Here is a 57671-nt window from a genome sequence, read left to right as displayed (position 1 = left end):
TCGTCGAGACCCGGTACGAGGGCCAGGCCCGGATCTCGATCCGTGAGGAGAACGCGGCCGCGGCCCTGGAGGTCATGAGCCGCTTCGCCGTCGACCCACGGCTGCTGCCGTACCTCCCGCCGACCATGGCGCCGACGGCGACCAGCCGTGTCGAGGCCCGCGGCGGAGCCGCTGAGGAACACTTTCTGGAGCACCCGGCGGAGGCCTTCGCGCAGTACGCGCAGGACGGTGTCGAGCGGGTCGTGTGCGAGGAGAAGCACATGGGTTCGCGGGCGGTGGTCCTGGTGTGCCGGGACGCGGAGGCGGCGCGCAAGCGGTTCGGTGTGGACGGCCCGACGGGGTCGCTGTACACCCGCACGGGCCGCCCCTTCTTCGACGACGAGTCGGTGACGGAGGAGATCCTCGGCCGGGTACGGACGGCGGTGGGCGAGGCGGGCCTCTGGTCGGAACTGGACACGGACTGGCTGCTGCTCGACGCCGAACTGATGCCGTGGTCGCTGAAGGCGTCCGGGCTGTTGCGCTCGCAGTACGCGGCCGTCGGCGCCGCGTCCGGCGCGGTCTTCCCGGGCGCGCTGACCGCGCTGGAGGGCGCGGCGGCCCGGGGCGTCGACGTCTCGGACCTCCTGTCCCGCCAGCGTGAGCGGGCCTCGGACGCGGCCGCGTTCACGGAGGCGTACCGGCGCTACTGCTGGACGACGGAGGGGCTGGAGGGCGTCCGCCTGGCGCCGTTCCAGATCCTGGCGGTCCAGGGCCGCAGCCTCGCGGCCCTGCCCCACGACCAGCAGCTGTCCCTCCTCGACCGCCTGGTGGAGCACGACTCCACCGGCCTGCTCCAGACGACCCGGCGCCTGTACGTCGACACGGCCGACCCCGAGTCGGTGCAGGCCGGCGTCGACTGGTGGCTGGAGATGACCGGCCGAGGCGGCGAGGGCATGGTCGTCAAGCCGCTCGGCGCGGTGGTGCGCAGCACGGAGGGCCGCCTGGTCCAGCCCGGCATCAAGTGCCGGGGCCGCGAGTACCTGCGGATCATCTACGGCCCGGAGTACACGCGCCCCGACAACCTCGCCCGTCTGCGCGGACGCTACCTGAACCACAAGCGCTCCCTCGCGATCCGCGAGTACGTCCTCGGCCTGGAGGCCCTGGACCGCCTGGCCGAGGGCGAGCCCCTGTGGCGCGTGCACGAGGCGGTGTTCGGAGTGCTGGCGCTGGAGTCGGAGCCGGTGGACCCGCGGCTGTGAGGCCCCGGGGCCCCGCGCCTGTTCGGCGCGGGGCCCCGGCAGGTCCTGTCGATGGCCAGGGCGCCCGCCCTCACCCCACCAACCGCAACCGCTCCCCGCACACCCCCACCGTCACCCTCTGCCCCCACGTCAGCTCCACCGCGTCGCTCTCGATCCCGTCCCCGAAGGCGATGAGCCGCTCCGACTCGACCGTGAGCGTCAGCCGGCCCCCGGCCGCCAGCTCGCCCGCGACCAGCGAGGTGCCCGTCGCCGGGGACGGCCATGCCTCCCGTACGAACCACAGGAGCCGGCGCTCCGTCGGCCCCGGCAGGCGGAGAGTGCCACCCCGGTCCTGCCACACCGAGCGGATCCAGCCGGTCGCCCCCGTGCCGGTCCCCACGAGCACCCCGGAGGAGGCCTGGGCCTCGACGACACCCCCGTCGTCCTCGAGGCCCAGGCGGTATCGGGCGGTCTGGTGACCGGCGGCGCCGAGGTAGATCTCGTTGAGGGCCAGCAGCCGTTGCGTGTCGTCGGCGACGGCCTCGACCATGGTCAGTTCGGCCGTCTCCGTGCCGGCCGCGAGCGCGGAGGGGAGCAGCACACCCGCGTCCCGCGGGCGGTGGCGGACCAGGACGCCCGGATTGCGGCCGGGGTCCGTGTCGATGCCCACCACCGGCTGCCCCGCGAGGTACTTGGCGACGTTGGCCACCAGACCGTCCTGCCCGACCACGACGACCACGTCCTCGGGCGCGAACAGGAAGCGGTCCAAGTCGGCACGCTCGACCCGTGACTGACGCCACGTCAGGGGGATCGCCGCCGTCACCTCCGCCAGTGCCCGCCTGGTGCGGCGGTGCCGTTCGGCGACCTCCTCGATGTCCCGGCCGCGGGAGGCGAGGAAGAAGGCGGCCTGGCCGTGTGTGCCGTGCCGGGCCACCAACTCCTCGTACTCCGTGGTGCGATGGACGAGTACGGCTCGCGGGGCGAGGCTCACTCCTGTGCTCCCAGCTTGGCGAGCAGCCCGGTCAGCACGTCCGGCGAGATCGTCACGCTGTCGATCTGCGGGAGGTTCTCCGCGAGCCGTGTCCCGGTGAGGGCGTGCAGGGTCGTCACGTCGACGTCGGCGTGCACGCGCAGCCAGGCCGCCTGGGCCTGCGCCCGCGCCTCGCCCACCTCGCGCGCCGCCTCGGCCTCCGCGCGGGCGAGCCGTACGGAACGGGACGCCTCCGCGTCGGCGAGGGTCACCGTGCGGGCGGCCTCCGCCTCGGACAGCCGCTGGGTGCGGTGCGCCTCGGCGTCGGCCAGCCGGACCTGCCGGGCCGCCTCCGCCTCGGCGAGCTTGACCGAGCGGGCCGCCTCCGCCTCCGCGAGCCGCACCGTGCGCGTCGCCTCCGCCTCGGCCCGTACCTTGTCGGCGGCCGCGTTCTCCTCGGCCTCGCGCCGGGTGTTCGTACCGCGCTGCTCGACCAGCTGCTCCTCGCGCCGGGCGAGTTCGATCCTGCTGGCGAGCTCGTTCTCGGCGATCGTCCGTTCCCGCTCGACGGCCACCGCCCGCCGCTCGTACGTCGCCCGGTCCGCCTCCTGCTGGATCTGCTCACGGGCCGGCGTGCGCAGGGCCCGCTCCACCTCCGGCTCGGGACGCAGGGCCACCACGCGGACGGCCACGATCTCGATGCCGGTGGCGGGGAGGCGGGGCTCCGCGGCGAGGCCGGCCGCGACCCGCTCACGCACGGACGTCACGCCGTCCACCAGCGCCGACGCCAGCGGCGTACGGGCGAGCACGTCCAGTGCGTGCTGCTGGGCCGTCTCCGTCAGCAGCGTGCCGAGCTGCTCCAGCGGCGCGCCTCGCCAGGCGCCGGTGTCCGGGTCGATCGAGAAGTCGAGGCGGGCGGCGGCGACGGCCGGGTCGCTGACGCGGTAGGTGACCGTCGCCTGTACGGCCACATCCTGGAAGTCGGCCGTACGGGCATGGAAGGTCATCGCCAACTCCCGGTCGTCGACCGGCACTTCGGAGAGCGCGGCGGTCAGCGAGCGGAACCAGAAGCTGAGCCCCGGCCCGTCGTGCACCAGCTTGCCGGAGCGGTGATGACGGACGTGCGCCGTCGGAGCGCCCCGGAGATGGCGCCAGCCGAGGCGTCGGGTGATGTCAGCCACGGGATCCCCCTCGTTCGCGATTTTCGTCAGCACGACGATAACGGCCGGGGGTCCTTGTCGTCAAGGGGACGAAAACTGGGTCGGGCGGAATCGGTCCAGGAGCGGGTGAAGGCGGTCCCCGATGGTCAGGATGGAGGCATGGGATTCCATGTCGACTCCGAGGCCGGGCGGCTGCGCCGCGTCATCCTGCACCGGCCGGATCTCGAGCTCAAAAGGCTCACCCCCAGCAACAAGGACGCCCTCCTCTTCGACGACGTGCTGTGGGTGCGCCGGGCGCGCGCCGAGCACGACGGCTTCGCGGACGTCCTGCGCGACCGAGGCGTCGCCGTCCACCTCTTCGGCGACCTGCTCACCGAGGCCCTGAAGATCCCGGCGGCCAGATCACTCGTCCTGGACCGGGTCTTCGACGAGAAGGAGTACGGGGTGCTCGCCACCGACCACCTCCGTGCCGCCTTCGAGAACCTCCCCGCACCCGAACTCGCGGAGGCCCTCGTCGGCGGCATGACCAAGAGGGAGTTCCTGGAGGTGCACCCGGAGCCGACGTCCGTGCGCTTCCACGTCATGGAGCTCGACGACTTCCTCCTGCGCCCGCTGCCCAACCACCTGTTCACCCGTGACACCTCGGCCTGGATCTACGACGGCGTCTCCATCAACGCGATGCGCTGGCCGGCCCGGCAGCGCGAGACCGTGCACTTCGAGGCGATCTACCGCTACCACCCGCTCTTTCGTGCGGAAACGTTCCACGTCTGGTCCGAGGGGCAGGCCGACTACCCCTCCACCATCGAGGGCGGGGACGTCCTGGTCATCGGCAACGGTGCGGTGCTCATCGGCATGAGCGAGCGCACCACGCCCCAGGCCGTCGAGATGCTCGCCCACAAGCTCTTCGCCGCCGGCTCGGCCGAGACGATCGTGGCCCTCGACATGCCGAAGCGGCGCGCCCTCATGCACCTCGACACCGTGATGACGATGGTCGACGGTGACACCTTCACCCAGTACGCGGGCCTCGGCATGCTCCGCTCTTACACCATCGAGCCGGGTGTCGGCGAGAAGGAGCTGAAGGTCACCGACCACCCGCCGGAGCACATGCACCGCGCGATCGCCGCCGCCCTCGGTCTCAGCGAGATCCGCGTGCTGACCGCCACCCAGGACGTGCACGCGGCCGAACGTGAGCAGTGGGACGACGGCTGCAACGTCCTCGCCGTCGAACCCGGCGTCGTCATCGCCTATGAGCGCAACGCCACCACCAATACCCATCTGCGCAAACAGGGCATCGAGGTGATAGAGATCCCGGGCAGTGAGCTGGGCCGGGGCCGGGGCGGGCCGCGCTGCATGAGCTGTCCGGTCGTGCGGGAGGCCGTGTAGCCGCAAGGGTGTGCGGATCGGCGTGCGGGGCTGTATAGAAATGCTGAATCTCGTATAGACTTCCAAAGGTTCCTGTCACTGCATCCCTTCACCGCACCTCTGGAGCGCCCCCATGGCGACAGTCCCGACCGCCCTCGCCGGCCGCCACTTCCTCAAGGAGCTGGACTTCACCCAGGAGGAGTTCCGCGGCCTGATCGAGCTGGCCGCCGAGCTGAAGGCCGCCAAGAAGGCCGGGACCGAGACGCGCCACCTGAGCGGCAGGAACATCGCGCTGATCTTCGAGAAGACCTCGACGCGCACCCGCTGTGCGTTCGAGGTCGCCGCCGCCGACCAGGGCGCCTCTACGACGTACCTCGACCCGTCGGGCTCGCAGATCGGCCACAAGGAGTCGGTGAAGGACACCGCGCGGGTGCTGGGCCGGATGTACGACGGGATCGAGTACCGCGGCGACAGCCAGGCGAAGGTCGAGGAACTGGCCGTGCACGCGGGCGTGCCCGTCTACAACGGCCTCACCGACGACTGGCACCCCACCCAGATGCTCGCCGACGTGCTCACCATGACCGAGCACACCGCCAAGCCGCTGCCGGAGATCGCCTTCGCCTACCTCGGCGACGCCCGCTTCAACATGGGCAACTCCTATCTGATCACCGGGGCCCTGCTCGGCATGGACGTCCGCATCGTCGCCCCGAAGACCTACTGGCCCGCGCAGGAGATCGTCGACCGGGCCCATGAGCTCGCCGAGACCAGCGGGGCCCGCATCACCCTCACCGAGTCCCTGGCCGAGGGCGTCCTGGGCGCCGACTTCGTCGCCACCGACGTATGGGTCTCCATGGGCGAGCCCAAGGAGGTCTGGGACGAGCGGATCGCGGCGCTCTCCCCGTACGCCGTGACCATGGACGTCCTGCGCGCCACCGGCAACCCGGACGTCAAGTTCCTGCACTGCCTGCCGGCCTTCCACGACCTCGGCACCACGGTCGGCCGCGAGATCTTCGAGACCCATGGCCGTGCGTCCCTGGAGGTCACCGACGAGGTCTTCGAGTCCGCCCACTCGGTCGTCTTCGACGAGGCGGAGAACCGCCTGCACACCATCAAGGCCGTTCTCGTGGCGACGCTCGCCTGACCCTCGCCCGCGAGAAACAGAGGTCCTCACCAGGCCTTATGTCCTCGTGCTGTACGTCCTCCACGGGCGCCGGAACTCCCGGCGCAGGTCACGCCGGATGCGGACGCCGCTGCGGCGGAACCGCAGCCAGCCTGAACCACACCGCCTTGCCGGACTCCGTGGGGCGGTGACCGCAGGACGAGCTCAGGGCGCGGATCAGCAGCAGGCCACGCCCGTGCTCCTGCCAGGGGTCGGGCTCCTCACCGGACGGACGGGTCAGGTCGCCGGGCGGCACCGGGTCGGGGTCGTGCACCTCGACCTGGCAGCCGGTCGGCTGCAACTGCACCACCAGCTCGATCGGTTCGTCCCCCGCGGTGTGCTCCACGGCGTTCGCCACCAGCTCGGCGGTGAGCAGCTCCGCCGTGTCGCAGTCCGCCCCGTGCTCCAGCTCGGCCAGCGCCGTACGGACCAGTGCGCGGGCCACCGGCACGGCCGCGGCGGAGTGCGGCAGCGCGATGCGCCAGGAGGCGGCTGAGGCGGAGGGGCGTTCGTGCAAGGCGAGTCCGTTCATGGCGCAGGTTCCTGTGCTCGACATCAGGCGGTCCTGCTTTCAACTTGGGGAATGGTACGGCGGCCGTCGGCAGAGGCACATGGCGGGTGCCGTACGGGACCCTTCGGCCCCGTCACCGGTCGGCTTACCCGGCTCAACGGCCCCACTGGCACCCCTGATCCCGTTGTTACCGCGTTATTGACGACCGGTGACGCATGTGACGGGGACCGGTCACGCGGTGACACCTTCGTGGCATACCCGGCGGCTCTATCGCGCACTCCTGACGACGGTCACATAACGGTGATAACTTCGTGAGTGACCGCTCGTCGAGGAGGCCGCCCTCATGAGTCCCTTCACCGGCTCCGCCGCCCGCACCTCCGACTGGCACCACCTCCGCGTCACCCGCACCGACGGCATCGCCACCGTCACCCTCGCCCGCCCCGAGAAACTCAACGCGCTCACCTTCGGCGCCTACGCCGACCTGCGCGACCTGCTCGCCGAACTCTCCCGGGAACGCTCGGTGCGCGCCCTGGTGCTGGCCGGCGAGGGGCGCGGGTTCTGCTCCGGCGGCGACGTCGAGGAGATCATCGGCGCCACCCTCGCCCTGGACACCGCCCAGCTCCTCGACTTCAACCGGATGACCGGCCAGGTCGTCCGGGCCGTACGGGAGTGCCCGTTCCCGGTGATCGCGGCCGTGCACGGGGTCGCGGCCGGGGCGGGCGCGGTGCTGGCGCTGGCGGCGGACTTCCGGGTCGCCGACCCCACCGCCCGCTTCGCCTTCCTCTTCACCCGCGTCGGCCTCTCCGGCGGCGACATGGGCGCCGCCTATCTGCTGCCCCGGGTCGTCGGCCTCGGCCACGCCACCCGGCTGCTCATGCTCGGCGAACCGGTGCGCGCGCCCGAGGCCGAGCGGATCGGCCTGATCAGCGAGCTGGCCGAGGACGGCGGGGCGGACGAGGCCGCACACCGCCTCGCCCGCCGCCTCGCCGACGGCCCGGCCCTGGCGTACGCCCAGACGAAGGCCCTGCTCACGGCCGAGCTGGACATGCCCTTGGCGGCAGCTGTGGAACTCGACGCAGCCACACAGGCCCTGTTGATGAACGGCGAGGACTATGCCGAGTTCCACGCGGCGTTCACGGAAAAGAGGCCCCCGAAGTGGCGGGGCCGGTAACCATGGCAGCCAACGTGGGGACGCCTACAAAAGGGGCGCGGGACGGTGTCGATCTGCGGCTCCGCCGCGGGGCGCGACCAGCCACCATCAACCCGCAGTCGTCAGACGGAACCAGCCACCCCCTGCACATCGCGGTCATCGGCGGCGGCCCCGGCGGCCTCTACGCCGCAGCCCTGCTGAAACGCCTCAACGCCGACCGTGAGGTCACCCTCTGGGAACGCAACGCCCCCGACGACACCTTCGGCTTCGGAGTGGTCCTCTCCGACGAGACCCTGGGGGGCATCGAGAACGCGGATCCGGTGGTGTACGAGGCCCTCGAACGGGCCTTCGTCCGCTGGGACGACATCGACATCGTCCACCGAAACACCCGCCACACCGCCGGAGGCCACCGCTTCGCCGCCCTCGGCAGGAAGAAGCTGCTGCAGATCCTGCACGAACGCTGCCGCTCCCTCGGTGTCGACCTGCGCTTCCGCACCGAGGCGCCGCCCGCGGAGCGCCTCGCGGAGGAGTACGACCTCGTCGTCGCCGCCGACGGTGTGCACAGCACCACCCGCGAGGCGTATGCCCATGTGTTCCGGCCCCAGGTGGTCAGCCACCGGTGCCGCTACATCTGGCTGGCCGCCGATTTCGCCTTCGACGCCTTCCGCTTCGAGATCGCCGAGACCGAGCACGGCGTGATGCAACTGCACGGCTACCCGTATGCGGCCGACGCCTCGACGGTGATCGTGGAGATGCGCGAGGAGGTGTGGCGCGCCGCCGGGTTCGAGGAGATGGCGGAACAGGAGTCGATCGAGCGCTGCGCCAAGATCTTCGCGGACGCGCTCGGCGGACGGCCCCTCAGGTCCAACAAGTCCGCCTGGACCACCTTCCGCACGGTCGTGAACGAGCGCTGGTCCCACGGCAACGTCGTCCTGCTGGGCGACGCCGCCCACACCGCCCACTTCTCCATCGGCTCCGGCACCAAGCTCGCCGTCGAGGACGCCCTCGCCCTGGCCGCCTGTCTGGAGGAACAGCCGTCCCTGGACCGGGCGCTGGCCGCCTACGAGGAGGAGCGCCGGCCCGTCGTCGCCTCGACCCAGCGCGCCGCCCGCGCCAGCCTGGAGTGGTTCGAGAACCTCGCCCTGTACGTCGGCCGGCCGCCGCGCCGGTTCGCCTTCAACCTGCTCACCCGCAGCCGCCGCGTCACCCACGACAACCTCCGCCTGCGCGACGCGCGCTTCACCGAGGCCGTGGAGCGGGAGTTCGGCTGCCCGCCCGGCACGCCCCCGATGTTCACCCCGTTCCGGCTGCGCGGACTGACCCTGCGCAACCGGGTCGTCGTCTCCCCGATGGACATGTACTCGGCGACCGACGGCCTCCCCGGCGACTTCCACCTCGTCCATCTCGGCTCGCGCGCCCTCGGCGGGGCGGGACTGGTGATGACCGAGATGGTGTGCGTGTCCCCCGAGGGGCGCATCACGCCCGGCTGCACCGGCCTCTACACCGGCCGACAGGGCGAGGCGTGGCGGCGGATCACCGAGTTCGTGCACACGCGGGCGCCGGGCACCGCGATCGGCGTGCAGCTCGGCCACTCCGGGCGCAAGGGCTCGACCCGGCTGATGTGGGAGGGCATGGACGAGCCCCTGCCCGACGGCAACTGGCCGCTCGTGGCCGCCTCCCCGCTGCCGTACAAGCCGGGAAGCCAGACGCCCCGGGAGCTGAGCCGGGCCCAACTGACCGATCTGCGGGAACAGTTCACGTCGGCTGCCGGGCGGGCGGCCCGGGCCGGGTTCGACCTGCTCGAACTGCACTGCGCCCACGGCTACCTGCTCTCCGGCTTCCTCTCACCGCTGACCAACCGCCGCACGGACGCCTACGGCGGCTCGCTCGAGAAGCGGCTGCGGTTCCCGCTGGAGGTCTTCGACGCCGTACGGCGTGTATGGCCGCAGGAGCGGCCCATGACGGTGCGGATCTCCGCCACCGACTGGGCCGAGGGCGGGACCACGGCCGAGGACGCCGTCGAGATCGCCGGGGCGTTCGCCGCGCACGGCGCCGACGCGATCGACGTCTCCACCGGGCAGGTCGTAGCCGAGGAGACGCCGGAGTTCGGGCGGTCGTACCAGACGCCGTTCGCGGACCGCATCCGGCACGAGGTGGGCATCCCGGTGATCTCGGTCGGCGCGATCTCCTCCTGGGACGACGTCAACTCACTGATCCTGGCCGGGCGCGCCGACCTGTGCGCGCTGGCCCGCCCGCACCTCTACGACCCGCACTGGACCCTGCACGCCGCCGCCGAACAGGGCTACGACGGACCGGGCGTCGTCTGGCCGGCGCCGTACCGGGCGGGCAGCCGGCCACCGCGGACCGGGCGGACGGACGCGCCCAAACCCCGCCTCTCCCTGGGGAGTTGAGACCTCACACCTCGGCGCCTCACACCCCGGCGAACTCCGCACCAGCGTCCCGCAGCCGCTCGTGCAGCCCCTGGAACACGGCCGCCGAGCGGGTGCCCGGCCAGCCCTCGGGGAGCAGACGGGCGGGCAGGCCGGGGTCGGCGTAGGGGAGGTGGCGCCAGGAGTCCAGGGCGAGGAGATAGTCGCGGTAGGCCTCTTCCGGCGGGGTGTCCGTGCGCCGCTCCCAGGCCTGCAGCACGCGCGCGTGGCGGTCGAGGAACGCCTCGTGCTGCTTGGCGACGGCCGCCAGGTCCCACCAGCGGGCGACGGCCTCGACGGTCGGCGCGAAGCCGAGGTGCTCGCCGCGGAAGAAGTCGACGTACGGGTCGAGGCGCAGCCGTCGCAGGGTGTTGCGGGTCTCCTCGTAGAGCCGGGCGGGCGCGATCCACACGCCGGGGGCGGCCGTGCCGAAGCCCAGGCCGGACAGCCGGGAGCGCAGCACATGCCGCTTCTGCCGTTCCGACTCCGGCACCGAGAACACCGCCAGCACCCAGCTCTCGTCCTCCGGCGGCGCGGTGGCGTAGATCCGCCGGTCGCCGTCCTCCATCAACTGCCGTGCCTCCGTGGACAGTTCGTAGCCGGCCGCGCCCTCGTCCGTGCGGGCCGGCAGCAGCAGTCCGCGTCGCTTCAGCCGGGACACCGAGGAGCGGACGGAGGGCGCGTCGACGCCGACCGCGGCGAGCAGCCGGATCAGCTCGGCGACGGGCACGGGGCCCGGCGCGAAGCGGCCGTACGCGCCGTAGAGCGTGACGATGAGAGACCGAGGTGCGGGCTGGTCGGACACGATGATCATCTTAAGTCGTCGGCATCAGTGCTGGTCACCATCGTGTAACCAGAGGAACGCAGCCTGAACCGCTGCAGTTTGCCGGTCGCGGTGCGCGGCAGCGCGTCCAGGAAGACGATCTCGCGCGGACACTTGTACGGCGCCAGCTCCTCCTTGACGAAGGCCCGCAGCGCCTCCGCGTCGCGCCGCGCCCCCGCCCGCACCACGGCGAACGCCACGACGACCTGACCCCGCGCCTCGTCGGGCCGGCCGACGACCGCCGCCTCGACGACGTCCGGGTGCCGCAGCAGCGCATCCTCGACCTCGGGGCCCGCGATGTTGTACCCGGCCGAGACGATCATGTCGTCGGCGCGGGCGACGTACCGGAAATAGCCGTCGGACTCGCGGACGTAGGTGTCGCCGGTGATGTTCCATCCGTCGCGGACGTACTCCCCCTGACGGGGATCGGCGAGGTAGCGGCAGCCGACCGGGCCGCGTACGGCGAGCAGTCCGGGCCGGCCGTCGGGGACGGGCACGCCGTGTTCGTCCTGCACGCGCGCCTGCCAGCCGGGGACGGGGACGCCCGTCGTGCCGGGCCGGATCTGCTCGTCGGCCGCGGAGATGAAGATGTGCAGCAGCTCGGTGGCCCCGATGCCGTTGATCAGACGCAGCCCGGTCCGCTCGTGCCAGGCCCGCCAGGTGGCCGCGGGCAGGTTCTCGCCGGCCGACACACAGCGGCGCAGCGAGGAGAGGTCGTGTCCGCCGAGGTGGTCGAGCATCGCGCGGTAGGCGGTCGGCGCGGTGAACAGCACGGACACCCGGTGCCCGGCGATCGCGGGCGGCAGTTGCTGGGGGCCTGCCTGTTCGAGCAGCAGCGCGCTCGCCCCGGCCCGCATCGGGAAGACCAGCAGCCCGCCGAGGCCGAAGGTGAAGCCGAGCGGGGGACTGCCGGCGAAGACATCGTCCTCATGGGGCCGGAGCACATGCTTGGAGAAGGTGTCGGCTATGGCGAGCACATCCCGGTGGAAGTGCAGGCACCCCTTGGGCCGTCCGGTGGTGCCGGAGGTGAAGGCGATCAGCGCCACGTCGTCGGCGGCGGTGTCCACCGCCCGGTACGGCGTGTCCGGCGCCGGCCGGCGCAGCAGGTCGTCGGGGGCGTCACCGCCGTACGTCGTGATCCGCAGCCCCGGGATGTCCGCCTTGGCGAGGTCGTCGACGGCCCGGATGTCGCACAGGGCGTGCTGCACCCGGGCGATCTCGCCCATCGTGCGCAGCTCCTGCGGGCGCTGCTGGGCCAGCACGGTGACCGCGATCCCGCCCGCCTTGAGCACCGCCAGCCAGCAGGCCGCGAGCCAGGGCGTGGTCGGCCCGCGCAGCAGCACCCGGTTGCCCGGGACGACCCCGAGGTCACCGGTGAGCAGATGCGCCAGCCGGTCGACGCGGGCGCGCAGCTCGCCGTACGTCCAGGCCGGGCCGGTGGGGGTGTGGAAGACGGGCCGGTCCGGGGCGGGGCCGGTGAGGAGTTCGGCGGCACAGTTCAGCCGTTGGGGGTAGCGCAGCTCCGGCAGGTCCAAGGGGAGCTCGGGCCACTGGCCGGGCGGCGGGAGATGGTCGCGCGCGAAGGTGTCGACGTGGGCCGAGACGTTCATGGCGGGTCGCCCCCTTGCCTTGGTGGGCGCCTTCCGGGCGCCGTGACGGGCGTCGTGGTGGGCTCGCCCACCGAGCGTATCGTCTTGGTGACGGCAGTCAACAGTTCGCTATACGGTCGAGGGAGGCCGGGGAAGGTCAGAGGGAGGCCCGGCGGAGGCCATCGGAGAGAGGGGCCCGGCGATGCCCGCATTCTCACTCGAACCGGAGCAGACCGCCTGGTGCGCCGAACTGCGCGGGCTGGCCGCCGACCGGCTGCGCCCGCTCGCGGACCAGGGCGAACCGGGCCGCGTCAACCGCCCGCTCGTCGCCGAACTCGGCCGACTCGGTCTGCTCTCCCGCCTGTTCACCTCCGGCGCCGTCGACCTCTGCCTGATGCGCGAGTCCCTCGCGTACGCCTGCACGGAGGCGGAGACCGCGCTCGCCCTGCAAGGACTCGGGGCGCACCCCGTCCACGCGCACGGCACCCCCGCCCAGCGGGAGCGCTGGCTGCCCAGCGTCACCGACGGCGGCGCGGTGGCCGCCTTCGCGCTCAGCGAGCCGGGCGCGGGCTCGGACGCGGCGGCCCTGTCCCTGGCGGCCGAGCGCGACGGGCCGCACGGCTGGCGCCTGACCGGCGAGAAGTGCTGGATCTCCAACGCCCCCGAGGCCGACGTCTACACCGTGTTCGCCCGCACCACGCCCGGCGCCGGCGCCCGGGGTGTCACCGCCTTCCTGCTCCCCGCCGACCGCCCCGGCCTCACCGGCTCCGCCCTCGACCTGCTCGCTCCGCACCCCGTCGGCGCCCTCGCCTTCGACGCCGTCCCGGTCACGCGGGACGACGTGCTCGGCGAGCCGGACCACGGCTTCCGCGTGGCCATGTCCACCCTCAACCTCTTCCGGCCCAGCGTCGGCGCGTTCGCGGTCGGCATGGCCCAGGCCGCCCTGGACGCCACCCTCGCCCACACCTCCCGACGGGACGCTTTCGGCGGCAAGTTGAGGGACCTCCAGACAGTGGCCCACCAGGTCGCCGAGATGGCTCTGCGCACGGAGGCGGCCCGCCTGATGGTCTACGCGGCGGCGACGGCGTACGACACCGGCACCCCCGACGTCCCGCGCCGCGCCGCGATGGCCAAGCTGCTCGCCACGGAGACGGCGCAGTACGTCGTCGACGCGGCCGTCCAACTGCACGGAGCACGGGCGCTGCAACGGGGTCACCTGCTGGAGCACCTCTACCGCGAGGTGCGGGCGCCCCGCATCTACGAGGGGGCGAGCGAAGTCCAACGCGGCATCATCGCCAAGGAGTTGTACAAGGAGTCGGATAGGGAGCCGGATAAGGAGTCGTACAAGGAGTCGCAGGAAACGAGCGCGGACATGGAGGCCGTGCGATGACCGTCGAACGCGTCAACCCGCCCGAGCTGTCCCCGCCGGCCGGCTTCTCGCACGCGGTCGTCGCCACCGGCTCCCGGGTGGTGTTCCTGGCCGGCCAGACCGCGCTCGACACCGACGGGAAGGTGGTCGGGGAGACGCTGCCGGAGCAGTTCGAGCGGGCGCTCGCCAATCTGCTGGCCGCGCTCGGGGCGGCCGGCGGCACGGCCGCGGACCTGGCGCGCGTCACGGTGTACGTCACGGACGTCGCCGCGTACCGCGCCTGCGCATCCGAACTCGGTCGCCTCTGGCGGGAGTCGGCGGGCCGGGACTACCCGGCGATGGCGGTCATCGGGATCGTACGTCTGTGGGACGAGGCCGCCCTCGTCGAACTCGACGGCTTCGCGGTCCTCGGGGACTGATCAGGCGGCGACGGCCAGCCGGTCCACGCTCACCCGGTGCGGGGCCACGACCCGGCCGTCGGGCAGCAGCTCGCCGGAGTCGTCGAAGACGATCGTGCCGTCGCACAGCAGGCTCCAGCCCTGCTCGGGGTGGGCGGCGACGACGTGCGCGGCGCCGACGGCGGGGCTGGGGGACTGGTGGTCACACATGGCGCACCTCCACGTCGGTGGGGCCGGCCCCTTCGGTGGGCCCCGTGGACCGACCATGCGCCCATCCGGACGCCGCCACCAGAGGGTGCAGCGGACCGTGACAGCACCAGGACAACTCCACGACCGTTCGCCGACGCCCGGTGCGGACTCGCCATCGAAGGGGTGACGATCAGCGGCCCGGGCATGGCCGCCAGGTACCAGTGGAAGCCCCACAAGAGGAGGTCCTTCCATGTCGTTGCGCCCTGCCCTGACCACGGCCGCCGGTGCCGCCCTGCTCGTCGTGCTGGCCACCCCGGCGGTGACCGAGGCCACCCCCGACCCGAACGAGACCGTCACCACCGCCCCGGGCGCGACCGCCACCGCCGCCCCGGACGAGACCGTCACCGTCGACCCCACCGGCCGTATCGCCGCCGACGGCACCGTCACCCTCTCCGGTACCTACCGCTGCCTCGACGGCACGAGTCCCGTCTTCGTCAGCTCCACCGTCGCGCAGAACCCCCCGACCCTGTGGCGCGGCATCAGCGGCGCCCGGGCGGTGTGCGACGGCGCCGAGCACCGCTGGGTGAACACGGGTCACGTCGCCTCCGGCGCGCTGGGGCCCGGCTCGGCCCGCGTCAAGACCACGCTGGTGGAACTCCGGGCCCAGGGCATCCTGCCCCTGCCCGCCGTGCGCGTGACGCAGGAGCAGGAGATCACGCTGGTCGCGGGCTGAACGGCCCCGCACCGCGGTGTCCACGCGGGCGGCAGGGTCTGCTGTCGAACGGACCGGATGCTCGTCGCGCGGCCGGGTTCGTTCGGGATCGTGCCGCCCGCGCGGCTCAGGAATCGTTGGTTCACTCCGCGCGAGCCGCCCGGCGAGGACATCGCGGCCGTCGTCACGCACGCCATCTCGTCCGCGCTGCCTCGGGTGCCGTGGACCGGCTGCCGGAGGTTCAGGCCGAGGGCCACCACCGGGGTGTCGCCCAGGCCAGCGCGTAGCCGAAACCGTTGATCGCCCAGTGCAGTGCCGCGGGCGCCAGCAGGCTGCCGGAGCGGCGCCGCAGCTCGCACAGCACCACCCCGGCGGCGACCATGGCCACGACGGCACCCATGACGATCGGCGTCACGTCCGCCGAGCCGCTGCCGAAGACCGTCGCGACGGCGGCGTTGGAGCGGCCCAGCCCGCGAGAGGGCAGCAGGTGCCACAGTCCGAACAGCAGCGAGGAGACGGTGGTGGCCCACGCCGTTCCGCGCCGGCGCCGGATCATGGCCCACAGCACACCGCGGAAGGCCGTCTCCTCCAGCAGCACGGTGCCGAACGGCACCCGCACCAGCACCCGCCACAGCAACTGCCCCACGGACAGGTCGAGAGCCCTGGCATCGCGGAAGGCTTCCCGGCCGGCCGGGAAGGCGAGGAGGGCCAGGAGGACGACGAGGACAGCACCGGCCAGGACGGGCAGCCACCGCAGCCCCTGGCGCACCCCCGCCGCGTCGAGCCCCAGATCGGCCCGGGTGAGACCGTCCCAGCGGGCGATCAGCAGAAGGACGGCCGTGGCGGTCACACAGATGAGCACGTACGCGTAGGGGCCACGCGCGAGCCAGTTGTTGAGCAGGTTCACGGCGGCCAGGACGGCAACGACACAGACGATCCGCATCCTGAGTCCAGGTTCCCCCGTCGACGCCCCCGGTGTCGCGAGACGCTGAGTCTGCTCATCTGAGGGGTGCCCACGCCACATGGGCGTCGCTGTGCTTCCGCGCCGGTGTCCTGGGAACTCGGGGGTCACCACACGCCGCCGCAGCCGCCGGTGAAGGGCCGTACCCCTGGGGCGGACGGGCGTCCGACATGACCTCTAGGAGTGAGCGTGAGCGTTCGTATCGGAGTGGAAGAGGAGTTCCACGTTCTGGAGGTGGAGAGCGGGCTGCTCGTGCCGCGCGCCGATCCGGTCCTGCGACGGCTTCCCCGGCGGACCTTCACGACCGAACTGCACCAGTCCACCGTGGAGTCGAACAGCGGGGTGCACACGTCCCTGGACGACCTGTACGCAGACCTCACCAGAACGCGACGGCGGCTCGACGCGGTAGCCTCCTCGCTGGGGCTGGCGGTGGTGGCCGCGGGGACGGCACCGCTGGCGCCCGCGGTCTTCGCGCCCCCCACCGCCGACGCGCGCTACCGCCACATGACCGAGGAGTACCGCAGGGTCGCCGACGAGCAGCTCATCTGCGGCGCCCAGGTCCATGTGGACGTACCCGACCGCGACACGGCGGTCCGGGTGATGTGCGCGGTCTCTCCCTGGCTGCCCGTGCTCCTGGCGGTCTCCGCCAGCTCGCCGTACTGGCAGGGGTCCGACACCGGGTACGCGAGCTGGCGCACCATGCTGTGGCAGCGTTGGCCCACCGCCGGCCCGGCCGGCTGCTTCTCGAACGCGGCCGAGTACGACACCGCGGTACGCGACCTCGTCCGGGCCGGGATCATCAGCGACGCGGGGATGATCTACTACGACGTACGCCCCTCCGCGCATCTGCAGACGCTGGAACTGCGCATCTGCGACGCCTGCCCACGGGCGGAGACCGTCGTGCTCATCGCCGGACTGTTCCGCGCCCTGGTGACCGGGGCCCGAGAGGGGCTTCGGGCGGGCCGTGCGCCGGCGTGCGAGGGGCGGCACGAGTGGCTGCGCGGCGCCTCATGGCGGGCCGCTCGGTCCGGCCTCGAAGGCACCCTGGTGGACCCCGAGACCCGCCGGGAGGCCTCCGCTCCGCAGGTCGTCCGCAAGCTGCTCCTGCGACTGCGTCCCGCGCTCGAGGCCCACGGAGACTGGCAGACCGTCCGGACGCTGGCGAAGGCGGCCCTCATCGACGGCAGCGCCGCCCGGCGCATGCGCCGTATCGCACACGAAGAGGATCTGCTGGCCTGTGTCGACATGCTGATCGCCGAGACCCGCGGCGAACGCAGGCACCGCGGGTCGGCGGCGGCCGGCCGCAGGAACGTCCCGTCCTCCGGCGCCGGCGGGGCAGGCCGCTCCGTCGGCCCCGGGGCGCCGGAGGCCATCGGACGCTGACGTGCCCGTGCGTGACAACCAGCGACTGTCCGGCCGGGTCGCCGCGGACCGGACGGAACAGAACCTGCGCGTCCGCCCCGCGTCGGCGGCGGTCATGATGCGCACCGTCGGTTGCCGGGTACTCGCCGTCCCGAGGGGAGTCCACTGCTCATCCGGTGCGGGTGAGGTCGCAGGTGAGGAGGTCGCGGTATGCGAGTGCGCGATCGTGTGGTGGTGGTGACCGGGGCGTCCAGCGGTATCGGGCGCGTCACGGCCGAGGCGTTCGCCCGGAAGGGCTGCGCGGTGGTACTGGCGGCACGTCGGGCGGAGGCGCTTCAGGCGGCCGCGCGGGACTGCGAGAGGCGTCGCGGCGCGCGGGCCCTGGCCGTACCGACCGACGTCACCGATGCCGGAGCGGTCGAGGACCTCGCTCGGCGGGCGGTGGAGCGCTTCGGCCGGATCGACGTGTGGGTCAACGCTGCCGCCGTGACCGTCTTCGGGTCCTTCGAGGAGGTTCCGCTGGAGGACTTCCGCAAGGTCCTGGACGTCAACGTCATGGGATACGTCCACGGTGCCCGCGCCGCGCTGCGGGTCATGCGGGAGCAGGACCACGGGACGCTGGTCAACGTCTCCTCGGTCGTCGGGGTGGTCAGCCAGCCCTACAGCCACGCCTACGGCATGTCCCAGCACGCCGTCCGGGCCCTCGGCGCCGGCCTGCGCCAGGAGCTGGCGCTGGAAGGCGTGAAGGGCGTCCACGTCTGCACGGTGCTGCCGGCCACCATCGACACGCCGTTCTTCGAGCACGCCGCGAACTACACCGGACGCAAGGCGGTGGCCATGCCGCCGGTGTACTCCCCCGAGCGGGTGGCCCACGCCATCGTGGACCTGGTACGGGTGCCGCGCCGGGAGGTGGTGGTCGGCCCGACGGGCCGCTCCATGGTGCTGGAGTCCCGGATGGCTCCGGGCATGACCGAGCGCATGATGGCCCGTCAGGTCGACAGGACCCATCTGTCTCGCAAGGAGCCTGCCCCGGCGACCCAGGGCAACCTGCACGTTCCCACGCCCGGCACGGGCGCGGCCCACGGCGGCTGGGGCGGGCGCCGGCACACCGCCGTGCGCCGGCTGGGAACGGCTGCCGCCCTGGCGGGCGCCGCCGCGGGGGCCCGTCGGCTGATGCGCACACCTGCCCCCTGACCCATCGGTACGGCCGGCCCGCCGGGCCGGCCGTACCGTCCCAGGCGGTGGTCGGAAGACCGTCGGCGCCACCCCTGGTACGTACCTGCTCCAGACCTGCACCTGCGCAGGTCGCATGAGGTGCGGCGGCGTCCGCGAGTCAGATGTCCCGGAAGATCTCGATCTGCGCCCCGATCGAGTTCAACCGCTCGGCCAGGTCCTCGTACCCCCGGTTGATGACGTACACGTTGCGCAGGACGGACGTGCCGTCCGCCGCCATCATCGCCAGCAGGACGACCACCGCGGGCCGCAGGGCCGGCGGGCACATCATCTCGGCGGCGCGCCAGCGGGTCGGGCCCTCCACCAGCACACGGTGCGGGTCGAGGAGTTGGAGGCGGCCGCCCAGGCGGTTGAGGTCGGTGAGGTAGATGGCGCGGTTGTCGTAGACCCAGTCGTGGATGAGGGTCTTGCCCTGCGCGACGGCCGCGATGGCCGCGAAGAACGGCACGTTGTCGATGTTCAGGCCGGGGAACGGCATCGGGTGGATCTTGTCGATCGGCGCCTCCAGCTTGGAGGGCCGCACGGTCAGGTCCACCAGGCGCGTCCGGCCGTTGTCGGCGAAGTACTCCGGCGTCCGGTCGTGGTCGAGGCCCATCTCCTCCAGCACGGCCAGCTCGATCTCCAGGAACTCGATCGGCACCCGGCGCACCGTCAGTTCCGACTCCGTGACGACGGCGGCGGCCAGCAGGCTCATCGCCTCGACCGGGTCCTCGGAGGGGGAGTAGTCCACGTCGACGTCGATGTGCGGCACGCCGTGCACGGTGAGCGTGGTGGTGCCGATGCCCTCGACCTTGACGCCGAGCGCCTCCAGGAAGAAGCACAGGTCCTGGACCATGTAGTTGGAGGAGGCGTTGCGGATGACCGTGACGCCGTCGTGCCGGGCGGCGGCCAGCAGCGCGTTCTCGGTGACGGTGTCCCCGCGCTCGGTCAGTACGATCGGGCGGCCCGGGCGGATCGCCCGGTCGACCCGGGCGTGGTACTGCCCCTCCGTCGCGGCGATGTCCAGCCCGAACCGGCGCAGCGCGATCATGTGCGGCTCGATGGTCCGCGTCCCGAGGTCGCAGCCGCCGGCGTACGGCAGCTTGAAGTGGTTCATGCGGTGCAGCAGCGGACCGAAGAACATGATGATCGACCGCGTACGGACGGCGGCCTCGGCGTCGATCGCCGCCATGTCCAGTTCGGCCGGCGGCACGATCTCCAGGTCGATGCCGCCGTTGATCCAGCGTGTGCGCACGCCGATCGAGTTCAGCACCTCCAGGAGGCGGTAGACCTCCTCGATGCGGGCGACCCGGCGCAGCACCGTGCGCCCCTGGTTGAGCAGCGAGGCGCACAGCAGGGCCACGCACGCGTTCTTGCTCGTCTTCACGTCGATGGCGCCGGACAGCCGCCGGCCGCCCACGACGCGCAGATGCATCGGCCCCGCGTACCCCAGCGAGACGATCTCACTGTCCAGGGCTTCACCGATTCGAGCGATCATCTCAAGGCTGATGTTCTGGTTGCCGCGCTCGATGCGGTTGACGGCACTCTGGCTGGTTCCGAGCGCCTCGGCCAGCTGCGCCTGTGTCCAGCCCCGGTGCTGCCGGGCGTCACGGATGAGCCTGCCGATGCGTACGAGGTAGTCGTCTGCCATGGGGTTGAGGTTATCTCAGATATGAGATGGCACCTCTTGGGGGGTCCGTTCGGGTGATGGCCCGTCAACGACGCCTGGCACTCCGCGTACGACGCCATCCGAAAGGTCCGGGCAGATCCACCGACGTCGTACGACGTCCGGTGCTGCTGTGGGTGTGCCGCGGTCCGTGCCTGCCGCCGCCGGTGGTGATGGACCAGGAGCGCCGGTTGATGTTCAGGCGCACGCCGGGCAGGATCCGGAAGCTCTTGCGGAAGGTGAGGGGCATCGGGCCTCCTTCTTCGGTCGGCTGGTGCTCGGGGAATGTCCCGTCCGCTCTCGTCTACCCCGCCTCGGCCGGCTCATGGCGGCGCGCGGCAGCCGGCTCGCCGTCACCTCGGTGTCAACGGCTCCCGCGGGCGGGCGCCTTGACCCGCCGCGGAGTGCGGCCCGCCTCGGCGCGAGCCCGGCGGTCACGCGGCCTGTGCGATGCGCGGCGCGACCTCGGCCGGTGTGAGCGGCCCGGTGTCGACGACTTCGCCCTCCCGGTGCAGCCGGGGGAGGGCGTCCCGGTGTCGGAGTGCGGTGCCGTTTCAGCCGGATGATCACCGCGCCGACCTCGGCGGGGCCAGGGCCCGGCGGGCCGGGGCATGACCAACCAGCCCCCATGTACTAGAGTTATCTCGACATCGAGATATCTGCCGGGGCGTACCGCGGCCGCACGTATCACCGGGTCTGGCAGTAAGGGTTACCTAACTTAGCCTTACCTTAGCGGATCGGCCAAGCTCGCGTGGCGGCAGGATGCGGTGGTACGCGCACATCAATGAAGGAGACTGTCGTGTCGGCGAACAGCTTCGACGCCCGCAGCACGCTGCAGGTGGGCGACGAGTCGTACGAGATCTTCCGGCTGGACAAGGTGGAGGGCTCGGCCCGGCTGCCGTACAGCCTCAAGGTCCTGCTGGAGAACCTGCTCCGCACGGAGGACGGCGCGAACATCACCGCCGACCACATCCGCGCCCTCGGCAACTGGGACTCGCAGGCCCAGCCCTCCCAGGAGATCCAGTTCACTCCGGCCCGCGTGATCATGCAGGACTTCACCGGCGTTCCCTGTGTCGTCGACCTCGCCACCATGCGTGAGGCCGTCAAGGAGCTCGGTGGCGACCCGGCGAAGATCAACCCGCTGGCCCCGGCCGAGCTGGTCATCGACCACTCCGTCATCGCCGACAAGTTCGGCACCAACGACGCCTTCGCGCAGAACGTCGAGCTGGAGTACGGCCGCAACAAGGAGCGCTACCAGTTCCTGCGCTGGGGCCAGACCGCCTTCGACGAGTTCAAGGTCGTCCCGCCGGGCACCGGCATCGTCCACCAGGTGAACATCGAGCACCTGGCCCGGACGGTCATGGTGCGCAACGGGCAGGCCTACCCCGACACCCTCGTGGGCACCGACTCCCACACCACCATGGTCAACGGCCTCGGCGTCCTCGGCTGGGGCGTCGGCGGCATCGAGGCCGAGGCCGCGATGCTCGGCCAGCCGGTCTCGATGCTCATCCCGCGCGTCGTCGGCTTCAAGCTGACCGGTGAGCTGAAGCCCGGCACCACCGCCACCGACCTGGTGCTGACCATCACCGAGATGCTCCGCAAGCACGGCGTCGTCGGCAAGTTCGTCGAGTTCTACGGCGAGGGCGTGGCCGCCACCTCGCTCGCCAACCGCGCCACCATCGGCAACATGTCGCCGGAGTTCGGCTCCACCGCCGCGATCTTCCCGATCGACGACGAGACGATCAAGTACCTGAAGCTGACCGGCCGTTCGGAGCAGCAGCTCGCGCTCGTCGAGGCGTACGCCAAGCAGCAGGGCCTCTGGCTGGACCCGAAGGCCGAGCCGGACTTCTCCGAGAAGCTCGAGCTGGACCTGTCGACGGTCGTCCCGTCCATCGCCGGCCCGAAGCGCCCGCAGGACCGCATCGTCCTCGCGAACGCCGCCGAGCAGTTCAAGACGGACGTCCGCAACTATGTCGACAGCGTGGACGAGGCCGGCCAGGAGTCCTTCCCGGCCTCCGACTCCCCGGCCGTCGCGCCCAACGGCGCCCCGTCCAACCCGGTCCCGGTCACCGCCCCGGACGGCACCACCTACGAGCTGGACCACGGCGCGGTGACGGTCGCGGCCATCACCTCCTGCACCAACACCTCCAACCCGTACGTCATGGTCGCCGCCGCGCTCGTCGCGAAGAAGGCCGTGGAGAAGGGCCTGACCCGCAAGCCGTGGGTCAAGACCACCCTCGCCCCGGGTTCGAAGGTCGTCACCGACTACTTCGACAAGGCGGGCCTGACGCCGTACCTCGACAAGGTCGGCTTCAACCTCGTCGGCTACGGCTGCACCACCTGCATCGGCAACTCCGGCCCGCTGCCGGAGGAGGTCTCCAAGGCCGTCAACGACCACGACCTCGCGGTCACCTCGGTCCTCTCCGGCAACCGGAACTTCGAGGGCCGTATCAACCCCGACGTCAAGATGAACTACCTGGCGTCCCCGCCGCTGGTCGTCGCGTACGCCATCGCGGGCTCCATGAAGGTGGACATCACCAAGGACGCCCTGGGCACCGACCAGGACGGCAACCCGGTCTACCTGAAGGACATCTGGCCCTCCGAGGCCGAGGTCAACGACGTCGTGGCCAACGCCATCGGCGAGGACATGTTCAACAAGTCCTACTCCGACGTCTTCGCGGGCGACGCCCAGTGGCAGGCGCTGCCGATCCCGACCGGCAACACCTTCGAGTGGGACCCGCAGTCGACGTACGTCCGCAAGCCCCCGTACTTCGAGGGCATGGCCCACGAGCCGTCCCCGGTCACCGACATCACCGGTGCCCGCGTGCTCGCCAAGCTGGGCGACTCGGTCACCACCGACCACATCTCCCCGGCCGGCGCCATCAAGGCCGACACCCCGGCCGGCAAGTACCTCACCGAGCACGGCGTCGAGCGTCGCGACTTCAACTCGTACGGTTCCCGTCGAGGCAACCACGAGGTCATGATCCGCGGCACCTTCGCCAACATCCGCCTGCGCAACCAGATCGCGCCGGGCACCGAGGGCGGCTACACGCGTGACTTCACGCAGGAGGGCGGCCCGGTCTCCTTCATCTACGACGCCTCGCGCAACTACATCGAGCAGGGCATCCCGCTGGTCGTCCTGGCCGGCAAGGAGTACGGCTCCGGCTCGTCCCGCGACTGGGCGGCCAAGGGCACCGCGCTCCTCGGCGTGAAGGCCGTCATCGCCGAGTCGTACGAGCGCATCCACCGCTCGAACCTCATCGGCATGGGCGTCCTCCCGCTGCAGTTCCCGGAGGGCTCCACCGCCGAGTCCCTCGGTCTGACCGGCGAGGAGACCTTCTCCCTCTCCGGCGTCACCGAGCTCAACGAGGGCACCACGCCGCGCACGGTGAAGGTCACCACCGACACGGGCGTCGAGTTCGACGCGGTCGTCCGCATCGACACCCCCGGTGAGGCCGACTACTACCGCAACGGCGGCATCATGCAGTACGTGCTGCGCAGCCTGATCCGCAAGTAAGCGGTCGAGTACGCAGCTCCCCAGGGCTGTTGAGGGCCGCATCCCCGGTGACGGGGGTGCGGCCCTTCGCCGTGTTCGTCCGGGGTCATCACCCACCCTCAGGTGGAACACAGGGCTCCCTCAGCCGGCCGGGACAGGATCGGGACATGACTGGCACCTCCGTGTCCCGAACCGGCCGCGTACGCGTATGCGTCGTCGACGGCGAACCCGCGCTCACCGAAGTGCTCTCCGGCCCGCGCCGCAAGACCGACCGGGCCCGGGTGCGGATGATCCACGGCGTGCGTGGGCCGGGGTACGCCGTCCGGCCGGTGGAGGCGGGGAGATGAGCCTCCGGCTGCGGCGGCGGCCGTGGGGGCGTTCCCTGCGCTCGCGCCTTCCGCTCCTCGTCGGCGTCACCCTCGTCGCCGTATGCGCCGCGATGGCGCTCACCACCGTCTTCGCCCAGCGGGCCTATCTGCTGGGCAGACTCGACGACCGGGTCACCCACGCCGCCGAGCGCAGCCTGGGCCGAGCCTCGCTCCACCCGGACCTTGGCAGGGACCTCACCTTCCTCGACGACAGCGGCCACCCCGCCGGGATGCTCGCCGCCCGCCTCGACGCCGACGGCACGGTCCTCGCGGCGGCGACGGTCGGCCAGGACGCACCGCCCCGGAACCTGAGCCCGGCCCAGACCGCCGTCCTCTCCGGCATCGACCCCGACGGCTCCCTGCACACCCGCACGGTCCCCGGCCTCGGCACCTACCGCGTCACCGCGCTCGACAACGACGGCGTCCGCGTCCTCACCGGCCTCCCGACGGGCGACGTCCAGGACATGCTCGACGGCCTGGTGCTGGTCGAGGCGGCGGTCGCGGCCGCGGGCCTGACCGTCGCCGGCTGCGCGTGCGCCGTGGTGATACGACGGCACCTGCGTCCCCTCGGCCGGGTCGCCGCCACCGCGGTCGAGGTGTCCCGGGCGCCCCTGTCCCACGGCGAGGTGACCGGCCTGACCCGGGTGGCGGAGCGCGACACCGATCCCGGCAGCGAGGCCGGACAGGTCGGCGCCGCCCTCAACCGCATGATCGACCACGTCGAGTCCGCACGCGCCGCCCTCCGGCGCAGCGAGGAGCGGGTCCTGCGCAGCGAGGAACGCATGCGCCGCTTCCTCGCCGACGCCAGCCACGAACTGCGCACCCCGCTCGCCTCGATCGCCGGCTACGCGGAACTGATGAACCGCGGCACGGACCGCATCGAGCCGGACCTGGCCTGGCGGCGGGTGACCGCGGAGTCGGCGCGCATGACGGGCCTGGTCGAGGATCTGCTGCTACTGGCCCGCCTGGACGAGGGCCGGCCGCTGGAGTCCTCCGAAGTAGACCTCGTGGCGCTGGTCACGGAGGCGGTGTGGGCGGCGCGGGCCGCGGCCGGCGACCACGACTGGCAGCTGGAGCTGCGCCTGGACACCCAGCCGCTGGTCCTCGGTGACGAGGCACGCCTCCACCAGGTGGTGGCCAACCTGTTGGCCAACGCGCGTGTGCACACGCCTGTGGGCACGCGGGTGGTGACGGTGGTCGAGGCCAGGGACGGGCTGTGCGCCCTCCGCGTCCGCGACGACGGTCCCGGCATCCCGCCCGACCTCCTCCCCAGGGTCTTCGAACGCTTCACCCGCGCGGACACCTCCCGCAGCCGCGCGATCCCGGGCGCCGGCTCGGGCCTCGGCCTCGCCATCGCCTCCGCGATCACGGCGGCGCACGGGGGACGGATCGACGTGCGGAGCGAGCTGGGGTGCACGGAGTTCGTGGTCGAGCTGCCGCTGGTGGGGGAGAGCGGGGTGGACACGTTGACGTGGGGGGCGCGGGCTTCGGTGGGGTGAGTGCTCGCTGTGCGTGCCCGGATGGCAGGCAGTTCCCCGGTCTACTGCTCCAGGGACTGAGCCGAACGGGGGGCGCGGAAGCCGCCGTACGGCCTCCGCGCCCCTCGGCCCGTCCCGCCGTCGGTCACCCGGCGGGATCGAGCACGACCGGCAGCTCAGCGAGGCCGCGGAAGGCCGGGAAGGGGACCTCCATCCACCGTGGCTCGCCCGCGGGGTCGGCCAGCGTCATCCTCGGGAACCGGCCGAACAGGCCGGTGAGGGCCGACTCCATCTCCAGCCGGGCCAGCGGGGCACCCAGGCAGTAGTGAGGTCCGTGCCCGAACCCGAGATGGGCGTTCTGGGCGCTGCCCCGCGTCACGTCGAACGCGTCCGGGTCGTCGAACTTCTGCGGATCGCGGTTGGCCGAACTGAGCGCGATCTGGACCAGGGCGCCCTTCGGGATACGCGTCCCGGCGTACTCCACGTCCTCGGTCGCGTAGCGGAACGTCGAGCTCTCCACGGAGCCGTCGTAGCGCAGCACCTCCTCGACCGCAGGACCCACCAGCTCCGGCTTCTCCCGCACGGCGCGCAGCTGCGCGGGATGCGTCAGGAGGTGATGGACGGCGTTGCCGATGGCGTACGCGGTCGTCTTGTGACCCGCGAACATCAGCAGGAACGCCGTGGAGACCAGCTCGTGCTCGCTGAGCCCGCCGTCGTTGTCCCGCACCGCGGTCAGCGCGCTCATCAGGTCGTCACCCGGGCGGTCGCGCTTGGCCGTGGTGAGGTCCGTGAAGTACGCGTGCAGATCCTCCTCGGCCTGCTGCTGGGCCCGCTTGGACTCCTCGCTGAAGCCGGCCTGCGCCACCGTGGTGGACAGGTGCTGCATCCGCGACCGCTCCTGCGGCGGCACACCGAGCAGTTCACAGATCACGATGATCGGCAGCGGGAACGCGAACGCGGGCAGCAGGTCGAAGGGCTCCCGGGTCGGGCACTCGTCGATCAGCGTCCGGACGATGCCCTGGACCCGCGGCCGCAGAGCCTCCACGCGTCGCGGAGTGAACGCGGAGTTCACCAGCTTGCGCAGCCGGGTGTGCTTGGGCGGGTCGGAGTTGAGCATGTTGTCGTCCAGCGCCACGGACGAGTCACCGAAGATCCTCCGGTAGGCGTCGATGGCCCCGTACATGTCCTTGCTCAGCCGCGGATCCGACAGGGCGGTCCGCGCGTCCTCGTACCGGGTGATCAGGTACGTCTCGTTGCCGTGCGGCGGTCTCAGGGGGCAGACCGGCGCCGTCCCCCGGAGCTGGGCGTAGACCGCGTGCGGGTCGCGCCGGTACTCCGGGGTGCACCGTTCGGCCGCGGTGACCGCGTCCTGCGTGGTGGTCACGGACGACTCCTCAGGTCGAAGAGGTCCTCTGCGTTGCCGCCGAGGATGCGCTGCTGGGCCGCCTTGTCGACCGGCAGCTTCTCGATCATGCGCACGAAGTCCTCCAACGGCGCGGCCATCGGCGGCGAGTCGGTGCCGAACAGCATCCGTTCGGGCCCCAGCACCTCCGCGTTGAGGCTCAGGTGCGCCTGGCTGAACGGGCTCGTGTCGACGTACATGCGCCGGAGCGCGGCGATCGGGTCGGCCGCCGGGGCCCGGTCGGCCGGCGGAGCCTTCGCCGCCGCAGGAGCCTCGGCCGACGGCGGGGCGGAACCCGGCGCCTTCGCGCCGGCCGCGGAGGCCGGTGCCGTAGGCCGGCCGGCGGGCGGGGCGCCCCCGGCCCAGTGCCGGGGGCGCGCCGCCGTCTGCAGGCGCTCCGGCAGCAGCGCCATCGCGCCGCCGCCGGTCGCGCCGATCAGCCGTAGACCGGGGTACTTCTCCAGCCATCCCGCGAACGCGATCATGGCCATGCCGATGGTGAGGTCGCCGAACCGGCCGATCTGCTCGACGAAGCCGATCTCGTCGACCCGTTCCGTGCCGACCGGTTCGGCCGGGGCGTGCACCAGGACCGGCACCCCCGCCTCCGCGGCCAGCGCGAAGAAGGAGTCGGCACGCGGGGAGCCGAGCAGCTCCCCGTGGACGCTGGACGTGGTGATCAGGCCGACGAAGGCGGGGTCCGCCAGGGTCTCCCGCACCCCTTCCAGGTGATCGTCGTCACCGAACGGGTTGGCGTACACGTACCCGCGCAACTGGTCCGGGAACTTGGCGATCAGGCCTGACATCCAGGCGTGGAAACCGCGCAGCCGGTCACGGGGTTGCGCGTAGTTGTCGACGCCCGGGACCCGCGCCATCGCGCCGGCGCCGACGGGGCTGCCGATGATGGTGAGGTCGATCCCGGCCTGTGCGCGAGCGGCGAGCATGCCGTCGACGTCGGTCAGGCTCGGGGGCATGGGGAAGCGTTCGGCCGCCTCCGGTGGGGACAGGTGCCCGTGGATGTCGATGATCATGTGTCGCTTCCCGGGTTCGGTGTGAGTGCGCGGACGACCGCGGCACAGTCCTCGTCGCCCAGTCCCTGCTCGGTGGCGCGGACGTGGGTCTCGGCCGCGGCGGCCGCCAGCGGCAGGTTGAGGCCGACCGACGCTGCCTGCTTGGAAGCGAGCATGAGGTCTTTGGCCATCAGCCGCAGCTTGAAGTCCGGCTCGTCGAAGCGGCCGGAGGCCAGCCGTCTGGACTTGAACGCCATGACGGGCGAGGCGAAGCCGCTGCCCGCGATCGTCTTGAGCACCTGCTGCCGTTCGAGTCCACAGGCGGCCGCCAGCTCGGTGGCCTCGGCCATGGCCTGCACCTCCACACCCATCAGCAGGTTGAGGAGCAGCTTCATCCGCATGCCGGACCCGAGTGCGCCCAGATGGACGACCTCCTTGCCCAGCGTCTCCAGCAGCGGCCGGACGGACTCGAACACCCGCTTCTCGCCGCCGACGAACAGTCGCAGTTCGCCGTCGCGGGCGTGGTCGCGGTTGCCGAGCATGCCGACGTCCAGGACCGACGGGAGGTCCCCGGCGATCTCGACGACCTCCTCGGGGGCGACGGTGCTGGCGCAGATCAGGACACCGGGGTACGGGCCCCTGGCCAGCACACCGTCCGGGCCGCGCAGCACCGCGCCGAGGGCTTCGCCGTCGTCGACGGTGCACAGGGCGGCCGTTGTCCCCTCGACGGCGTCGCAGGGGTGGGCCGCCGCGAAGGCGCCCCTCTCGGCGAGCGGTGCGGCCCGTTCCGCGCTACGGTTCCAGACCCGAACCTGGATCCCCTGGTCGAGGAGGCAGGTGGCCAGACCGGTGCCCATCCTGCCCAGACCGAGTACGGCGACGGGGCCGTTGGTCGCACGCGTCATGACGCCACCCCCGCGGTCTCCTTGACGACCCGGAACCGCAGCGACTGCGTCGAGTCGACCCACTGCCGCAGCGGGGCCACCATCGCGCGATGCTCCTCGCTCTGCTGCCAGGCGAAGAAGTGCTCCGGCGTCTCCCACTCGCTGGTGATCACCCACTGACGGGAGTCGTCCACGGGTTCGCCCAGCCGCTCGACGATGTGGCCGGGGGTGCGGGCGACGGACTTCCGCATCTGGTCATACAGATCCAGGAACCCCTGCTCGCCGCCCTCGACCACACGGACCGTGAAGACGACGCACAGCTTCTCGGCCGAACGGCCGTTCTGCTTGGTGCCCATATCTCCTCCTGAAGGTGAGATCCGGCAGGACACGTTTCCTACCGACTCATGGCCCCCATGCGGACGCAACTCCGAATGGGGGACGGCCCAGTCAGGACAAGGGGTTCACGCTGTGTTGTTGGACTGTTCGGGTGAGTGATGGGGGGTTTCGTTTCGGGGCTGAGAGGGGTGTCGGAGAAGCCCCCTGGTTTCAGCGGGGTGTCGGAGAAGCCCGCTGGTTTCAGCGGATCCCGGAGTCGGGATGTTCGGCATCCCAGTGCCGGCGTGCTCGCGCGATGGCGTCGCGGTGTTCCGCCGACCAGTCGGCGAGGGCTTTCACCAGATGGGTGAGGCTGTGGCCCATCGTGGTGAGCTCGTACTCGACCTGCGGAGGCACCGTCGGGTACACGGTCCGGGAGATCAGCCCGTCCCGTTCCAGCCGGCGCACGGTGAGCGTCAGCATCCGCTGCGAGATACCGGGCACGGCACGTTGCAACTGCCGGAAACGCCGTACGCCCTGGGCCAGTTCCACCACGACCAGGACCGACCACTTGTCCCCGATCCGGTCCAGCACGTCGCGGATCCCGCAGTCCTCGTGCTCCTCTCCGCAGCTGACGACGGGTTCGATGGTTACCTCCGTGTGCCCCACTGACATGGAAGTGCCTCCTTACGCTCCCTGGTGCCGAACCCGCAGGATGATCCCGGTTACCGAAGAGAACCTACCGGAACGGGGAGACCCTGATGATCCTGGTCACCGGAGCAACCGGCGCCCTGGGCACGCTGATCGCCGAGCGGCTGGCCGGCCGTCACGACACCGTCCTGGGAACCCGCGATCCTCAGCGGTCCCGGGCTCCGCTGCCCGCGCGCCGCATCGACTTCGACGATCCCCGGACCCTCATCAAGGGCTTCGAAGGCGTGGATGTGCTGCTGATGATCTCCGCAGGCTACGGCGAGGACGACACCGTCATGGCCCGGCACGGCGCCGCCGTCGACGCTGCGGAGAAGGCCGGTGTGGGGCATGTCGTCTACACGAGTCTGACCGCCGACGGCGATCACCTCCCCTACGCCCTGCCGCACCGCTGGACCGAGCGTCGGCTCCAGGAGAGCACCATGGACTGGACGATCCTGCGCAACGGCCTCTACGCGGAGCTGCTGGCCTGGCTCGCGGCGCCGTCGGCGGACGGGCGGATCACCGCCCCGCTCGGCGAAGGCCGCCTGGCCGCCGTCGCGCGCGCGGATCTGGCCGACGCCGCGGCACGTGTGGGTGTGGAGGCCTCCACCCATGCGGGGCGCGTCTACGAACTCGTCGGCGAGCAGACCATCGGCGGCACCGACCTGGCGCATGCACACGGACCACATGTCACCTATGAGCCGGAGACCCTCACCCAGGCCCGCGCGCGCATCGCCGCTTCCGGTGCCGAGCCGTTCCAGGTGCCGATGCTGGTGGGCACCTGCTCCGCCATCGCCGCCGGATTCATGTCACGCACCGGAGGCGACCTGCGCCGACTGCTGGGCCGCGCACCCCGTTCCGCCCTCGCGGCGGCTCTCGCACAGCCCCCCGGGCCGCGAAGGTGATCTCGGGGCACGGGAGTTCGCTGCGACCGCGCCCGGTCGGAGGCGGGAGAAGCGCCGCCCGTGGGCCTACAACTGGTCTCGCCACCACGGCACGCCGAGGTGGTCGACCTGGATGACCCTTGCCCTCGTCAAGATCTTGTCATCGAGAGCCGACACAAGGGCGCGCAGCTCGCGTGCGCTCTTCTTGGGCAGGGCGTGCAGTACGGCTTCGAGGTGATCGCGGAAGTGGCCCATGTCGCAACAGCCGGGGATGCCGCATCGCTGCGCTGTCGCCGGGTCCGCGATCCGCCTGAGCGGGCCGTGGGCAAGGGTCTTCCACTGCAGGAACGCTTCCGCCGTGGCCTCCGGCCAGAAGCGGGCGCGTTCGAGGCGGCGTAGATCGGCCGTGCAGGATCCTGACAGGCGGTCGATGGACGGGTGTCGTCGCGGCCTCGCGCCGCGGACGGGGAGCTCGCCCCGTAGGGCTGATGGGCGCCTACGCGGCATTGCCCCTTCGGTTGTCGGTCATGGGGGGAAGGTACAGAAGCGTGTACCGGGCGGCCACCAGTTATCCGCAGGGGGAGGTCGAGGACCTGAGCGAGGCGGAAGGTCTGAGCTCGGGGGAGGGGCGGCGGTGATCCAAGGGCCGACGACGGCTCCGGGTTGAGCCGACCAGGCCTCCCCCCCCGCGTCACCCGCTCACAACAGCTCCGTACACGCCCGTTTACAAGTACGCCCCGCGGCGCTACCTTCCGCCTCAGGTGGGGTGGGAGCGCTCCCATACCAGGTGGACCGGAACCCACCCCGGGACCGCTCCCGCTTCACGCGCCCGCACCCCACCGCCGCGCCACCCGCACCCCGCAGTGCGGCCCACCCGTCTGCACACCCCCATCTCCGCGCCGCCGGCGCTCACTTCGCACCACCCGGTCCCCCGCACTGCCGGGACAACCCCATACCCGCACAGTCCGTACAAGAAAGGACGGACTCCCTCATGCGAGCTGTCATGATCGCGACAAAAAAGAGGGCAGGGTTACGCACCCGAGCCCTCCTCCTCGTCCTCCTCTCCCTCCTGGCCACCATCCCCGCCATCGGCCTGATCGTCACGACCGGCGGCGAGGCCGAGGCTCACGGCACGCCCATGAAGCCCGGCAGCCGCACCTTCCTGTGCTGGCAGGACGGTCTGACCGACACCGGTGAGATCAAGCCCATCAATCCGGCCTGCAGGAACGCCCAGCAGGTCAGCGGGACCACGCCGTTCTACAACTGGTTCTCGGTGCTGCGCTCCGACGGCGCCGGCCGCACCCGGGGCTTCGTGCCCGACGGGCAGTTGTGCAGCGGCGGGAACACCAACTTCACCGGCTTCAACGCCCCGCGCAGCGACTGGCCGCTCACCCACCTCACCTCGGGCGCGACGGTCGACTTCTCCTACAACGCCTGGGCGGCCCACCCGGGTTGGTTCTACGTGTACATCACGAAGGACGGCTTCGACCCGACCAAGACCCTCACCTGGGACGACATGGAGGACCGGCCCTTCCTCAGTGTCGACCACCCGCCGCTCAACGGCAGCCCGGGTACCGTCGAGGCCAACTACTCCTGGTCCGGCAAGCTCCCCGACAACAAGTCCGGGCGCCACATCATCTACATGGTCTGGCAGCGCTCCGACAGCCAGGAGACCTTCTACTCCTGCTCCGACGTCGTCTTCGACGGCGGCAACGGCGAGGTGACGGGCATTCACGAGCCGGGCAACCCGAACGAGCCCGTCCCCGGCACCTGCACGGCCACCCGCAGGACGACCGGGAGCTGGAACGGCGGCTACCAGTCCGAGGTGACCGTCACCAACTCCGGCGATGTCCCGATGCTCGGCTGGATGGTCGACTGGACCCTGCCCGCCGGCCAGAAGGTCGACAGCCTGTGGAACGGCAACGCCACCTACAACGGGCAGGCGGTGATGGTCCACAACGCCAACTGGAACGGCTCGTTGAGTCCGGGCCAGAGCGCGACGTTCGGGTATGTCGTCTCCGGTTCCGGCGGTGACAGCACCACGAGCCTTCCCTGCAGGGTCGGTTGAGCCGCGACCGCTCTGGGCGGACCCGGTGGGCGGTGAGCCCTGGCCCACCGGGTCCGCGAGCCGGACGGTCTCAAGGGGGAGTGGGGCGGTACGGGCACCCCTTGTCGGTGATCGGCTGGGATCAGCCCCCTTGTCGGCCGAAAACGTGTGGCCAGCCTCTCGGGCGCTCACGTACGTTTACCCGCATGGGAACTCTGTGACAGCCCCTCCACGACCGTGTAGAGCTCGGCTCCGGCATTGAGCACGTGTGTTGATCCGTGCTTTCCATCAGTGCTTTCAGTCCACGCATTGAGTGCGTGCATTGTGTCCGTGCACTGAGTGCGCCGAGCCCGAAGCTCCGCCGTCGTGGCGTCGATTCCTCCTTGAATCCGTTTCATCGGCATGTGCCGAGAACAGGGGCTTTCGCATGCGTGCGCCACATCAGTCGCCGTCACCTTCACGCTCGTTCTCTCCGTCCACCTCACCCTCCTCCCACTCCTCCCAGCTCTCCCTGCACGCCGTCACCAAGCGCTACGACGACCGCACCGTGCTCGACCAGATCTCCCTCAGCCTCGCCCCCGGCGAGAAAGCCGGCGTCGTCGGCGACAACGGGGCCGGGAAGTCCACGCTGCTCCGTCTCCTCGCCGGTGAGGAGCGGCCCGACGCGGGTGAGGTGATCGTGGCCGCGCCCGGCGGCACCGGGTATCTCGCCCAGACCCTCGGCCTGCCCGCCGAGGCCACCGTCCAGGACGCCGTCGACCTGGCGCTGGCGGAGCTGCGGGCGCTCGAGGCGGAGCTGCGGCGGGCCGAGGCCGCGCTCGCCGAGGTGCCCGAGGGCGCGGAGCTGGAGGCCGCGCTCGCCGCGTACGCGCGGCTGACCGAACAGTACGAGGCCCGCGACGGCTACGGGGCCGACGCCCGCGTCGAGGCGGCGCTGCACGGTCTCGGGCTGCCGGGCCTGGCCCGGGACCGCCGGCTGGGCACCCTCTCCGGCGGCGAACGCTCACGGCTGGCGCTGGCCGCGACACTGGCGTCCCGGCCGGAGCTGCTGCTGCTCGACGAGCCGACCAACGACCTCGACGACCGCGCCGTCCACTGGCTGGAGGAGCACCTGCGGGCCCACCGCGGCACCGTCGTCGCGGTCACCCACGACCGCGTGTTCCTGGAACGCCTCACCACCACGGTCCTGGAGGTCGACGCCGGCCGCGTCACCCGCCACGGCAACGGCTATGCCGGCTACCTCGCCGCCAAGGCCGCCGAACGCCGGCGACGGCAGCAGCGGTACGACGAGTGGCGCGCCGAACTCGACCGCAGCCGTCAGCTGGCCGAGTCCAACGTCGTGCGTCTGGAGGCCATCCCGCGCAAGATGGCGAAGGCCTGCTTCGGGCACGGCGGCTTCCGTATGCGGGGGCGGGCGCACGGTGCGATGAGCCGGATCCGCAACGCCAAGGAACGGGTCGAGCGGCTCACCGCGGACCCGGTGGCCCCGCCGCCGGACCCGCTGACCTTCACGGCCCGTATCGCCACGGCGAGCGGCACACCGGACGGAGCGCCGGCCGTGCGGCTGGACGGCCTCGTCGTGGACGGCCGGCTGCACCTGCCGGAGCTGCGAGTCGGCCCGGGGGAGCGGCTGCTGATCACCGGCCCCAACGGGGCCGGCAAGAGCACCCTGTTGAGGGTCCTCGCCGGTGAACTGCGGCCGGACGCGGGCACGGTGAGCGTCTCCGGCCGGGTGGGGCACCTCCGGCAGGAGGAGACGCCCTGGTCACCCGGACTGACCGTACTGGAGGCCTTCGCCCTCGGCCGTCCGGGCGACCGGGACGAGCACGCCGACCGGCTGCTGTCGTTCGGCCTGTTCGAGCCGGAGGATCTGCGACGCCGGGTGGGGGAGTTGTCGTACGGGCAGCGGCGGCGCATCGAGCTCGCCCGGCTGGTCGGCGAACCGATGGACCTGCTCCTGCTGGACGAGCCCACCAACCATCTCTCGCCGGCGCTCGTCGAGGACCTGGAGGCGGCCCTGGCCGACTACACGGGCGCCCTGGTGCTGGTCACCCACGACCGCCGCATGCGGGAGCGGTTCACCGGCACGCGGCTGGAACTGCGGGAGGGGGCGGTCGCCGGAGCGCGGTGAAGCGGGAGGGAAGGGGGTGCACACCGTCGGGGCGTGCCCTCAGGACGCCAACGCCTCGTGCAGCCAGCCGAGTTGCCGCCGCACCTGCTCCCCCTCGCCCCCCTCGTGCCCGTTGTACGGATACGCGTGCATCTCCTTCCGCACACCTCCACCCCTCAACTCCCCGTACCGGTTGAACGCCGCGTACGCCCCGCTGGGCGGACAGACCGTGTCGCGCAGGCCGGTGCCGAAGTGGGCCGGGGCGTGGGCGCGGCGGGCGAAGGAGATGCCCTCGACGTAGGAGAGGGTGCGGTACGCGGGCTGTTCGGTGCCTCGGTGGACGGAGAGGTAGGTGGCGATCTCGCCGTAGGGGCCCGCGTCGGTGAGGTCCAGGGCGCGGCGGATGCCGCACAGCAGCGGGGCGGTGATCAGGGCCGCCGCCAGGTCCGGGACGAGTCCCGCGACGGCCAGGGCGAGGCCACCGCCCTGGCTGTTGCCGGCGGCGGCGATCCGTGCCCCGTCCACGCCCGGTAGCGCGCGGACCGCGGTCACCGCGCGTACGGCGTCCGTGATCAGGCGGCGGTAGTGGTAGTCGTGCGGGGAGAGCAGGCCGCGGACGGCGGGGCCGGGGCCGCCGGGGGCGGTGGCGTGCGGGTCGGGGGTGGCGCCGCCGTTGCCGTACTGGTCGCCCTGGCCGCGGTTGTCCATCAGCAGGTGGGCGTAGCCGGCGTTCACCCAGGTCAGCCGTTCGTGGGGGAGGCCGCGGCCGCGGCCGTAGCCGGCGTACTCGACGACTGCGGGGAGGGGCTCGAGCGTCCCCGTGGGGCGGCTGAACCAGGCCCGTACCGGATCGCCCGCGAAGCCGCGGAAGGTCACGTCCCAGGTCTCCGTCAGACGCAGGCCGGTGTCGACGGGACGGACCGAGATCAGCGGGTCGTGTTGGCCGGCCTCCTTCAGGGTGTCCCGCCAGAACGCGTCGAAGTCGGCGGGCTCGTCGGGGTCGGGGCGGTGACGTTCCAGTTCGGGCAGCGGCAGGTCGAACGCGGGCACGGGCGGCACCTCGCAGGTCGGGGGCGATCGATCGTTGCGTATGTGCTCCAGAAATTTGCGGAGGACGGTAGCACTCGACCCACCGGTTCTACCCCGCTCGTCGAGGAATCCAACGCCCTGTCGTGCCCCAGCAGTCCGCCGTGCACCACCCATTGACAGCGCTTTCCGTGTGCCCTTACGTTGCCGCAGAGTTACCGGTAAGGGCACGAAACTTTCGAGGCGCGCCAGGCTGGGGCGTCTCGAGATCGAGCGTTTCACAGGACGCCCCGGGAGGCCCGAGCATGAGCACCTCCACCACGTCGGCCCCACCACCCGGCACCCAGGAACCGCCGCCGAAGACCCGGCACGGCCCGGTACGCCCGCCCGCGCGGCGCGGCTGGCGCAGGGCGCTGCGCCGCGACTGGCAGCTGTACTCGCTGGCCGTGCTGCCGCTGCTGTTCTTCCTGGTCTTCCGCTACCTGCCGATGATCGGCAATGTGATCGCCTTCCGCCGCTTCGAGCCCGGAGGTTCGATCCTGGGCGAGCAGTGGGTGGGGCTGCGGTATGTGGAGATGTTCCTGTCCGACCCCACCTTCTGGCAGGTCTTCCGCAACACCCTGTGGCTCGGTGCGCTGACGCTCGTCTTCTGCTTCCCGGTCCCGATCGTGCTGGCGCTGCTGCTCAACGAGGTGCGCCGCACCGCGCTCAAGCGGTTCGTGCAGTCGGTGTCGTACCTTCCGCACTTCCTGTCGATCGTGATCGTCGCGGGCATCACCCTGCAGATGCTCGCCACGGACGGGCCGGTCAACCATGTGCTGGGCTGGTTCGGCCACGACCCGGTCCGCTTCATCCAGGAACCCGAGTGGTTCCGCACGATCTACGTCGGCTCGGAGATCTGGCAGACCGCCGGCTGGGGCACGATCCTCTACCTCGCCGCACTCACCACGATCGACGAGGACCTCTACGAGGCCGCCCGTATCGACGGCGCCAACCGCTGGAAGCAGATCTGGCACGTCACCCTGCCCGGCATCCGCCCCACCATGATCACGCTGCTGATCCTCAACATCGGCACGTTCCTGGCGGTCGGCTTCGAGAAGATCCTGCTGCTGTACAACCCGCTGACGTATCCGACGGCCGACGTGGTCTCCACGTACCTCTACCGGGCCGGCGTCGAGTCCAACAGCTTCAGCTACGCCGCCGCGATCGGGCTGTTCGAGGCGGTCATCGGCCTGGTGCTGATCACCTCCGCGAACCAGCTGTCGCGCCGCACGGTGGGGACGAGCCTGTGGTGAGCATCCTGAACACGCGCCCGCGGACCTCCGTCAACCAGCCGACCCGCGGCTACCGCGTCTTCCAGGGGATCAACGGCGTGATCCTCACCGGCGTGGTCGTCGTGACCCTCTACCCCTTCGTCAACATCATCGCCCGCTCCTTCAGCGGCGAACGGCAGATCCGCGCCGGTGAAGTGACGCTGTGGCCCAAGGGGTTCAACCTCACGACGTACCGGATCGTGTTCACGGACGACACCTTCTGGCGCGGCTACGGCAACACCGTGCTCTACACCGTCGTGTCGACCGCCGTGGCCATGGTCCTGACGACCTGTTACGCGTACGTCCTGTCGAAGAAGCACCTCAAGGGCCGCAACGTGCTCGTCGGGATCGCCGTGTTCACCATGTTCTTCTCCGGCGGCCTGATCCCGCACTACGTGCTGATCACCAGCCTCGGCCTGAAGAACTCCGTCTGGGCGATCGCCCTGCCGAACGCGATCAGCGTCTTCAACCTGCTGGTGATGAAGGCCTTCTTCGAGAGCCTGCCGACCGAGCTGGAGGAAGCCGCCGAGATCGACGGACTGAGCACGTACGGCATCCTGCTCAGGATCGTGCTGCCGCTGTCCAAGGCGGTCGTCGCGACGATGGTGCTCTTCTACTCGGTGTCCTTCTGGAACTCCTGGTTCCAGGCGTTCCTCTACATGGACCGGGCCGATCTGATGCCGGTCACCGTCTATCTGCGCAACCTCATCGCGGGCGCCACCGGCGCCACCGACGCGGGCGCCACCACCGAGCAGGGCAGCCAGGTCGCGGCGAACATCCAGGCGGTCACGATCGTGCTCACCTCGCTGCCGATCCTGTGCGTGTACCCGTTCGTCCAGCGCTACTTCGTCTCGGGCGTGATGCTCGGCGCGGTCAAGGGCTGACAACCCCGTCAAGTCGCTCGCTTACGGAACAAGGGAGTCTCCGTGAAGAACGCAGGACACAAGAACGCAGGGCAGTTGTCACGACGTCAGATCCTCTCCGCCGCCGGCTTCATCGGCCTCGCCACCCTCACCGGCTGCGGCAGCGGCGACGACGGCGGGGACAGCAAGGACCTGTCGAAGAAGCAGAACGGCGCGATGAAGGAGTACCGGGCCGGCCAGCAGTTCAAGGCGGCCAAACCGCTGTCCTTCTCGGTCCTGCACAACAACAACCCGGTCTACCCCCCGAAGGACAGCTGGCTCTTCTGGAAGGAACTCACCCAGCGCACCGGCATCACCCTGAAGCCGGTCGGCGTCCCCCTGAGCGACTACGAGAAGAAGCGCAGCCTGCTCATCGGCGCGGGCGACGCCCCGTTCCTGATCCCGAAGACGTACCACCCCGCGGAAGTCGCGTTCGTGTCGTCCGGCGCGGTCCTCCCGGTCAGCGACTACGTGCACCTGATGCCCAACTTCCAGGACAAGGTGCGCAAGTGGAAGCTGGAGCCCGAGCTCGACTCCATCCGGCAGTCCGACGGCAAGTACTACCTGCTCCCCGGCCTGCACGAGAAGGTCAAGTCCGGCTACTCGCTGTCCTTCCGCACGGACGTCCTCGACCGGCTCGGCCTGAGCCTGCCCACCACCTGGGACGAGGTGTACACCGTCCTCAAGGCGATCAAGGCCGAGTACCCCGACCGCTACCCCTTCACCGACCGCTGGAGCACCAACACCCCCTACCCCGCGGCCGCCTTGTTCAGCTACCTCGGCCAGGCGTTCGGGGTCCGGGCGGGCTGGACGTACGACAACATCAGCTGGGACGACAAGGCGCGGGAGTTCGTCTTCACCGGTGCGACGGACGGCTTCCGCCAGATGCTCGAGTACCTGAGAAAACTGGTCGACGAGAAGCTGATGGACCCCGAGAGCTTCACCCAGACCGACGACGACGCGGTGAAGAAGCTGCTGGCCGAGAAGGCCTTCGTGATCAGCGCCAACCCCCAGGAGCTGGTGCAGAACTACCGCTACAACCTGGAGAAGCAGGTCAAGGGCGCGCGGATCGAGATGATCCCGGTGCCGCTCGGCCCCGCCGGCCCGGTGGTCCTGGGCGGCGCCCGGCTGGAGAACGGTGTCATGGTCTCCAGCAAGGCGCTCAAGAGCGACAGCTTCGTCGCGATGATGCAGTTCGTGGACTGGCTGTGGTACTCGGACGAGGGTCAGCGGTTCGCCAAGTGGGGTGTGGAAGGCGTCACGTACACCTACGCCGACGGCCGGTACAAGCTGAAGGACGGCATCAGCCTCATGGGCTCCGCCCCGGACGCCCCGAAGGACCTGCAGAAGGACTACGGCTTCTTCAACGGCGTCTTCACCTACGGCGGCAGCTGGGCGCTGGTCTCCTCCTCCTTCAGCCCGGACGAGAAGAAGTTCCAGGACGTCATGGCGCAGCGGCAGGAACTGCCCATCGGCCCCGCGCACCCCCTGCAGTCCGTGGAGCAGGAGCAGGCCACCCTGTGGGAGACCCCGCTGCGGGACCACGTCACCCAGAACACGCTGAAGTTCGTCCTCGGCAAGCGCCCGCTGTCCGAGTGGGACGCGTACGTCTCCGAGCTGAAGGCGAAGAACATGGACCAGCTCGTCGGCCTGCACAACAAGGCGTACGAGCGCTACAAGAAGGAGAACGGGTGATCCGCGTCCCCGCAGAGGCGGCCGGCCGGCTCTCCGACGCCTGGCGGTACTCCGTCGGCACCGGCCGGATCGAACTCGCCCTGCGCCGCGACTACATCGACTCCCTGTCGCTGACACAGCGCGAGATCGGCTTCCGGCACATCCGCGGCCACGGCCTGCTCAGCGACGGCATGGGCGTGTACCGCCCGTACGACCACAAGGGCGCCCGCCGCGTCCACCACTCCTTCACCTACGTCGACCAGGTCGTCGACTCCTACCTCGCCCTCGGTATCCGTCCCTTCCTCGAACTCGGCTTCATGCCCGCCGAGTTGGCCTCCGGCGAGCAGACGGTGTTCTGGTGGCGCGGCAACGTCACCCCGCCCCGCTCGCACCAGGACTGGGCCGGCCTGGTCCGGGCCACGCTGCGCCATCTCGTCGACCGCTACGGCCTCGACGAGGTCCGCACCTGGCCGATCGAGGTGTGGAACGAGCCGAACCTCCCCGACTTCTGGCAGGGCGCGGACGAGAAGGCGTACCACCTGCTGTACGAGGTGACCGCGCACGCCGTGAAGGAGGTGGACGCGGACCTCCAGGTCGGCGGCCCGGCCATCTCGCCCGGCGCCGACGACTGGCTGGTCCGGTTCGCCGAGTTCACCGAGGACCGCGAGGTCCCCCTCGACTTCGTCTCCCGGCACGCCTACACCTCCGGACCGGCCCAGCACGTGCCCTTCGGGGTCCACCAGACGCTGGGCCCGGCGAGTGGTCTGCTGGAGCAGTTCGGCACCCCGCGACGACAGCTCCAGGGCACGCGACATGCCGAACTTCCCGTCCACATCACGGAGTTCAACTCGTCCTACCGCCCCGACAACCCCGTCCACGACACGGCCTTCCACGCCGCCTACCTGGCCCCGGTGCTCGCCGCCGGAGGGGACCTCGCCGACTCCTTCTCCTACTGGACCTTCAGCGACATGTTCGAGGAGATCGGCGTCCCCACCGCCCTCTTCCACGGCGGCTTCGGTCTGCTCACCCACCGGCAGGTGCGCAAACCGACGTACCACCTGTACGCCTTCATGGCCCGGATGGGCCCCGAGCGGCTCGCGCGCGGCCACGACCACCTCGTCACCCGCCACTCGGACGGCCGGGTGACCGTCCTGGCCTGGGCGCCTGTCGACCCGACCGGCGAGACGCCCGGCCCGGACCGGCACGACGTGCACCTGTCGATTCCGGTGGCGGCCCGGGGCGAGGCCTTCCTCCGGCGGTCGACCGTCGACGAGGAGCACGGCAACGCCTGCACCGCCTGGCGGCACATGGGCAGCCCGCGCTCCCCGAGAGCCGGTCAGCTGGACGTCCTGCACGAGGCCGCCGAGCCCGCCCGCAGCCACCGCCGACTGCCCCTGGCCGACGGCCGCGCCGACCTGCGCCTCACCCTGGCCCGCCACGAGATCACCCTCGTCGAGCTCACCCCGCTCACCGACGAGACCCCGCCCTGGTGGGACGAACGCCGGCTGCTCGGCGGGGAGGCGTCATGAGCACCGTACGCGGGCAACGGGAGGGTGGCGCCGGGAGAACCGTACGCACGGGCAAGGGGAGGGCGGCGTCATGAGCACCGTACGCACCGCGGACTTCGGCGCCGGCGCCCTCTCCCGCGCCGCCGCCCTCCTGCACACCGTCCTCACCGTCGAGGCCCTGCTCCTGGCCACCGCCGCGCCCGGCCTCGTCGGCCTGCTCCTGCTCGGCCCCGATCCCGCCAACCTGCCCCTCGCCGCCGTCTGCCTGCTGCCCCTCGGCCCGGCCGCCTCCGCCGCGGTCTACGCCCTGCACCACCGCAGCCGCGACCTCACCGACCTCCACCCGGCCCGCGTCTACCGGCGGGGCCTGCGCCTCAACGCCCTTCCCGCGCTGAAGCTGTGGACGCCCCTGCTGGCCTGGCTGACCGTGATCGCCTTCACCCTCACCCACTTCTCCGCCACCGGGCTCCCCGGCTGGTGGGCGGTGCTGCTCGGGGTGATCGGCGTGGCCTGCCTCCTGTGGGGCGCCCACGCCCTGCTCCTCACCTCGCTCTTCGCCTTCCGCGCCCGCGACACCGCCCGCCTCGCCGCGTACTTCCTGCTCCGGCAGGGCAGGGCCACCCTCGCCGCCACCTCCCTGCTCGTCCTGACCGGCGCCATGACCGCCCTGCTGACCGAGGCCCTGCCCGCCCTGCTCGCCGCCCCGCTGCTGCTCTCCCTGCTGCACGCAGGCCGCCCGGTGATCGCCGAGACCCAGGAGGACTTCACCGCATGACCGGACACGACGGCCACCTCCCGCGCACCGGCAAGATCCCCTACGGCGGTGACTACAACCCCGAACAGTGGCCGGAGGACATCTGGGACGAGGACCACCGCCTGTTCACCCAGGCCGGCGTCGACACCCTCACCGTCGGCGTCTTCTCCTGGTCACTCACCCAACCCGCCGAGGAGGTCTACGACTTCACCGTCCTCGACCGCGTCCTGGACCGAGCCGCAGCCGAGGGCCGCCAGGTCTGCCTCGCCACCGGCACCGCCGCCCTCCCGCCCTGGCTCGCGAAGAAGTACCCCGAGGTCAACCGCACCGACTTCGAGGGCCGCCGGCACCGCTACGGCCAGCGCCACAACTTCTGCCCCAGCTCACCCGCCTACCGCCGCCTGGCCACGGAGCTGGCCGCCCGCCTCGCCGAACGCTACGCGACCCACCCCGCGCTGCTCGCCTGGCACATCAACAACGAGTACGGCGGGGCCTGCTACTGCGACCTGTGCGCCGAGGCCTTCCGGGCCTGGCTGCGGACCACGTACGGCACCCTCGACGCCCTCAACGACGCCTGGTGCACCACCTTCTGGTCGCACCGCTACACCGACTGGGCCGAGATCGAACCCCCCAGCGCCCTCACCGAGCACTGGCGCGGCCCCGACCACACCGCGTTCCAGGGCACCACGCTCGACTACTTCCGCTTCACCACGGACGCCCTGCTCGGCTGCTTCCTCGCCGAGAAGGAGGTGATCCGCGCCCACGACCCGGAAACACCCGTCACCACCAACTTCATGGGCATGTTTCGCCCCCTCGACTACCACCGCTGGGCGCCCCACCTCGACTTCGCGGCCTGGGACAGCTACCCGCCCCTCGACGCCCCGCCCACCTGGCCTGCCCTGGCCCACGACCTGATCCGCGGCCTGAAGGACGGCGCCCCCTTCTGGCTGATGGAGCAGACACCGTCCACCACCGCCTGCCGCGACGTCAACCCGCTCAGGCGCCCCGGCGAACTGCGCCTGGCCACCTGGCAGGCCATCGCCCACGGCGCCGACGCCGCCCTGTACTTCCAGATGCGTGCCTCGCGCGGCGCCTGCGAGAAGTACCACGGGGCGGTCATCGGCCACGTGGGCCGCGACGACACCCGTGTCTTCCGTGAAGTGGCGGAGCTGGGCCGGGAGTTGCAGCTCCTGGGTGACATCAGTCTCGGCGCCCGCACCCCCGCCCGCACCGCCCTGCTCTTCGACTGGGACAGCTGGTGGGCCCTGGAGATCTCCGACGGTCCCTCCCGCCTCGTCCGCTACCAGGACACCGTGCACGCCTACTACCGGGCCGCCCGCGAGGCCGGCGCCGACGTGGACGTGATCCCGCAGACCGCCGACCTGACCACGTACGACGTGGTGCTCGCCCCCGTCCTGCACATGGTCAAGGGCGACCTGGCCACCCGCCTCGAAGCCGTCGCCGCGCGCGGCGGCACGGTCCTGACGACCTTCCTCTCCGGGCGTGTCGACGAACACGACCGGGCCTTCCCGACCGACGTCCCCGGCCCGCTCGCGCCGCTCATGGGCGTCCGCGTCGACGAATGGGACGCCCGTCCCCGGGAGTTCGCCCAGCCCGTCACCCTGGAAGACCCGGAGACGAACGCACGCCCGGTCTTCGAGACGGAAGCACGCCTCGTCTTCGAGATCGTGCTGCCGCGCGGCGCCGAGCCGGTCGGCACGTACGGCGCCGACTTCTACGCGGGCACCCCCGCCGTCACCCGCCACCGGTTCGGCGAGGGCGAGGGCTGGTACGTCGCCACCGCCCTCGACCAGCCGGGGGTCGACTGGGTCGTCCGCCGGATCCTCACCCGCCACGGCCTGCTCGGGCCGTACGCCGACCAGCCCACCGTGGAGACCGCCACCCGCGTCACCACGGACGGCATGCACCTGCTCTTCCTCCTCAACCACGCGCCGGTCACCGCCCATCTGTCCGCGCACGCCACCGGCACCGACCTGTTCACCGGCAAACGGGTGCGGCAGGGAGAATCCCTGGTCCTCGATCCCCTGGGCGTGGCGGTCCTGCAGTTCCTCAGTGGATGAGCCGCCCCCGTTCGTCCGGCACCCCCGACTTGCGGAAGAAGTAGCTGTTGATCTGGTCGCGCCACTCGCGCGCGCTGCGGAGCTGCTCCTCGTACCGCTCCGCGCCCCGCGCGTGGCGCGCCGGATCCACCAGTCCGGCGAGCCCCGCCCACACCCGCCTCGCCTCCTCCGCCTCCGCCACGCCCTCGAAGTGCGTGTCGTAGATGTGCTGGATCACGGTTTTCCCACTGTGCAGCACATGCCCGTACGGCACATGGTGGAAGAACAGCAGCAGCTCGTCGGGGCAGGTGGCCGGCGACTCGTACACCTCGGCCCACGGCTTGGCGTACTGCGCCGCGTAACCGGTACCGGTCGCCGCGCTCCGGTCGACGCCGACGCCGTCCCGGTCCGCGAAGTGGTAGGTCCCCCAGGGGCTGTACTCGTACCCGTCCACGCTCGGCCCGTAGTGGTGCCCCGGCTGCACCATGAAGCCCACCCCGAGCGGCGCCGTGTACTTCTCGTACGTCCGCCAGGAGCCGTGCAGCAGCGTGCGCAGGCCGGTGGCCAGCCGCTGCGGGGCGGACGGGAAGCTGAGGGCGATCCACTCGTCGAGGATCCGGTGCGGGTCGGCGACCGGCTGCCAGGCGAGCCGTCCGAAGGTGTACAGGTTCGCCTGGGCCAGCGGATGCCCGGTCCAGAACGGGTCGTCCCCCACGTTGGACACGGCGACCAGCCCACCCCGCGCCGACTCCCCTACGGCCACGCCCCCTTCGCCCTCCGGCCGGAACCGCAGCACCTCGCTCCACATCGGCCCGAGCCAGCACACGTGCCGCTGCTGTCCGGTGTACTCCTGCGTCGCCTGCACCTCCACCGCGAGCCGGGTCCGCGGCATCGCCCCGAGGACGGGTGAGACCGGCTCCCGCACCTGGAAGTCCATCGGCCCGTGCTTCACCTGGAGCACCGCGTTGTCCGCGAACTCCCCGTCCAGCGGGGCGAAATGGTCGTACGCGGCCCGCGCCCGGTCCGTCGTCCGGTCCCGCCAGTCCTGGTGGTGGTCGTACACGAACGCCCGCCAGTGGACCGTGCCGCCGTGCGGGGCGAGCGCGGCGGCGAGCATGTTCGCGCCGTCCGCGTGCGAGCGCCCGTAGGTGAAGGGCCCCGGCTGGCCCTCCGAGTCGGCCTTCACCACGAACCCGCCGAAGTCGGGGATCGCCGCGTACACCCGCGCGGCCGCCTCGGCCCACCACGCCCGCACCGCCTCGTCCAGCGGATCCGCCGTGGGCAGCCCGCCGAGAACGACCGGCGCCGCGAAGGTGACCGACAGATGCGTCCGGATCCCGTACGGCCGCAACACCCCCGCGATCCCGGCGACCTCACCGATCCGGTCGGTCAGCAGATGGGCCTCGGTCTCGTGCACGTTGACGTTGTTGACGGAGACGGCGTTGATCCCACAGGCCGCGAGCAGCCGCCCGTACGCCCGTACGCGCTGCCACTCCCCGCGCGAGCGCCCGTCCCGCCAGAACAGCGAACCGCCCGCGTACCCGCGCTCCACCTGCCCCATGACCGGATGCACGGCCACGTTGTCCCAGTGGTCCAGCATCCGCAGGGCGACGGCCGGCCGGTGCGCCTCGCGCGGGCACGCTCCCCGGAAGGCCTTCTCACCGAGCCGCACGACATGGAACAGGCCGTACAGCAGCCCGCGTCGGCCGGACGCCGTGACGGTGGTGGTTCCGTCGGCCCGCTCGTACGTGAACCCCTCGTCCCCGAGGTCGTCGTCGCCCTGACACAGCACGAGGTCGTGCGAGGTGCCCGTGCCGGCACCTCGTACGACCTCTCCGCCGAACTGCTCGCAGGCCTCGGCCACTTCACCGTGCACGGTCTCCACGAACGGCCCCGAGCCGCGGATCGACGTCCGCCGCTCGCCCAGCGGCCGGAACGCGTCCGGTGGCAGCCAGGCGGGATCGATTCCCTCGGGCAGGGTGGGCACGGACAGTGGCATGGGCCCCTCCGGTGGCTAGGCGATGGCCGCGCCGGTTCCGCGCGCGGCGCCGATGAGGTCGGTGAGGCCCGCGTCGTCGTAGACGGAGATGTCCACGGTCGCGCCCTCGGGGAGGTCGAAGTCCTGGACCGAGTGGTCGAGGACCGCCGTGGTGCCGGGCGGGGTGAAGGTGCCCAGGTCGTGGTACGTCCCCCCGGACGCGTACCCCACCTTGACGTAGTAGGTGTCACCGTCGTTGGCGGTGTCGTACACCCACAGTTTCTCGTCGTTCGGGTGGAACTCCACCTTGCCCACGAACGCACCGGAGTTGACGAGCTCCATCTTGACGGCGTAGCCGCCCGCGTCGTTCGCGAAGTAGGTGTTGTCGAACGGGTCGGTGAGGTTGCCGCCGCTGCACGGGCAGGTGTCGGTGTCGTAGTAGTACGAGCTGAACGTCGGGTTCGGACTGTACGCCTGTGCCGGAGCCGCCGTGGCGAACAGGGCCCCCGCGCCCAGCGCCGCACCCGCGAGCAGGCCTGTGAACCTTCTGATGACGCTCATCCCGCTTTCCCCCTCTTCGTCCCGGACCACCCGATGTTCCCGGGCGCTCGATCATTGTGGGACAGGCGTGAACGGCGAGTCAGCCTGCGATCGCCGCTGGTTACACGATCATGACAACAACTCGACTTCTGTGAGGGCGACTTCGCCGTCGAGCACCAACCGGTAGTGCCCGTACGTGCCCGGCCGTGCGACCGTGAACGCACGGGTCTGCCGGTCCCACCGGAAGGTCTCGCCCGAGCGCCGGTCGAGCTCGGTCCAGGTCCGGCCGTCGGACGAGCCCTGCAGGGCCCAACTCGCGGGCGCCTGCGTGCGGTCGGCGGAGGTCAGGGTGTACTGCACCGCCTCCGTGGCGGCGGTGACCGGCAGGCCGACCGTGCCCGACACGGTCGCCTCGGCCGCCGAGGTGTCGTCGAACAACGCGCCCTCGCCCTTCAGGGCGTCCTTCCGAGGCGCCGGCACCTTGTCGTCCCGGGTGATCGACACGGGCGCCGCGTCCTTCCCGCTGCCCCACGCCGACGGCTTCGGGCCCATGTCGAAGTCCAGGACCGCGCCCTTCGCCAGCAGCGAGTGGGGGAGTGAAGTCGACGTCCAGGGGCGGCCGTCGACCTTCAGGCCCTGCACGTACACGTTCCGCGCGCTGTTCTTCGGCGCCCGGATCACCAGGTCCGCGCCGTTCTCCAGGTGGACGGTCGCCTTGGTGAACAGCGGGGAGCCGACGGCGTACTCGCCGCTGCCCATCACCAGCGGATAGAAGCCGAGCGCGGAGAACAGGTACCAGGCCGACTGCTCACCGTTGTCCTCGTCGCCGTGGTAACCCTGCCCGATCGCGCTGCCGGTGTAGAGCCGCGCGAGCACCTCGCGGACCCTGGCCTGCGCCTTCCAGGGCTGACCGGCCGCGTCGTACATGTAGATCGCGTGGTGGGCGACCTGGTTGGAGTGCCCGTACATGCCCATCCGCACGTCCCGCGCCTCCGTCATCTCGTGGATGACCCCGCCGTAGGAGCCCACGAACTCGGGGGAGGCGGTCTCCGGGGTGGCGAAGTAGGTGTCGAGCTTCTTCGCCAGGCCGTCGCGGCCGCCGTACAGGTTGGCCAGGCCCCGGCTGTCCTGCGGGGCGGTGAAGGCGTAGCCCCAGCCGTTGGTCTCGGTGTAGTCGTAGCCCCACACGCGCGGGTCGTAGGCGGCCGACGGCACACGCCAGTCGCCCTGGTCGTCCCGGCCCTGGAAGAAGCCGGCCCGCGCGTCGAAGAGGTGGACGTACCCCCGCGCCCGGTTGAGGAAGTAGTCCGCCTCCTCCTGATAGCGCCTCTCGCCCGTCTTCCGGTACAGCGCCTGGCCCATCCGGGCGATGCCGTAGTCGTTGAGGTAGCCCTCCAGCGCCCAGGACAGCCCCTCGTGGGTGGAGGTGCTCGTGTAGCCCAGGAAGGGGGAGGTCGCCATGCCCTTGCGGCCCACGCCCGACGTCGGCGGCACGACCGTCGCGTTCTTCACCGCCGCCTCGTACGCCGCCTTCGCGTCGAGGCCGACGCCCTTGACGTAGGCGTCCGCGAAGGCCACGTCCGAGGAAGTGCCGGTCATCAGGTCGGCGTACCCGGGCGAGGACCAGCGCGAGGTCCAGCCGCCGTCCTTGTAGTGCTGCACGAACCCGTCGGCGAGCGCGCCCGCCTGAGTGGGCGTCAGGAGCGAGTACGCCGGCCAGGTCGTCCGGTAGGTGTCCCAGAAGCCGTTGTTGACGTACACCTTGCCGTCGACGATCTTCGCGCCGGTGTGCGTCGGGGTGTCGGGCCCCGTCATCGGCGAGAAGGGAGACGCGTACTTGTACGCCGAACCAACCTTCTCGGAACCGGAGTTGGGGTACAGGTACAACCGGTACAGGCTGGAGTACAGCGTCGTGAGCTGGTCCGGTGTCGCGCCCTCGACCTCCACCCTGCCGAGCAGCTTGTCCCACTGCCGCTGCGCCCGCGACTTCACCGTCTCGAAGTCCATGTCCGCCGGAATCTCCTGGCGGAGGTTGTCGCGGGCCTGGTCGACGCTGATGAGGGAGGTCGCCAGGCGCAGGGTGACCGTCCGGTCGGCGCCCGCGTCGAAGCGCAGCCAGCCCTTGACGCCGCTCGACGCCCCGTCCGTCACCGGCGCGTCGAACTCGCCGTACACGAAGAGCCGGGTCGCGCCGGTCGACAGCCCGGACTTGACGTCCGAGTAGCCGGTTACGACGCCTTTCTCCCGGTCGAGCGTCAGCCCGGCCTGGTCGGTGACGTTGTCGAAGACGACGCTCGCGTCCGATCCCGGATAGGTGAAGCGCAGCGCGGCCGCATGGTCGGTCGGCGCCATCTCGGCCGTGAGACCGTTTTCGAAACGCACTCCGTAGGAGTACGGCCGCGCGGTCTCGTTCGCGTGGCGGAACGGCAGCGCCCGCGCCGCCCGCCCGGTGTCGGGCACGCCGGCCGCGGCGGACGGCATCACCTGGAACGTCTGCCGGTCGCCCATCCACGGACTCGGTTCGTGACTCGCGCTGAACGCCTGGATCGTGGGCAGGTTGTCGGCGTTGTTCCCGCGCGCGTAGTCGTACAGCCAGCCGAGCGTGGAGGCGTTGGTCACCGGCGTCCAGAAATTGAAGCCGTGCGGCACGGCGGTCGCCGGGAAGGTGTTGCCGCGCGAGAAGCTCCCGCTGGAGTTCGTGCCGCGGGTGGTCACCGCGTAGTCCGAGAGATGGGCCTTCGGCGCCTCGGGCGCGGCCGTCCGCAGCGTGATGTCGTCCACCCAGCCCCGGAACCGCGCGGGGCCACCGGGGGAGTCGTACGCCACCAGGATCCGGTCGACCGTCTTGCCGGCCGCCACCGATCCGATCCCCGCCACCACGTCGTTCCACTGGTTGGCGTACAGCACCTTCGCCGCACCCTGCCCCCGCGGCGACAGCGGGAACCCGTACTGGTCGCTCGCCCCGAGCCCGCTCAGATACGTGCCGTCCGTGAAGGCCAGATCGACCGACACGTTCGTCGCCGCGTAGTCCCGGTCCCCCTCGGCCATCGCCGGGAAGATCCGGTACGCCAACCGCGTCCGCGAGCCGACCCGCACGTTCACGTCGAAGACCTTGTTGTACGAGTACCCGCGCCCGGAGGCGGTGTGGCGCCCGGCGTAGCGCAGGGCCCGCAGGCCGGTGAAGCCGGCGCGTGCCTTCGCGGTGGGGGAGCCGCTCGGGCCGCGGTCGACGACGGTGAGCATGTCCGGCGGTACGGGACCACCGCTGCCGCCCGTGCCGAAGCGCACGTCGGCGAGCTGGAGGATCCCGGCGCCGTGGTTCTTCGTGACCTCCAGCCGGAAGTGGCGGTAGGCGGCCGGGGCCACGAGGGTGTACGTCTTCGTCTGGAACCGCTCGGCGAAGGACTCACCCGAGCGGGTGTCGAGGGTCGTCCAGGTGGTGCCGTCGGTCGAGCCGGCGAGGGTCCAGTCCGCGGGGTCGCGTTCGGCGAAGTCGTTGGCCGAGGTGAGCGCGTAGGTGGTGACGGCCGCCGGTTCGGGGAGGTCGAACTCGGCCCAGCCGGTCGCCGCGAAGGTGAGCCACTTGGTGCCCGCCTCACCGTCGACGAGGTTCTCCTTCACCTCGCCGCCGGCCGAGTTCTCCGCGCTGGCCCGGACGTCCGTCACACGGTCGGTCACCTCGCCGGGGAGCCCGCCGCCGTAGCCGCCGTCGACGCCCGAGGCGCGCTTGCCGCCGCCCGGTGCCGTCTCGACGGTGCTCTGCCAGTCGGGGGCGGGTTGGCCGGTTTCGAAGGACGACGCGAACTCCCGCTCGGCGACCGGGACTCGGGGCGGCAGTGCGACGGCCGTTCCCGGTGTGCCGGCCGTCATGACGAGGGCGGCCGCGAGAACGACCGCCCGGACCCATCGGAACCGCTGCATGCGTGAGCACCCTCCCCGCCCCGGACAACGTTGTCCCCTGCTGTCCCTCTGATCGCGCAGGAATCAGTAGGTGGCCAAGTGGCAACCGATGTCAAGGTTGCCGATTGCGCCACGGGGGGCTCATGTCGTGCGGTTTTCCGGCAGGGCGCCCACAAGCGGCCCATATTTCCCCGAGGTCTCAACTCGGAAAAGACCCATGGCCAACTTTGCGTTCGATCTTGCTCCGTCGGCAAGAAATGGACTATACCTGTCGGCAATTCACGCGATCCGCGCGACCCTGCTTGACCTACCGCGGTGCCGGTGAGGATCCGGTTCACCGCCTGAGTCCTGGAGAAGGCGAGGACTTGAGCATGGGATCCACTTCTGCTTCCGACGCGTCCGAAAGCCGCGGTTCTGAAGGTGTCGGCCGCCGTGATCTGATCAAGCGGTCCGTGGCACTCGGCCTGATCTCCGTCCCCACGATGAGTTTCCTGTCCGCCTGCGCCAGCAGTGGGGGAGGCGGCGAGGGGGACAAGGCCAAGGCCGGCCAGAAAACCGAGAAGAACCCACTCGGTGTCAACGACACCGCGCAGATGGAATTCGTGCTGTTCGACGGCGGTTTCGGCAAGGCGTACGCCGAGGACGCCGTGAAGATCTACGAGAAGAACTTCCCCAAGGTCAAGGTGAAGTTCTCGGCCACCCAGAAGATCCAGTCCGTGCTCCAGCCCCGCTTCAACCAGGGCACCCCGCCCGACCTCATCGACAACTCCGGTGCCGAGCAGATGGACATGGGCGTCCTGGTCGGCAAGAACCAGCTCGCCGACCTCACCCCGCTGCTCGACGCCCCCTCCTACGACGACCCGAACAAGAAGGTCCGCGACACGCTGCGCCCCGGCATCGTGGAGATGGGCCAGTTCGACGGCGACCCCGTCTGGATCCTGTACTACGCCTACACCGTGTACGGCGTCTGGTACTCGCAGAAGGCCCTGGACTCGCTGGACGCCACGTATCCCGAGACCTGGGACGAGATGCTCGCGGTCTGCGAGAAGGCCAAGAAGAAGGGCATCGCCGGCTGGACATATGCGGGCAAGTACCCGTATTACCTTCCCTTCTCGCTGTACCCGATGATCGCCAAGGTCGGGGGCCGCGAAGTCCTCGACGCCATCGACAACCTGGAGCCCAAGGCCTGGGAGCACCCGGCGGTCAAGGCGTGTTTCGAGGCGTACTACGAGCTCTACAGGAAGGGCTACATCCTCCGGGGCACCCCGGGCCTGGACCACATCCAGTCGCAGACCGCGTGGGCCAAGGGCAAGGCCCTGTTCATCCCCAACGGCTCCTGGGTGGAGAACGAGTCGGCGAACGTCATCCCCGCCGACTTCGATCTGGCCGTCTCCGCGCCCACCGGCATCGACAGCTCCGACAAGATGCCGTTCGGCACCATCTGGGCCTCCGGCGGCGAGCCGTTCATCGTGCCGGACAAGGCGAAGAACGCGGCGGGCGGCATGGAGCAGCTGCGCATCATGCTCAGCGAGGCGTCCTCGAAGAACTTCACCTCCAAGGTGAAGTCGCTGACCGCGTACAACGGCGGCACCGACGGGATCACCCTCACCCCCGGCCTCAAGTCGGGTGTCGCCGCGCTGGAGAAGGCCGGCGAGAACGTGGTGAATCCGCGTATGCAGGACTGGTACGTGCAGTTGCAGAAGGAGAAGATCGGGGTGTCGGGGCTCGGCGAGATGATGGCCGGCCGCCTCACCCCGGCCGAGGCCGTCAAGAAGATCCAGGGCTTCGCCGACGAGACCGCGAAGGACACCTCGATCAAGCACTACAAGCACCAGTAACCGGCATTCTCACGGCACCGGAGTGGCGATGCAGCACGGCAAGTACCGGTTCATCGTGGGGTTTCTGGCGCTGCCCCTGGGACTGTACGCGCTCTTCGTGGTCTGGCCGTTCATCCAGTCCATCTACTACTCGTTCACGGACTGGACCGGTCTGAGCCCCGAATTCAAGATGGTCGGCCTGGACAATTACCGGAGGATGCTGGACGACGAGATCTTCTGGAAGTCCTTGCAGCACAGCTTGATGTTCGCGGTCGTGCTGCCGCTGGTGACGATCGGTCTGGCGCTGTTCTTCGCCTTCATGATCAATGTCGGTGGGCGGAGAAGGAAGGGCGGCCCGGTGATTTCCGGGGTCCGGGGCTCCTCCTTCTACAAGATCGTGTATTTCTTCCCGCAGGTGCTGTCGATCGCCATCGTCGCGTTGTTGTTCGCCTTCGCGTACAACCCCGACAGCGGCGCCGTCAACTCGCTCCTGCGGGGGGTCGGTCTGGACGGTGTCCAGCCGTTGTGGCTGGGCGATCCGGACCTCGCGCTGTGGTGCGTGATGGCGGTGCTCGTCTGGTCCACGGTCGGCTTCTTCGTGGTCCTGTTCTCCGCCGGCATGGCGTCGATCCCGGCGGACCTGTACGAGGCGGCGCTGCTCGACGGCGCGAACCGCGCCACCACCTTCTTCCGCGTCACCCTGCCGCTGCTGTGGGACACCGTGCAGTCCGGCTGGGTCTACCTGGGCATCCTCGCGCTCGGCGCGGAGTCGTTCGCGGTCGTGCAGATCATGACGACCGGGCCCGGCGGTCCCGACTACTCGACCACCGTCATGGTCCTGTACGTGTACCAGAAGGCGTTCCGTGACGGTCAGGCCGCCTACGCCACCACCATCGGTGTCGCCCTGCTCATCGTGACGCTGGCCTTCGCCGCGGTCGTGATGCGGCTGGGGCGGCGCGAGCGGCTGGAGTACTGATCATGAAGACGACGGAGTCCCCCGCGCCCCTGCCGGCCGAGTCCGGCGTGCCCGTCACCAAGGTCGACGTACCGGCCCCGCAGCAGCGCGCGGGGAGGACGGAGGGCAAGGTCCTCAACGTCTTCTCGCACGGCATCCTCGTCCTCTGGGCGGTCATGGTGGTGCTGCCGCTGCTGTGGGCGGTGATGACCTCCTTCAAGGACGACAGTTCCATCTTCGGCTCGCCGTGGTCGCTGCCGGACGAGCTGCACTTCGACAACTGGTCGCGGGCCTGGACCGAGGCCAACATGAGCGACTACTTCCTCAACACCGTGCTGGTGGTGGGCGGTTCGCTCGTCGGCACGCTGGTCCTGGGCTCGATGGCGGCGTACGTCCTCGCCCGGTTCGACTTTCCGGGCAACCGCTTCATCTACTACCTCTTCATCGGCGGCATGAGCTTCCCGATCATGCTGGCGCTGGTCCCGCTGTTCTACGTCGTGAACAACATGGGACTGCTGAACACGATCCACGGCCTGATCCTCGTCTACATCGCGTACTCGCTGCCGTTCACGGTGTTCTTCCTCACGGCGTTCTTCCGCACGCTGCCCACCTCGGTGGCGGAGGCGGCGTTCGTCGACGGCGCCTCGCACAGCCGGACGTTCTTCCAGATCATGCTGCCGATGGCCAAGCCCGGCCTGATCAGCGTCGGCATCTTCAACTTCCTGGGCCAGTGGAACCAGTACGTGCTCCCGACGGTCCTCAACACCGACCCCGACAAGCGCGTCCTTACCCAGGGCCTGGTCCAGCTGGCCGTCAGCCAGGGCTACAAGGGCGACTGGTCGGGCCTCTTCGCGGGCCTGGTGATGGCGATGCTGCCGGTCCTGGCCGCGTACATCGTCTTCCAGCGGCAGGTGGTGCAGGGGTTGACAGCGGGGGCGCTGAAGTAAACCTCACGTCTTCAGGCGGCGTACGCGGATTCCCGGGGCAGCGGGGTCGGCGTGCGCCGCTTTTCATCATGTTCCGTCCACTTTGTATGCTTTGCGCGCCGCCTCCTGGCCTGACTTCCGCAACGCCCCGCACCCGCCCCCGCACACCCCGCTACCCCGGGCGGAGTCACCGCGCGTCCGTGTGTTCGACCACGCGGATACTGTTCAACCTCTTGACGGGAGGCAACCCGAACAGCTCAGCTTAGAGTTCACTAGTTGGACATAGACGGGGCCTCATTGAAGCGGTCCCGCGCGCAGGAGGTCGTCGTGGAGACTCCGGGGTCGCAGTCGTCGCTGCACCGAGCCAACCTGGAGCGAGTCGTACGCGCCGTGCGTCTGGCCGGGTCCCTCACGCAGGCGGAGATCGCCCGGACGACCGGTCTGTCGGCGGCCACCGTCTCCAACATCGTGCGCGAGCTCAAGGACGGCGGAACCGTCGAGGTCACGCCCACCTCGGCCGGTGGCCGCAGGGCTCGCAGCGTCTCCCTCAGTGGTGACGCCGGCATCGTCATCGGGGTCGATTTCGGCCACACCCACCTCCGTGTCGCCGTCGGCAACCTCGCCCACCAGGTCCTCGCGGAGGAGTCCGAGCCACTGGATGTGGACGCCTCCTCGACCCAGGGCTTCGACCGGGCGGAACAGCTGGTCAACCGCCTGATCGAGGCCACGGGGGTCGACCGTACGAAGATCGCCGGGGTGGGCCTCGGCGTGCCCGGGCCGATCGATCTGGAGTCCGGCACGCTCGGTTCCTCGGCCATCCTGCCCGGCTGGATCGGCACCAGACCCGCCGAGGAGCTGAGGGGCCGCCTCGGCGTGCCCGTGCACGTGGACAACGACGCCAACCTGGGTGCCCTCGGTGAGCTGGTCTGGGGCAGCGGCAAGGGTGTGCGTGATCTTGCTTACATCAAGGTCGCGAGCGGTGTCGGCGCCGGTCTGGTGATCGACGGGAAGATCTACCGCGGGCCGGGCGGAACCGCAGGAGAAATCGGACATATTACACTCGACGAATCCGGCCCTGTCTGCCGCTGTGGCAACCGGGGCTGCCTGGAGACCTTCACGGCCGCGCGCTATGTGCTTCCGCTGCTCCAGTCCAGTCACGGCACGGACCTGACGATGGAAGGCGTCGTGCGGCTGGCCAGGGACGGAGACCCGGGCTGCCGTCGGGTGATCGCCGATGTCGGCCGTCACATCGGCAGTGGAGTCGCCAACCTCTGCAACCTGCTGAACCCGAGCCGGGTGGTCCTCGGCGGTGATCTCGCCGAGGCCGGTGAGCTGCTGCTCGGGCCGGTCAGGGAGTCCGTCGGCCGCTACGCGATCCCCAGCGCGGCGCGTCAACTCTCCGTTCTCCCGGGGGCGCTCGGGGGCCGCGCGGAGGTGCTCGGAGCGCTCGCTCTCGCCCTCAGCGAGATGGGTGATTCGACCCTTTTGGACAGCACTCTGCACGCCGCCGCACCCGCCTTCACTTAGAGAACGAATGACCCCGTTGCCATCTCGTTAAGTATTTACTTCTTGACGTCGCACGTGTGGCCGAGTTGACTTCCTGCCACCTCGGCCGCAGCGTTGCGGCCCTGTCAGGGAGGCACACCCCACATGAACGCAACGATGCGTAGAGTCGTGATCGGCGCCACCGCCGTGTCCATGGCCCTGTCGATCGCCGCTTGCGGCAAGGCCGGCGACGACAAGGACGACTCCGGCAGCAGCTCGGACAGCAAGTCCATCGGCCTGCTGCTGCCCGACACCGTCACCGCGCGCTACGAGAAGTTCGACAAGCCGTACTTCGAGGCCAAGGTCAAGGAGCTGTGCTCCGACTGTGACGTCCAGTACGCGAACGCCGCGGCCGACCCGGCCAAGCAGGCCCAGCAGATGAGCAGCATGGTGACCAAGGGTGTGAAGGTCATCGTGGTCTCCGCCCAGGACTCCGCCGCGATCAAGTCCTCCATCAAGTCCGCGGTGGACAAGGGCGTCAAGGTCGTCGCGTACGACCGCCTCGCCCAGGGCCCCGTCTCGGCCTACGTCTCCTTCGACAACGTCAAGGTCGGCGAGCTCCAGGGCCAGGCCCTGCTCGACGCCCTCGGCGCCAAGGCGACCGCCAAGTCCAAGGTCGTCATGATCAACGGCGACGACGCCGACCCGAACGCCGCCCAGTTCAAGGAAGGCGCCCACAAGGTCCTCGACGGCAAGGTCGACATCGCCTACGAGCAGTCCGGCCTGTGGAAGGACACCGTCGCCGCCCAGAAGATGTCCGCGGCGATCACGCAGCTGGGCGCCAAGAACATCGCGGGCGTCTACGCCGCCAACGACGGCATGGCCGGTGGTATCGCCAACACCCTCAAGGGTGCGAAGATCAGCAACATCCCGCTGACCGGTCAGGACGCCGAGCTCGCGGCCATCCAGCGGATCGTCGCCGGCACCCAGTCCGCCACGGTGTACAAGGCCTACAAGCCCGAGGCCGACACCGCCGCCGAGCTCGCGGTCAACCTGCTGCAGGGCAAGGACATCAAGTCCCTGACCAACACGACGCTGACCAGCGGCTCCGGCGACAAGGTGGCCTCGAAGCTGCTGACGCCGGTGTCGGTCACCAAGGCCAACATCAAGGACACGGTCGTCAAGGACGGTCTGTACACGGCCGCGGACATCTGCACCGCCGAGTACGCCGCCGCCTGCAAGGCCGCCGGTCTGCAGTAAGCACGCGCACCCCGCGTAACCCGGTCCGGGTCCCGGTGAGGGACTCGGGCCCAGACCGCCGAGCGGTCCCGCGAGACCCCGCCGACGCCTGCCCCACCTTCACACCCCGCTGCCGGGGCGGGCGTCGGACGGAACCGTTGCCAAGCGCAGCGGATTCGCGCATGTTCATCTTGTAAACCTCGTGCGGACACCAAGGGTGCCCGCACGTCCCACCGCGCACACCCCCAAGCGCGGCATCCCCGCCGGTCAGGCGGCGAAGGAGATGGTTCACGTGTCCGCTACGCCCGTGCTGGCGTTGCGCGGAGTCTCCAAGCGATTCGGTGCGGTGCAGGCACTCACCGATGTCGATCTGGAGGTCCACGCCGGAGAAGTGGTCGCCCTGGTGGGCGACAACGGCGCAGGTAAGTCGACCCTGGTCAAGACGATCGCGGGTGTCCACCCCATCGATGAGGGCGTCATCGAGTGGGAGGGCAAGCCGGTCAGCATCACCAAGCCGCACGACGCCCAGGGACTCGGCGTCGCGACGGTCTACCAGGACCTCGCGCTCTGCGACAACCTCGACGTGGTGGGCAACCTCTACCTCGGCCGCGAGCTGCTGCACCGGGGCGTCATCGACGAGGTGACGATGGAGAAGAACGCCCGCGAGCTGCTGT

At 70.7% G+C, this 57671-nt stretch carries 48 protein-coding genes (2 of these 48 cut by a window edge); 30 read left to right on the top strand and 18 right to left on the bottom strand.

Annotated features, from left to right (window positions below):
* Nucleotides 1-1238, top strand: partial view of a polynucleotide kinase-phosphatase gene (locus IE263_RS21820; RefSeq protein ID WP_189939196.1) — the final stretch only. Its footprint begins 1345 nt before the window's first position; the window shows 1238 of its 2583 coding nt (coding positions 1346-2583); the start codon falls outside the window, past its left edge; its stop codon occupies nt 1236-1238.
* Between the two features lie 70 nt (nt 1239-1308).
* On the opposite strand, the gene IE263_RS21815 is transcribed toward IE263_RS21820, so the two are convergent.
* Both IE263_RS21815 and IE263_RS21810 read right to left on the bottom strand, forming a co-directional pair.
* Entirely contained in the window at nt 1309-2208 is a 900-nt protein-coding gene (locus IE263_RS21815; protein WP_189939194.1) for an NAD(+)/NADH kinase, read from the bottom strand.
* Entirely contained in the window at nt 2205-3368 is a 1164-nt protein-coding gene (locus IE263_RS21810; protein ID WP_189939192.1) for an SPFH domain-containing protein, read from the bottom strand. Before IE263_RS21810 ends, IE263_RS21815 begins: the two co-directional genes overlap by 4 nt.
* Nucleotides 3369-3506: 138 nt before the next feature.
* On the opposite strand from IE263_RS21810, the gene IE263_RS21805 reads away from it, so the two are divergent.
* Both IE263_RS21805 and argF read left to right on the top strand, forming a co-directional pair.
* The gene (locus IE263_RS21805; protein ID WP_189939190.1) at nt 3507-4730 is read left to right on the top strand and encodes an arginine deiminase; all 1224 of its coding nucleotides are present in this window, start codon (nt 3507-3509) and stop codon (nt 4728-4730) included.
* Between the two features lie 112 nt (nt 4731-4842).
* Nucleotides 4843-5850, top strand: coding sequence for an ornithine carbamoyltransferase (gene argF / locus IE263_RS21800; RefSeq protein ID WP_189939188.1), 1008 nt, complete (start codon nt 4843-4845; stop codon nt 5848-5850).
* Nucleotides 5851-5938: 88 nt separating this feature from the next.
* On the opposite strand, the gene IE263_RS21795 is transcribed toward argF, so the two are convergent.
* Nucleotides 5939-6400: an ATP-binding protein gene (locus IE263_RS21795; protein ID WP_189939187.1), complete on the bottom strand. Its 462-nt coding sequence runs from the start codon at nt 6398-6400 to the stop codon at nt 5939-5941.
* A gap of 322 nt (nt 6401-6722) precedes the next feature.
* On the opposite strand from IE263_RS21795, the gene IE263_RS21790 reads away from it, so the two are divergent.
* Both IE263_RS21790 and IE263_RS21785 read left to right on the top strand, forming a co-directional pair.
* Nucleotides 6723-7550: an enoyl-CoA hydratase family protein gene (locus IE263_RS21790; protein ID WP_189939184.1), complete on the top strand. Its 828-nt coding sequence runs from the start codon at nt 6723-6725 to the stop codon at nt 7548-7550.
* A 2-nt stretch (nt 7551-7552) separates the two neighbouring features.
* Nucleotides 7553-9940 (top strand): bifunctional salicylyl-CoA 5-hydroxylase/oxidoreductase, encoded by a 2388-nt coding sequence (locus tag IE263_RS21785; RefSeq protein WP_189939183.1) that lies wholly within the window; start codon nt 7553-7555, stop codon nt 9938-9940.
* A 19-nt stretch (nt 9941-9959) separates the two neighbouring features.
* Here IE263_RS21785 and IE263_RS21780 read toward each other — a convergent pair whose 3' ends face one another.
* The gene (locus IE263_RS21780) at nt 9960-10772 is read right to left on the bottom strand and encodes a PaaX family transcriptional regulator (RefSeq protein WP_189939180.1); all 813 of its coding nucleotides are present in this window, start codon (nt 10770-10772) and stop codon (nt 9960-9962) included.
* Nucleotides 10769-12391: an AMP-binding protein gene (locus IE263_RS21775; RefSeq protein WP_189939178.1), complete on the bottom strand. Its 1623-nt coding sequence runs from the start codon at nt 12389-12391 to the stop codon at nt 10769-10771. Before IE263_RS21775 ends, IE263_RS21780 begins: the two co-directional genes overlap by 4 nt.
* A gap of 181 nt (nt 12392-12572) precedes the next feature.
* On the opposite strand from IE263_RS21775, the gene IE263_RS21770 reads away from it, so the two are divergent.
* Nucleotides 12573-13760, top strand: a complete 1188-nt coding sequence (locus tag IE263_RS21770) for an acyl-CoA dehydrogenase family protein (protein ID WP_189939176.1) — start codon at nt 12573-12575, stop codon at nt 13758-13760.
* Nucleotides 13757-14158, top strand: a complete 402-nt coding sequence (locus IE263_RS21765; RefSeq protein ID WP_189939174.1) for a RidA family protein — start codon at nt 13757-13759, stop codon at nt 14156-14158. The genes IE263_RS21770 and IE263_RS21765 overlap by 4 nt, the downstream gene beginning before the upstream one ends.
* Here IE263_RS21765 and IE263_RS21760 read toward each other — a convergent pair whose 3' ends face one another.
* Entirely contained in the window at nt 14159-14347 is a 189-nt protein-coding gene (locus IE263_RS21760) for a DUF5999 family protein (RefSeq protein WP_189939172.1), read from the bottom strand.
* Between the two features lie 229 nt (nt 14348-14576).
* Here IE263_RS21760 and IE263_RS21755 point away from each other — a divergent pair, with 229 nt between their 5' ends.
* A complete protein-coding gene (locus IE263_RS21755) occupies nt 14577-15059 on the top strand; it encodes a DUF6299 family protein (protein WP_189939171.1) in 483 nt (160 codons plus the stop codon).
* A 220-nt stretch (nt 15060-15279) separates the two neighbouring features.
* On the opposite strand, the gene IE263_RS21750 is transcribed toward IE263_RS21755, so the two are convergent.
* Nucleotides 15280-15981: a CPBP family intramembrane glutamic endopeptidase gene (locus tag IE263_RS21750; protein WP_189939169.1), complete on the bottom strand. Its 702-nt coding sequence runs from the start codon at nt 15979-15981 to the stop codon at nt 15280-15282.
* Between the two features lie 207 nt (nt 15982-16188).
* Between IE263_RS21750 and IE263_RS21745 the strand changes: the two genes are divergently transcribed.
* From IE263_RS21745 to IE263_RS21735, 3 genes are read left to right on the top strand one after another with little or no spacing between them, the layout of a single operon-like run.
* On the top strand, nt 16189-17382 hold the full coding sequence (locus IE263_RS21745) for a carboxylate-amine ligase (protein ID WP_189939167.1): 1194 nt from the start codon (nt 16189-16191) through the stop codon (nt 17380-17382).
* A 7-nt stretch (nt 17383-17389) separates the two neighbouring features.
* Nucleotides 17390-17602: a hypothetical protein gene (locus IE263_RS21740; protein WP_189939165.1), complete on the top strand. Its 213-nt coding sequence runs from the start codon at nt 17390-17392 to the stop codon at nt 17600-17602.
* Nucleotides 17572-18555 carry an SDR family oxidoreductase gene (locus IE263_RS21735; RefSeq protein WP_189939163.1) on the top strand — a complete coding sequence of 328 codons (984 nt, stop codon included), beginning with the start codon at nt 17572-17574 and terminating at the stop codon, nt 18553-18555. The genes IE263_RS21740 and IE263_RS21735 overlap by 31 nt, the downstream gene beginning before the upstream one ends.
* Nucleotides 18556-18694: 139 nt before the next feature.
* On the opposite strand, the gene IE263_RS21730 is transcribed toward IE263_RS21735, so the two are convergent.
* Both IE263_RS21730 and IE263_RS21725 read right to left on the bottom strand, forming a co-directional pair.
* Nucleotides 18695-20224 (bottom strand): helix-turn-helix domain-containing protein, encoded by a 1530-nt coding sequence (locus IE263_RS21730; RefSeq protein WP_189939161.1) that lies wholly within the window; start codon nt 20222-20224, stop codon nt 18695-18697.
* Nucleotides 20225-20288: 64 nt separating this feature from the next.
* Nucleotides 20289-20489: a DUF4236 domain-containing protein gene (locus tag IE263_RS21725; protein WP_189939159.1), complete on the bottom strand. Its 201-nt coding sequence runs from the start codon at nt 20487-20489 to the stop codon at nt 20289-20291.
* Between the two features lie 549 nt (nt 20490-21038).
* On the opposite strand from IE263_RS21725, the gene acnA reads away from it, so the two are divergent.
* The 3 genes from acnA to IE263_RS21710 all read left to right on the top strand — a co-directional run bounded on the left by acnA (nt 21039) and on the right by IE263_RS21710 (nt 25602).
* Nucleotides 21039-23756: an aconitate hydratase AcnA gene (gene acnA / locus IE263_RS21720; RefSeq protein WP_189939157.1), complete on the top strand. Its 2718-nt coding sequence runs from the start codon at nt 21039-21041 to the stop codon at nt 23754-23756.
* A gap of 146 nt (nt 23757-23902) precedes the next feature.
* Nucleotides 23903-24082: a hypothetical protein gene (locus tag IE263_RS21715; RefSeq protein WP_189939155.1), complete on the top strand. Its 180-nt coding sequence runs from the start codon at nt 23903-23905 to the stop codon at nt 24080-24082.
* Nucleotides 24079-25602, top strand: a complete 1524-nt coding sequence (locus IE263_RS21710) for a sensor histidine kinase (RefSeq protein WP_189939153.1) — start codon at nt 24079-24081, stop codon at nt 25600-25602. The genes IE263_RS21715 and IE263_RS21710 overlap by 4 nt, the downstream gene beginning before the upstream one ends.
* 124 nt (nt 25603-25726) lie before the next feature.
* Here IE263_RS21710 and IE263_RS21705 read toward each other — a convergent pair whose 3' ends face one another.
* From IE263_RS21705 to IE263_RS21685, 5 genes are all read right to left on the bottom strand, one after another.
* A complete protein-coding gene (locus IE263_RS21705) occupies nt 25727-26965 on the bottom strand; it encodes a cytochrome P450 family protein (protein ID WP_189939151.1) in 1239 nt (412 codons plus the stop codon).
* Nucleotides 26962-28011 carry an amidohydrolase family protein gene (locus tag IE263_RS21700; RefSeq protein ID WP_189939149.1) on the bottom strand — a complete coding sequence of 350 codons (1050 nt, stop codon included), beginning with the start codon at nt 28009-28011 and terminating at the stop codon, nt 26962-26964. The genes IE263_RS21705 and IE263_RS21700 overlap by 4 nt, the downstream gene beginning before the upstream one ends.
* Nucleotides 28008-28895 carry an NAD(P)-dependent oxidoreductase gene (locus IE263_RS21695; protein ID WP_189939147.1) on the bottom strand — a complete coding sequence of 296 codons (888 nt, stop codon included), beginning with the start codon at nt 28893-28895 and terminating at the stop codon, nt 28008-28010. The genes IE263_RS21700 and IE263_RS21695 overlap by 4 nt, the downstream gene beginning before the upstream one ends.
* Entirely contained in the window at nt 28892-29230 is a 339-nt protein-coding gene (locus IE263_RS21690; RefSeq protein WP_189939145.1) for an antibiotic biosynthesis monooxygenase family protein, read from the bottom strand. The genes IE263_RS21695 and IE263_RS21690 overlap by 4 nt, the downstream gene beginning before the upstream one ends.
* Nucleotides 29231-29450: 220 nt before the next feature.
* Nucleotides 29451-29864 (bottom strand): winged helix-turn-helix transcriptional regulator, encoded by a 414-nt coding sequence (locus IE263_RS21685; protein WP_189939143.1) that lies wholly within the window; start codon nt 29862-29864, stop codon nt 29451-29453.
* An 86-nt stretch (nt 29865-29950) separates the two neighbouring features.
* Here IE263_RS21685 and IE263_RS21680 point away from each other — a divergent pair, with 86 nt between their 5' ends.
* The 4 genes from IE263_RS21680 to IE263_RS21665 all read left to right on the top strand — a co-directional run bounded on the left by IE263_RS21680 (nt 29951) and on the right by IE263_RS21665 (nt 34941).
* Nucleotides 29951-30784 (top strand): NAD(P)H-binding protein, encoded by an 834-nt coding sequence (locus tag IE263_RS21680; RefSeq protein ID WP_189939141.1) that lies wholly within the window; start codon nt 29951-29953, stop codon nt 30782-30784.
* Nucleotides 30785-30844: 60 nt separating this feature from the next.
* Nucleotides 30845-31162 carry a hypothetical protein gene (locus IE263_RS21675; protein ID WP_189939139.1) on the top strand — a complete coding sequence of 106 codons (318 nt, stop codon included), beginning with the start codon at nt 30845-30847 and terminating at the stop codon, nt 31160-31162.
* A gap of 592 nt (nt 31163-31754) precedes the next feature.
* The gene (locus tag IE263_RS21670; RefSeq protein ID WP_229911091.1) at nt 31755-32831 is read left to right on the top strand and encodes a lytic polysaccharide monooxygenase auxiliary activity family 9 protein; all 1077 of its coding nucleotides are present in this window, start codon (nt 31755-31757) and stop codon (nt 32829-32831) included.
* Nucleotides 32832-33237: 406 nt separating this feature from the next.
* Nucleotides 33238-34941, top strand: a complete 1704-nt coding sequence (locus IE263_RS21665; protein ID WP_189939137.1) for a TlrC/CarA/OleB/SrmB family ABC-F type ribosomal protection protein — start codon at nt 33238-33240, stop codon at nt 34939-34941.
* A 39-nt stretch (nt 34942-34980) separates the two neighbouring features.
* Here IE263_RS21665 and IE263_RS21660 read toward each other — a convergent pair whose 3' ends face one another.
* Nucleotides 34981-35970 (bottom strand): acetylxylan esterase, encoded by a 990-nt coding sequence (locus tag IE263_RS21660; RefSeq protein ID WP_189939135.1) that lies wholly within the window; start codon nt 35968-35970, stop codon nt 34981-34983.
* A gap of 281 nt (nt 35971-36251) precedes the next feature.
* Here IE263_RS21660 and IE263_RS21655 point away from each other — a divergent pair, with 281 nt between their 5' ends.
* The 6 genes from IE263_RS21655 (at nt 36252) to IE263_RS21630 (ending at nt 44178) form a co-directional block, all read left to right on the top strand.
* On the top strand, nt 36252-37241 hold the full coding sequence (locus IE263_RS21655; RefSeq protein WP_189939134.1) for an ABC transporter permease: 990 nt from the start codon (nt 36252-36254) through the stop codon (nt 37239-37241).
* Nucleotides 37235-38143: a carbohydrate ABC transporter permease gene (locus tag IE263_RS21650; RefSeq protein WP_189939132.1), complete on the top strand. Its 909-nt coding sequence runs from the start codon at nt 37235-37237 to the stop codon at nt 38141-38143. Before IE263_RS21655 ends, IE263_RS21650 begins: the two co-directional genes overlap by 7 nt.
* 42 nt (nt 38144-38185) lie before the next feature.
* A complete protein-coding gene (locus tag IE263_RS21645) occupies nt 38186-39856 on the top strand; it encodes an ABC transporter substrate-binding protein (protein WP_229911089.1) in 1671 nt (556 codons plus the stop codon).
* Nucleotides 39853-41364 carry a GH39 family glycosyl hydrolase gene (locus IE263_RS21640; RefSeq protein WP_189939130.1) on the top strand — a complete coding sequence of 504 codons (1512 nt, stop codon included), beginning with the start codon at nt 39853-39855 and terminating at the stop codon, nt 41362-41364. The genes IE263_RS21645 and IE263_RS21640 overlap by 4 nt, the downstream gene beginning before the upstream one ends.
* Before the next feature lie 70 nt (nt 41365-41434).
* Nucleotides 41435-42118, top strand: coding sequence for a hypothetical protein (locus IE263_RS21635; protein WP_189939112.1), 684 nt, complete (start codon nt 41435-41437; stop codon nt 42116-42118).
* Nucleotides 42115-44178 carry a beta-galactosidase gene (locus IE263_RS21630; protein ID WP_189939110.1) on the top strand — a complete coding sequence of 688 codons (2064 nt, stop codon included), beginning with the start codon at nt 42115-42117 and terminating at the stop codon, nt 44176-44178. The genes IE263_RS21635 and IE263_RS21630 overlap by 4 nt, the downstream gene beginning before the upstream one ends.
* Here the strand turns inward: IE263_RS21630 and IE263_RS21625 are convergent.
* The 3 genes from IE263_RS21625 to IE263_RS21615 all read right to left on the bottom strand — a co-directional run bounded on the left by IE263_RS21625 (nt 44168) and on the right by IE263_RS21615 (nt 50596).
* The gene (locus tag IE263_RS21625; RefSeq protein WP_189939109.1) at nt 44168-46156 is read right to left on the bottom strand and encodes an alpha-glucuronidase; all 1989 of its coding nucleotides are present in this window, start codon (nt 46154-46156) and stop codon (nt 44168-44170) included. The genes IE263_RS21630 and IE263_RS21625 overlap by 11 nt on opposite strands.
* 15 nt (nt 46157-46171) lie before the next feature.
* Entirely contained in the window at nt 46172-46696 is a 525-nt protein-coding gene (locus IE263_RS21620) for a hypothetical protein (protein ID WP_189939107.1), read from the bottom strand.
* 108 nt (nt 46697-46804) lie between these two features.
* Nucleotides 46805-50596, bottom strand: coding sequence for a GH92 family glycosyl hydrolase (locus IE263_RS21615; protein WP_373312040.1), 3792 nt, complete (start codon nt 50594-50596; stop codon nt 46805-46807).
* Between the two features lie 350 nt (nt 50597-50946).
* Here IE263_RS21615 and ngcE point away from each other — a divergent pair, with 350 nt between their 5' ends.
* The 6 genes from ngcE to IE263_RS21585 all read left to right on the top strand — a co-directional run.
* Nucleotides 50947-52413 (top strand): N-acetylglucosamine/diacetylchitobiose ABC transporter substrate-binding protein, encoded by a 1467-nt coding sequence (ngcE, locus tag IE263_RS21610; protein WP_189939105.1) that lies wholly within the window; start codon nt 50947-50949, stop codon nt 52411-52413.
* A gap of 28 nt (nt 52414-52441) precedes the next feature.
* Complete coding sequence (locus tag IE263_RS21605; RefSeq protein ID WP_189939103.1) at nt 52442-53368, top strand: carbohydrate ABC transporter permease; 927 nt, start codon at nt 52442-52444, stop codon at nt 53366-53368.
* A 2-nt stretch (nt 53369-53370) separates the two neighbouring features.
* Nucleotides 53371-54294, top strand: a complete 924-nt coding sequence (locus IE263_RS21600; protein WP_189939101.1) for a carbohydrate ABC transporter permease — start codon at nt 53371-53373, stop codon at nt 54292-54294.
* 306 nt (nt 54295-54600) lie between these two features.
* Complete coding sequence (locus IE263_RS21595; RefSeq protein ID WP_189939099.1) at nt 54601-55800, top strand: ROK family transcriptional regulator; 1200 nt, start codon at nt 54601-54603, stop codon at nt 55798-55800.
* Between the two features lie 123 nt (nt 55801-55923).
* On the top strand, nt 55924-57018 hold the full coding sequence (locus IE263_RS21590; RefSeq protein ID WP_373312039.1) for a sugar ABC transporter substrate-binding protein: 1095 nt from the start codon (nt 55924-55926) through the stop codon (nt 57016-57018).
* Nucleotides 57019-57280: 262 nt separating this feature from the next.
* Nucleotides 57281-57671, top strand: the beginning of a protein-coding gene (locus tag IE263_RS21585; protein WP_189939546.1) for an ATP-binding cassette domain-containing protein. The gene runs 401 nt beyond the window's last position; only the first 391 of its 792 coding nucleotides appear in the window; the start codon lies at nt 57281-57283; the stop codon falls past the right edge of the window.

This window comes from Streptomyces aurantiogriseus (assembly GCF_014649375.1).
In the GTDB taxonomy this organism is placed as follows: domain Bacteria; phylum Actinomycetota; class Actinomycetes; order Streptomycetales; family Streptomycetaceae; genus Streptomyces; species Streptomyces aurantiogriseus.
Note: the sequence above shows the minus strand (reverse complement) of the source record. Positions and strands in the feature narration are given on the sequence as shown.

Bases quoted from the DNA above. Each gene is read 5' to 3' on its own strand.
- IE263_RS21805 (WP_189939190.1), top strand. From the start codon at position 3,507: ATGGGATTCCATGTCGACTCCGAGGCCGGGCGGCTGCGCCGCGTCATC.
- argF (WP_189939188.1), top strand. From the start codon at position 4,843: ATGGCGACAGTCCCGACCGCCCTCGCCGGCCGCCACTTCCTCAAGGAG.
- IE263_RS21795 (WP_189939187.1), bottom strand. From the start codon at position 6,400: ATGAACGGACTCGCCTTGCACGAACGCCCCTCCGCCTCAGCCGCCTCC.
- IE263_RS21790 (WP_189939184.1), top strand. From the start codon at position 6,723: ATGAGTCCCTTCACCGGCTCCGCCGCCCGCACCTCCGACTGGCACCAC.
- IE263_RS21785 (WP_189939183.1), top strand. From the start codon at position 7,553: ATGGCAGCCAACGTGGGGACGCCTACAAAAGGGGCGCGGGACGGTGTC.
- IE263_RS21780 (WP_189939180.1), bottom strand. From the start codon at position 10,772: ATGATCATCGTGTCCGACCAGCCCGCACCTCGGTCTCTCATCGTCACG.
- IE263_RS21775 (WP_189939178.1), bottom strand. From the start codon at position 12,391: ATGAACGTCTCGGCCCACGTCGACACCTTCGCGCGCGACCATCTCCCG.
- IE263_RS21770 (WP_189939176.1), top strand. From the start codon at position 12,573: ATGCCCGCATTCTCACTCGAACCGGAGCAGACCGCCTGGTGCGCCGAA.
- IE263_RS21765 (WP_189939174.1), top strand. From the start codon at position 13,757: ATGACCGTCGAACGCGTCAACCCGCCCGAGCTGTCCCCGCCGGCCGGC.
- IE263_RS21760 (WP_189939172.1), bottom strand. From the start codon at position 14,347: ATGTGTGACCACCAGTCCCCCAGCCCCGCCGTCGGCGCCGCGCACGTC.
- IE263_RS21755 (WP_189939171.1), top strand. From the start codon at position 14,577: ATGTCGTTGCGCCCTGCCCTGACCACGGCCGCCGGTGCCGCCCTGCTC.
- IE263_RS21750 (WP_189939169.1), bottom strand. From the start codon at position 15,981: ATGCGGATCGTCTGTGTCGTTGCCGTCCTGGCCGCCGTGAACCTGCTC.
- IE263_RS21735 (WP_189939163.1), top strand. From the start codon at position 17,572: ATGCGAGTGCGCGATCGTGTGGTGGTGGTGACCGGGGCGTCCAGCGGT.
- IE263_RS21730 (WP_189939161.1), bottom strand. From the start codon at position 20,224: ATGGCAGACGACTACCTCGTACGCATCGGCAGGCTCATCCGTGACGCC.
- IE263_RS21725 (WP_189939159.1), bottom strand. From the start codon at position 20,489: ATGCCCCTCACCTTCCGCAAGAGCTTCCGGATCCTGCCCGGCGTGCGC.
- IE263_RS21715 (WP_189939155.1), top strand. From the start codon at position 23,903: ATGACTGGCACCTCCGTGTCCCGAACCGGCCGCGTACGCGTATGCGTC.
- IE263_RS21710 (WP_189939153.1), top strand. From the start codon at position 24,079: ATGAGCCTCCGGCTGCGGCGGCGGCCGTGGGGGCGTTCCCTGCGCTCG.
- IE263_RS21700 (WP_189939149.1), bottom strand. From the start codon at position 28,011: ATGATCATCGACATCCACGGGCACCTGTCCCCACCGGAGGCGGCCGAA.
- IE263_RS21695 (WP_189939147.1), bottom strand. From the start codon at position 28,895: ATGACGCGTGCGACCAACGGCCCCGTCGCCGTACTCGGTCTGGGCAGG.
- IE263_RS21690 (WP_189939145.1), bottom strand. From the start codon at position 29,230: ATGGGCACCAAGCAGAACGGCCGTTCGGCCGAGAAGCTGTGCGTCGTC.
- IE263_RS21685 (WP_189939143.1), bottom strand. From the start codon at position 29,864: ATGTCAGTGGGGCACACGGAGGTAACCATCGAACCCGTCGTCAGCTGC.
- IE263_RS21680 (WP_189939141.1), top strand. From the start codon at position 29,951: ATGATCCTGGTCACCGGAGCAACCGGCGCCCTGGGCACGCTGATCGCC.
- IE263_RS21670 (WP_229911091.1), top strand. From the start codon at position 31,755: ATGCGAGCTGTCATGATCGCGACAAAAAAGAGGGCAGGGTTACGCACC.
- IE263_RS21665 (WP_189939137.1), top strand. From the start codon at position 33,238: ATGCGTGCGCCACATCAGTCGCCGTCACCTTCACGCTCGTTCTCTCCG.
- IE263_RS21655 (WP_189939134.1), top strand. From the start codon at position 36,252: ATGAGCACCTCCACCACGTCGGCCCCACCACCCGGCACCCAGGAACCG.
- IE263_RS21635 (WP_189939112.1), top strand. From the start codon at position 41,435: ATGAGCACCGTACGCACCGCGGACTTCGGCGCCGGCGCCCTCTCCCGC.
- IE263_RS21630 (WP_189939110.1), top strand. From the start codon at position 42,115: ATGACCGGACACGACGGCCACCTCCCGCGCACCGGCAAGATCCCCTAC.
- IE263_RS21625 (WP_189939109.1), bottom strand. From the start codon at position 46,156: ATGCCACTGTCCGTGCCCACCCTGCCCGAGGGAATCGATCCCGCCTGG.
- IE263_RS21620 (WP_189939107.1), bottom strand. From the start codon at position 46,696: ATGAGCGTCATCAGAAGGTTCACAGGCCTGCTCGCGGGTGCGGCGCTG.
- IE263_RS21615 (WP_373312040.1), bottom strand. From the start codon at position 50,596: ATGCAGCGGTTCCGATGGGTCCGGGCGGTCGTTCTCGCGGCCGCCCTC.
- ngcE (WP_189939105.1), top strand. From the start codon at position 50,947: ATGGGATCCACTTCTGCTTCCGACGCGTCCGAAAGCCGCGGTTCTGAA.
- IE263_RS21605 (WP_189939103.1), top strand. From the start codon at position 52,442: ATGCAGCACGGCAAGTACCGGTTCATCGTGGGGTTTCTGGCGCTGCCC.
- IE263_RS21600 (WP_189939101.1), top strand. From the start codon at position 53,371: ATGAAGACGACGGAGTCCCCCGCGCCCCTGCCGGCCGAGTCCGGCGTG.
- IE263_RS21590 (WP_373312039.1), top strand. From the start codon at position 55,924: ATGAACGCAACGATGCGTAGAGTCGTGATCGGCGCCACCGCCGTGTCC.